Consider the following 57,671-nt stretch of genomic DNA (forward strand, 5'->3'; position numbering starts at 1 on the left):
CGAAGTACTTCTTCAGATCGTCGGGAACGAAGTGGTACGGAGCGGCCGAGAGGCACCGATGTTCGATGAGGTTCATGTACCTCTCCCAACGATCGTCGACCCGGTCGATGAGCCAGGTGGTGTCGCCATGCTCGCCAAGCGTCACTCGGGCCCACACGACATCGCAGTAGTCGACAGTTGCGTCCCCGGCATACCCGAGGTCCCCGGCGATCGTCCGCGGATTACAGGTGCCCACGACGTCGTCGGGGTATTCGAACACGACGTTGGCATTGGGTTCCGCCTCAGTCAGTTCGATAGTCCGGGGTGATTGTTGGGTTCCGGCAAGGGTCGCCCGGACGCGGTTGCAGCCCAGAGGTGTGTTCACGAAGTTGTAGCCACCGTCGAAGGAGCTGAATGCCCAGACCCGATTCACGACGACCTTCGATCCGTTGCACGACTCCAGTTGATCGATATCGAATCGAACGCCCTCGATTGGGTCCCCGTTGTGCTTCTTGGCAAAAACCGAGACAGTGCCAGGTCGGCCAGACGCTTTTTCGTGCGCCGCCTGGGTCACCCGGTCGGGTGTTGTGGGTACCACACTTGGCCGCGACGGCGTACAGGCTGCCGACGTCAGGACGAGGGCGATCACAGCCAGCGTGGTCGCACGCTTCACCGGACCTCCGAAATGCAGTAGCCCTCAGGTCCGACGGTCGTCAGGTAGAGATACTGACGCGACTCCCCTCCGTTGGACGTACCGTTCACGGTGACCTGCCAATCGTCCGGGCCGCCGCTGGCGACGAGCGAGTTCCGGTCGATAGACGTCGTGGTCGCGGCGATCGAGCGCGACGAGTCGGACAGCGGCTTCCAGTCGGAACATTCCAGCGGGTACTTCGCCTCGGTGTCGTCCGCATTGACGGGCTTCCCGACAACCCGCAGCGCGAACCGCAGCACCCGGTACTTCGCGTCGTCGGAGTTGAAGATGTGGACATCACTGCGCGCAGCGACGTAGGGGCAGGCGTAACCCGACGCGATTTCACTGCGCTTCACTGCCACCGACGTGGTGTCGTCCTGCCAGATGTACGCGAACTGGCCTTCTATGCCCGGCCGTGCGATCGCGTTCTCGATGGCGGCCTTGTCTGCATACATACTCCGGACGCGGCTTGGCGCGATCGTCCAGCACTTGTGGACGAGGACATCCATGTTCCCGGCGGCCAGGTCAGTCGCCCAGGCACGCAATGCCTGCGCTGACGTGGGCTGACCGGGTACTTCGCCGACCGTGAGAGTGGGCGCAGCCGGCACCGTGGGCGAGGTGCTCATAGTCATCGAAGGCGACGTTGCTGTCGAAGTCGTGCCGGCTGGGCTCGGGTCACCGCTTGAGCACGCAGCGAGAAGAACCGAGGCGGCCAGTACCCATACCGGTAGCCAGGAACGTCTGATCATCTTTTCCTCCACAGGGGTTAGCAACTCTGGCCGGCCGAGAGATCGGCATGGGCGACGAGGACGAGGTAGCCGCACATCATCACGAGCGCCAACAGCGTGACCACGGCGCCAAGAATGGTCGGTTTCCGCGCTCCCGGGCGATCGTGGCGGTGCTGGGCGATCGATACCCACAACCACCCAAGGAGCGCTGCGCCGACCACGATCATGAGTCCGGGGGCGACGGTCAGGATGATTTCGGCGCGCCAGTATTCGGCGATCTTCACCTGCTCGGGAATTCCGGGTTGGCAGTAGTCGCCACCACCGCTGAGGAAGCCGACAGCTGTCAGAAAGATCAGCGGACCCAACACAATCGACGAGATCGTGTACACGGTCGTGAGGATGAACGGCCTCTTCACTGTCTCGGTCAAAAGATTACGACTTGCTCGCGTGACAGCGTGAATCCGTGCGAGCCATATCTGCACGTCATACCCACCCTCTTCGAGGTGCAGGACATGTCGTCAACGGTGATGGTCTCGCCGTACTCGAGGACCGGCGTGTGCGCACCGCCGGAGAACGCGCCATCGAAGAAGCACGAGTGCAGCACTCCGCGCGCATTGGCAAGGACGCCCCCGTACTCGCATGGGCCGCCGTACGAACCAACCGTGGGTTTCGGCATGTGGAGCGACACACAGCCGGCTTCCCCGCCCCATTCGTTCAGGTTGAAGCCGCAGGATAGGTTTCGGGTCGGCGAGACAAACCGGTAGCCCACACCGTTGTACTCGGTCTGCGTCTGGTACTCCTCCGGGTCGGCACTCTTCGCGACGGTCGTGACAGCGGGTGGTGGCGTGTCCTCCTGAGTGACGTCCGCAGCCGGGTCCGGTGTGACGACTGTTGACTCCGTGCTAGTCGTCGTCGATGGCGCGATCGACCGTGCGGTGGTCGTTGTTCCGGTGACGACGGTGACACCCATCCCGGTGTCAACGTTGTCTGCGCACCCGGACGTGAACGCGGCCAGCGCCATCACTAGCGCAGCGAATGGTTTCCTGACCACGGGTTCTCCTCATCGTCATCGATCTTCAAGGTCAACTTCGACGTTATGGAGCGGGGGAGGGAATATGAACCACACCTTGGGGGTGGTAAATCCCCACCCGTGCTAGGTTCTGCGTCGTGGAGGGACCGTACAGCGAGCTATTGCCGGGCAACGTGCTCGGCGGTTACCAGATCCTCCGCACTCTCGGCCAGGGCGGCATGGCGAAGGTCTACCTCGTTCAGCACCCACGTCTGCCACGCCAGTACGCGCTCAAAGTCCTCAGTCCGCATCTCGCGGACGACCCGAACTTCCGCGCACGCTTCGAACGTGAAGCGCACCTGGCCGCTCAGCTCGACCATCCGAACGTCGTCGCCGTCCACGACCGCGGGATCGACCGCGGACTGATGTGGCTCGCCATGCAGTACGTCGACGGCACCGACGCGTCCGCGCTGCTGCAAACGCATCCGAACGGTCTCGACCCGCTGCGGGCATTATCGGTCCTGACCCAGGCGGCAGCCGGACTCGACGCCGCCCACCGCCAAGGGATGTTGCACCGCGACGTCAAACCTTCGAATCTGCTGCTCACGCGCGATGGTCGAGTTCTGGTCGCCGACTTCGGCATCGCCCGCGCGATCGACGACGCCACGGAACTGACCGCGACCGGCAACATGGTCGCGACGATCGCGTACGCGGCCCCGGAGGTCATCTCCGGCGAGCGCGCCGATCACCGGTCGGACATCTACTCGCTGGGCTGCACATTCTTCGAACTGCTCACCGGCTCCAAGGTGTTTCCGAGACATACTCAGATCGCGACGATGGACGCGCACCTGCACGCCACACCGACGCCCCCGACGCTGATGCGACCTGGTCTCCCCCACGCCATCGACGCGGTGATCGCAACCGCGCTGAGCAAGGACCCCAATCAGCGATTCCAGAGTTGCCGTCAATTTGCCGACGCGGCAACTGCCGCCTTGAGCACGACACCCACACGAGTCATGGCCACTCTGGCACTGACGCCACGACCGATGCCGCGGCGCAAGAAGTCCATGCGCTGGCCCGTTCTGGCCGCAGTCGCCATCGTGGCCGCTGCCGTCGGCGTCGGCGCCTGGAAGTTCTGGCCAGACAACCAGTCCACACTCGCCGGTCGATGGATCGGCAACGTCGTCGGGGACACGAGCGGCCGCCTGGTTGCCGACATCACGGACGCCGGCAACCTATCCGCGAAGGTCGACTATCCGGATATCGATTGCACCGCGGAGTGGAAGGAAACCGGCGCCGAGAACGGACTTCACCACCTCGTCGAGTCGGTGACCAGCGGAACCTGCCCGAGTTCGGAGGTCACGCTCCGCAAGGACTCGGACGGGACGCTGCGGTTCACGTCGACCTACTACTCCTCGTCGAAAGGTCAGAACGTCGAGATCACGGCGACCTTGTCTCGCGACATCGATCTCGGACTCGATGTCCCGATCACCGTCCCGCCTTGTGATGGCACCGGCATCGTGATGCTCGGGGCCGCGATCACCCCGGGCAAGTACAAGGACGACGTGGCGAGCTTCCTCGAGAAGCACCCCGGCGCGTCCTACCTGCGCACCGACGAGTCATGCCCGTCGCTCCGTCAAGCGACGCCGGATGGGAAAGCCATCTACGCGGTCTACCGGCCCGCCGGAACAACGAACGCCGAGGTCTGCGCGGCGGTCCAGACCGCCGGCGGAGACGCCTACGGAACATGGCTCGACAAGACGTCCGACCCGACGAAGGTCGTCCACTGCTCCTAAAGCTCGCGTTCGGAGATGACTCCCGACTGTAGGGCCAACTCGGCGAGCCGACCACGCTTCTGGTTCTGCGGCAGGTCCTCGATCCCGAATTTCGTGAACAAGGTGCGCAGATGAGTCTTCACGGCATCGATGCTGAGAAAGAGTTCCTCGGCGATCGCCTGGTTCGGCGCCGGCGTGGCAAATACGGAGTCGTGCTTGTACGGACGACACAATGCGACCAGAACCGCGCGCTGGGCCTCCGTCAACGATCGCGCGACCGGGCTGCGCACCGAGCTGAGTCCCGTGCTGTCGTCCGACTCCGCAGACAGTTCGTGGTAGCTGAACGTCACCGAGGCGATTCGAATGCGGTCACCTACGGTGAGGCGGCGGCGACCAGTGAGGCGCTCGCCGTTGACGAAGGTGCCGTTGCGCGACAATCCGTCGTCGACGATCGCCCAGTGCGTACCGAGCCATTCGACCGCGGCATGGAGGCGCGAGACTTCGGTCGCCCAGGGCAGGGGTATGTCGGCGGTCGCTGCTCGACCGATGGTCAGCCGCGGTGTCGTGGGTTCGAGCTCGACGTCACGGCGCCGTCCACCGGCGTCTGAGTACCTGAGAATCGCCCCTTCCACGAAGGAAGCATAACTGGTACATTCCGGGCCTTTAGGCGACTGCGTCAGGCTCCGTCGAGTAGCCGGCGCTTCGCTGCACCGAACTCGTCGTCGCTGAGGTCTCCGCTGCGATGCAATTTCGCCAACCGCTCGAGCTCGGACACGACCGGCCGCGCGGAAGCGTTGCCGCCGCGGACGACCCGCTGCGCCTTTCGCGATTCGTCCAACGTCACTCGGTCCGGCCGCTTGCCATCGACGATCACACCGAGCTGCGTCCCCGGCGACGGCACCGTCCCGAACTCGAACAATCCCGATACTTCCGCTTCATAGCGTTGCCCAGTGTCCGGTCGCGTGATCTCCACGCGCATCGTGCGTCGAACGTAGATGTCGTTGATGACGACGTTCATCGTGGGCGTCAGCACTTCGACGACCGTGGCGGTGCAGCGAATCCCGAAGGCCTCCAGGCGATAGCGCGCGTCGACCGTCCGGAACGCCCAAAACGCGAACGCGCCGACAACCACGACCCCGATCACCGCGGTCACTGACCAGACGCCGAATGCCATGCTCAGACACCACGGTACGGCGGCACCGAAGCCGAACACGAAGAGCGATGGCGCACCGAGCATCGAATTGATGAGCCAGATGCTCAGCAGCAGCTCCACGATGAAACCGACGATCCACAGGCCGAAGACCCAGCCAGGAATGCCGTCGGTCAGCGAACTTTGCGGGACGAGGATCGCCGCGATCAGATTCGGAAACACCGACGCACAGAAGACCGCAAGGACGAGGTAGCGAGCGCGCGCATACTTCGCAATTGAAGAATCAGCCACAGCCGAACGGTAGCGCACGCAACGAGGCCCGGCAGCGCGTGCTGCCGGGCCTCGTTGTGGAAACTATTTAGCTGTTGCCAGCGAGCTTCTCGCGAAGAGCAGCAAGCTGTGCGTCGCTCGCGAGCGAGCCACCCGTCGACTCCGGCGCGCTCGAAGCGCCCTGGCCACCGGCGCTGTAGGCACCGGTCTCGGCGTCGACTTCCTGAGCAGCGGCGTCAGCGGCCATGCGCTCCATCTGAGCGGTGTGCATCTTGTGACGACGCTCAGCCTCGGCGTAGCGGGACTCCCACTCGTCACGCTGCTTGTCGTAGCCCTCGAGCCACTCGTTGGTCTCCGGGTCGAAGCCCTCCGGGAACACGTAGTTGCCGGCCTCGTCGTAGCTGTCGGCCATGCCGTACTTCGACGGGTCGAACTCGGCGTGGTAGTCCTCGTTGGCCTGCTTGAGCGACAGCGAGATGCGGCGACGCTCGAGGTCGATGTCGATGACCTTGACCATGGCGTCGTCGTTCACGCCGACAACCTGGTCCGGAACCTCGACGTGACGCTCGGCGAGCTCGGAGATGTGAACCAGGCCCTCGATGCCCTCTTCGACGCGAACGAACGCACCGAACGGAACGAGCTTGGTGATCTTTCCAGGCACGATCTGACCGATCGCGTGGGTCCGGGCGAACTGACGCCACGGGTCTTCCTGGGTGTTCTTCAGCGACAGCGAAACGCGCTCGCGGTCCATGTCGACCTCGAGGACCTCGACGGTGACCTCGTCGCCAACCTGAACGACCTCGCTCGGGTGGTCGATGTGCTTCCACGAGAGCTCCGAAACGTGAACCAGACCGTCCACGCCGCCGAGGTCGACGAACGCACCGAAGTTGACGATCGACGAAACGACACCCTTGCGGACCTGGCCCTTCTGCAGCTGGTGCAGGAACTCGCTGCGGACCTCAGACTGGGTCTGCTCGAGCCATGCACGACGCGACAGAACGACGTTGTTGCGGTTCTTGTCGAGCTCGATGATCTTGGCCTCGATCTCCTTGCCGACGTACGGCATGAGGTCGCGGACACGACGCATCTCGACGAGCGAAGCCGGGAGGAAGCCGCGGAGGCCGATGTCCAGGATGAGTCCACCCTTGACGACCTCGATGACGGTGCCCTTGACGGCCTCGTCCGCTTCCTTGAGCGCCTCGATGGTGCCCCACGCGCGCTCGTACTGAGCGCGCTTCTTCGACAGGATCAGGCGACCTTCCTTGTCCTCCTTGGTGAGAACAAGTGCCTCGACCTCGTCGCCCACGGAAACGACCTCAGACGGGTCGACATCGTGCTTGATGGAGAGTTCGCGAGACGGGATGACACCTTCGGTCTTGTAGCCGATGTCGAGAAGAACCTCGTCGCGGTCGACCTTGACCACGGTGCCTTCGACGATGTCGCCATCGTTGAAGTACTTGATCGTCTTGTCGATAGCTGCGAGGAAGTCTTCCGCGGAGCCAATGTCATTGATGGCTACCTGCGGGGACGTGATCGTAGTGGGCATTAAGTAGTTGCTCCGGACGGGTTGATGGCTCGTAGTTGATGGTCTTGCGCGTTGCCAGGTGAGTGGCAACCCACGAATGCCCCCGAGCGGGATTGTCTAAACGGCAGCAACCAGATTCGGCACGAACACGCACGGCAATCATCACGAGGACACTCGCGCGAGATACGTTACGCCACCCCCACACACAGGGCAAACCGGCAGGGCTCCAACATTTATCCTCGTAGACGTGTCGAATGAGTCGATCGGTTCCGCCGAGAGTGATCGCGCCAGCCGGATCGGCTGGGACGACTATGCCGACGATTATCACCGCGAGCACGGCGCTTTCCTGGGTGTCGAATCGCCCGACGGCGCCTTCATCTGGAGCCCGGAGAAGCTCGACGAAGCCGACGCTCGCCTGCTCGGCGACGTCGCCGGCCGCACGGTGCTCGAGATCGGTTGCGGGTCGGCGCCGTGCACCCGGTGGCTTCGCAACCACGGTGCGAAAGCTGTCGGACTCGACATCTCCGCGGCGATGCTTCGGCGTGGATTGTCGGTCGGTCCGCTGCCGCTGGTCCAAGCGAGCGCCGAACGTCTCCCCTTCCGGGACGCTTCATTCGATATCGCATGCTCTGCGTTCGGCGGCATCCCTTTTGTCGCCGACAGCGCCGGCACGATGCGGGAAGTGGCTCGCGTCCTCAAGCCGGGAGGCCGCTGGGTGTTCTCCGTGAACCATCCGATGCGCTGGATCTTTCCCGACAACCCCGGACCCGAAGGACTGGTCGCGGAGTACTCGTACTTCAACCGAACGCCCTACGTCGAACGTGACGCGAACGGTGACGCTGTTTATGTCGAGCACCACCGCACGATCGGTGACCGAGTACGAGACCTCGTCGCGGCCGGATTCCGCCTCGTCGACCTCATCGAGCCGGAGTGGCCCGAGGATCTCACCGAAGAATGGGGTCAGTGGAGTCCCTTGCGCGGCAAGATCTTTCCGGGGACGGCGATCTTCGTGAGCGAGAAGGTCAGTTAGCCGCCCGAGGTATTCAGACGCGGTCCGCAAACACCACACGATTCGCGCGATACGACCGCGCGTTCTCGTCGAAGTCCCCGGTGCACGTGATCAGGCGGAGTTCGTCGTGACCGTTGGCGCCGAAGATCACCGCAGTCGGAATGTCCGTCTTCGGATAGTCGGCAACACGAGTGACCCGATATTCCGCTCGCACCCCCGTTTGCAGCAGCACCGTGACCACTGCGCCGGGTGACAGGCTCGTCAACTCGAAAAACACCCCCGGACCGAACGCAGAGTCGACGTGGCCAACGATCACCGTCGGGAGAACACCGCCCGGTCGCCCCGCGGTCGTCAACCAGCCCGCATCCCCGGCGTCCTCGGGAACTTCCATCGACCCGCTCGGCAAGATGCCGAGCGGGATCAACGGTTCGTCGAGATGCAGGCTTGGAATCACTATCCGCGCCGGATCGAGCACGGCCAGGGCAGCCTCCGGCGACCTCGTCGTCACCGGAACGCCCGGTTCTTCCGCCGATTGCGCAGCACAGCCAGCACTCAAGATGAGCGCGAAAACCGCTCTCGAGAACACGAACGTCAGCGCCGACGAGCCGTCGCCCAGCGCAAACCCGACGCACCCAGCATGGCGAAGACGCCGGCCCCCGCGACCAAGGCGCCGGGGACGGTGCGTGGGGCCGCTACCGATTCACCGGCGGTTCCGCCCATTCCGGTATCCACGCCGCCGACCGGCATCCGCTGTCCGAATTGCCCTCGAACTGCGCCCGCCGAATACGATTCGGTGTGGGTTTCCGTGTTGAACGCCGTCGGGTTCGCCTCCAGCTTGGCGAGCGTGAACCCTTCGCCGGTGTCCTTTCCGTCCTTCACGATCCCAGTCGTGAACGGTCCCTTGAGGCAGCCCTTCGAGGTGAGGACATTTCCGGATCCCGATGGGTTGGGGAACGCAATGCGCGGCGGGCCATATACGCCTGGCACCCCTTCGTGAATGTGCGTCGCGGTCTTGGCCTTGCTCTTGTACGGGGGTGTGACGCCGGCGAGGGTGATGTCGTAGCAGATCACGTCTTCCTTAGAATTGATCATGTAGTTGAAGGAACCCGATGCGCCCGGCGTGCCGGGCACGTTCTTACCGTCCGCGTCGTAGACCACGTCCGGCGTAGCCCACACCGTGAAGGCCGACGTAAACGTCGACGGCCGAGCAACTTCGGTCTCCGCCTCAGCCAAGCCTCCGCCCGCGAAGCTCGTCGCGGCGACCCCCGCGACGACGGTCAAATAGCGTGAACTCCTCAAATTGCGCATGTCTTCCCCTGTCCGGCGTTGCTCGTCTGGCACCGCTAGACGTGATTCGGAACACATGCGACTCCGGATGGGACAAACAATCCAAAACGGCGAAAACAGTCGATTCGGACACTGACGCTCCGCCAAGCAGGAATTCCAGCGCTCTTCCCGGGGACGGCGAGCTTCGTGTCGGAAAAGGCCTCGCACTAGGCCTCACCCCGATCGATTGCCGCAACACGGTTCTGATCAGGTCCTCCCGACGGCAATCCATCGGGATGGAGGCCGGTCAGCTCTTCAGCCGACCGGCCTCCGACACAGCCCGGCGCAGCACGAACTCGATCTGAGCATTTATGCTGCGCAGGTCATCGGCCGCCCACTTCGCGATCGCGTCGTGGACGGCCGGGTCGAGCCGCAAGAGAAGCTTCTTCTTCTCGGGCATGGTCAGCTGTAAAGCGAGCCAGTGTTGACAACCGGCTGAATCGCCCGGTCCCCGCACAGCACGACGAGCAGGTTCGACACCATCGTGGCCTTGCGCTCCTCATCGAGCTCGACGACGCCCTGCTCGGCAAGGCGGTCGAGCGCCATGCCGACCATTCCGACCGCGCCTTCCACGATCGTCGTGCGGGCGGCCACCACCTGGGCGGCCTGCTGGCGGACGAGCATCGCCTGGGCGATTTCCGGCGCGTAGGCGAGGTGGGTGATCCGCGCTTCGACGAGTTCGACACCAGCTTGCTCCGTACGCTCACGGAGTTCCTCGGTGAGCTCGCTGGCAACCTCGGCACCGTCCCGGAGGCTCGTACGGTCGTCATGCGAGTCGTACGGATGCGTCGTGGCGAGGTGCCGAACCGCCGCCTCGGACTGAATCGCGACGTACTGCTCGTAGTCGTCGACGGCGAACGCGGCCTTCGCGGTGTCGAAGACCTTGTAGACGACGACGGCTGCGATCTCGACGGGGTTGCCGTCTGCGTCGTTGACCTTGAGCTTCGCGGTTTCGAAGTTGCGAACGCGCAGACTGATCCGCTTGCGGCCGGTCAGCGGGACGACGAAGTGGAAGCCGGCTTGCTTCAGTGTTCCGATGTAGCGACCGAAGAACTGGATGACCCGGGACTCGTTCGGATTCACGATCGTCAGACCGGACAGCAGGATCAGCGCCACCGCGTTGATCAAGACGCCGGCGATGATCGGCAATGGGTGCTGAGCACCGAGCACCATGAGCAGGACCGCGGCGGCCACGATCACCAGCCACGCCAGCAGAAACACGAATCCATTCACCCGGAAGGCCTTTGTCTCCATGTCCGGAACTCCTCTCGATCGGCGGTAGCAAAATGATATCACTTCGCTACTACGCGCCAGGGTTCACAATGAAGACGTGCCCGTTCAGTCGATCGAACTGCTGCTCGACGACCCCACCGAAGAGTGGATTCGAAGCGAGTGGCGCATGCTCACCGCAGCCCACCTGCCAGGCCTGCGCGAGACGGCGCGGCCCCATGTGACGCTCACGGTCGCGCAAGAGATTTGGCCACGCATCGACCAGCAACTACGCCGCGTTCCGTTCACCCCGTTCCCGGTCCGGATCGGCCCGCTGGCGATGTTCACGCGTCGACGCAGTGATACCGGGGTGTTGGTGCGAATCGTCGTGCCGAGTGCGGAGTTGCTCGCCCTGCAGTCGGCGATCCACCAGGAGGTCTCCTCGTGTCCGGGGCAACCAGCACATACCCGCCCTGGCGAATGGACCCCGCACATCACCTTGGCCCGGCGATTTCCCCTGACCTCGTTCGCGGTCGCCGCCGAACAGTTGTCAACGGCACAGTTCTCGGGACGTGCGGTGGCGGTTCGTCACTGGGACGGCGTCAACCGGAAGGACTGGCTGATTTCTGAGGGCTGAGTCCAGAACCGCCAGTCGAGCACCACGACAAGGACTCCTGCGAGGAACCACGCCAGGGCGTAAATGACGACCACACCGCCGAAGTCTGCTCCGCTCCACATCGGTGCCATCCGGACGCTGCCCTCCATGGTGTGCGCAACGAGAGTGATGAGAACGCTTCCACCCGAATGGTTAAACAACCAGGCGTAGACGAAGGTGCAGCCGAACGTTGCCAGCGACTCGATCGGACGCAGACCGAACTCCGGGATGAAGTACAGCGGGATGTGCCAGATCGTGACGAGCACGCCGAGGACGGCGGTGGCTTTCAGCAACGGCATACGAGATTGCAAGGTCGGCTGGGCGAACCCTCGATAGGACGGTTCCTCGGCCAGTGGCCCGTTCAATGGGTCGACCATTCGCCCAGCCACGACGACGATGACGCTGTACCAGGGGTGAAACTGTCCCCACGAGGGTTCCGCACCAACCCAGATGCTGAGTGCGATAGTCACGGTGAGTAGCGCTACCGGGATGGCGATCGCGGCAAACCACCAGACCCACCCGACGTCCCACTTGATGATGCGCGCCCACAGCTGCTTCAGCCCGGCCTTGCCGTCGGCAATCGAAATCACGACCAACGCGGCGATCAGCGCACCGGTCGGTAGAAAAGTTCCGAACGGGAGAAGGCACCACGACAAGGTGTACGTCAGAGCGAAGAACGAGATGATCCGGTGTGTGCGAACCCAGGGTGCGATCGCGGGCATGGGGCCTTCTTAGATCGAGGCCAGCCATCTGATGCAGTGCGGGCTCGGGTTCAGTATGGGCGCGTCATTCCCAGGGCAGCGACGAATCCGACACGCCAACCCGGGCCCGGAGTGTGACGTACGCCCGGTGCCAGGGAAGGATTCAGGGCAACCTGCTGTTATATCGGCCAGAGCGACCGCACTACCGACGGAAAAAGGAACCATCGTGGCAACCCAGACCCTGACCCAACAGAACTTCGACGAGATCGTCACGGACAACGACATCGTGCTTGTCGACTTCTGGGCCGACTGGTGCGGCCCGTGTAAGCGCTTTGCACCGACCTTCGAGGCGTCGGCTCAGAAGCACCCTGATGTCGTGCACGGCAAGGTAGACACCGAGGCCGAGCGTGGTCTCGCCAGCGCCGCCAACATTCGCTCGATCCCGACCATCATGGGATTCCGCGAAGGCATCCTCGTGTTCGCTCAGCCGGGCGCACTTCCGCCGGCCGCGCTCGAGGACATCATCACGCGCATCAAGGCACTCGACATGGACGAGGTCCGTCAGAAGATCGCCGAACAGCAGCAGTAAGTACTGCAGCAACGAAGGCGCCGACCCTATCGGGTCGGCGCCTTCGTCGTGTCAGCTGTCGATCGGCTCGAGCACGAACACCGGAATCTCCCGCGTGGTCTTCGTCTGGTACTCCGCGTAGGGCGGATACGCGGCGACCGAACGCTCCCACCACGTGGCTCGCTCGTCGCCGAAGACCTGGCGAGCCTGGAAGTCGCGCGTCACGGTCCCGTCCTGGAGCTCAACGTGGGGGTTGGCCACCACGTTGTGAAACCACACCGGATGTTCCGGCGCCCCACCCTTCGAGGCGACGATCGCATACGTACCGTCGTGCTCGACACGCATGAGCGGAACCTTCCGGAGCTTTCCGCTCTTCGCGCCGCGCATGGTCACCAAAATGACCGCGAGGCCGAGAATGCTGACGCTTTCGGTCGTACCCGTTTCGAAGATCTTCTCGGTCTGGTCCCGAACCCAGCCCGTGGGACTGAGCTCGACTTCTCCTGTCAATGGCATATTCCGTACAACACCACGACCGCGGAGTTGTTCCGGTCAGTGCGCTGCCGAGTCCCAGCTGCGACCCGTACCAACCGAAACCTCCAGGGGCACCGACAGCGAGATCGGCGCGGCCATCTGCTCGCGCACGAGCGCCTCGACCTGGTCCTTCTCCGACTCGACGACCTCGAACACCAATTCATCGTGGATCTGCAGCAACATCCGCGATGTCAGGCCCTCCGCTGCCAACGCGTTGTGTACGTCGATCATGGCGACCTTGATGATGTCCGCGGCCGTGCCCTGGATCGGCGCGTTCAGTGCCATGCGCTCCGCCGACTCGCGACGGAGGCGGTTGTCGCTGGTGAGGTCCGGAAGATAGCGCCGACGACCGAACAGGGTCTCGGTGTAGCCGTCCTTGCGCGCCTTCTCGACGACGTTGTGCAGGTAGTCGCGCACCCCGCCGAAGCGTGAGAAGTACTGCTCCATCTGGCTCTTCGCTTCGTCGACGCCAATCTTCAGCTGCGTCGACAAGCCATACGCACTCAGGCCGTAAGCCAACCCGTACGACATCGCCTTGACGCGACGACGCAGTTCGCCTGTCACCTCGCCGGTCGGAATGCCGAACGCCTTCGACGCCACGAAGGTGTGCAGGTCTTCCCCACTGTTGAAGGCCTCGATCAGGCCCTCGTCGCCGGACGCGTGCGCCATGATGCGCATCTCGATCTGGCTGTAGTCCGCGGTCATGAGCAGGTCATAGCCCTTGCCGACGACGAAGCCTTCGCGGATTCGACGCCCCGCATCGGTCCGGATCGGGATGTTCTGCAGATTCGGTTCGGTCGATGACAAGCGGCCCGTGGCGGCGATCGTCTGGTTGAACGTGGTGTGGATTCGTCCGTCGTCGGCGGTCGCCTTGAGCAGTCCATCGACAGTCACCTTGAGGCGCGTCGCGTCGCGGTGCGCCAGCAGGTGTTCGAGGAACGGATGGCCGGTCTTTTCGAAGAGACCCTGGAGAGCGTCGGCATCGGTCGTGTAGCCGGTCTTGGTCTTCTTCGTCTTCGGCATGTCGAGTTCGTCGAAGAGCACGACCTGAAGCTGCTTCGGCGAACCGAGGTTGATCTGCTTGCCGATCACGTCGTACGCCGAGGTGGCCGCGCTGTTGATCTCGGCGGCGAAGCTTGACTGCAGATCGGTCAGCAAGTCGACATCGACCGCGATACCGGCCGCTTCCGCGGTCGCAAGGACATGGACAAGCGGAAGTTCCATGCCGCGAAGCAGTTCGGTCGACGCGATGGCCTCGAGCTCGGCATCGAACGCGTCCGCGAGGTCGGCGACGGCTTGCGCGCGCAGCATCTCGCTGTCGGCCACCGCCGCATCGACTTCGGCCGCGTCGTCGAGGAGCGACATCTGGCCGGTGTCTTCCTTCTCAACACGAAGTTCGCGCTTGAGGTACCGCAACGACAGGTCGTCGAGGTTGAAGCTGCGCTGCCCCGGCCGGACGAGATACGCCGCAAGTTCGGTATCGCTCGTCAGGCCGCCGAGAACCCAACCGCGGCCGCGCAGCGCGTGGATGGCGGCCTTCGCGCTGTGCAGGGCCTTCGGTTCGGCCGGATCAGCGAGCCACTCCCCAAGGGCTGCTTCGTCATCGGGCGTGAGCTGCTCGACCCGCAGGAACGCACCCTCACCGTCGGATGCGTTGATCGCGATCGCGGTGACGTCTCCCCCAAAGGGCGAACTCGGACCAACAATCGAGACACCATGTCTCTGGCCGGTTTTCGCGTGTTCGGCAAGCCAGTCACGGACGGCACCGGCTTCGATGGCCGAACCGCTGATCTCGAAGCCCTGCTCCGCCTCGGGCTCCGCCGATGACAGCGTCTCGAACAGGCGGTCGCGGAGCACGCGGAACTCGAGATCGTCGAACAGCTTGTGAATGCGTTCCCGGTCCCAGGCGCCGTGCGCGAGGTCCTCGGGAGCCAGCGGCAACGGAACCGTCCGGACCATCTCGGTGAGGTGGCGATTGAGCAGAACACTCGACAGGTTCGCACGCAGCGCGTCTCCGACTTTGCCGCGCACCTCGTCAACCCGGTCCACCAGCGAGTTCAAGTCGCCGAATTCCCGAATCCACTTCGCCGCAGTCTTCTCGCCAACACCAGGAATACCCGGCAGGTTGTCGCTCGGGTCGCCACGCAGGGCCGCGAAGTCGGGGTATTGCTGCGGCGTCAGGCCGTACTTGGTCTCGACCTCTTCGGGCGTGAACCGGGTCAGGTCAGATACGCCCTTGCGGGGATACAGGACAGTGACGTCCTGGTTGACGAGCTGGATCGAGTCGCGGTCACCGGTGACGACCAGAACCCGGAAGCCGAGCTCTTGAGCCTGCGTCGTCAGCGTGGCGATGATGTCGTCGGCTTCGAAGCCGGGCTCCGCCAGCACCGAAATTCCGAGAGCGCCAAGGACTTCCTTGGTCAGCTCGACCTGGCCCGAGAATTCCTCCGGCGGCCGGGAACGGTTGGCCTTGTATTCGGGGTATGCCTCGGCGCGGAAGGTCTGGCGCGAGACGTCGAACGCGGCCGCAATGTGGGTCGGCTTCTCGTCACGCAGCAAGTTGATGAGCATCGCGGTGAAGCCGTAGACGGCGTTCGTGGTCTGACCGGTGACCGTTTTGAAGTTCTCCGCGGGCAGCGCGAAGAACGCGCGGAACGCGATGGAATGGCCGTCGATCAGCATCAACGTCGGGCGCTGGGGGGCGGTGTCGGCGGCCTTGTTCAGGTGCGACACGGTCGTGGCGGGACTCACAGGGACTAGTCTAGGGACCCGGTCTGACAGGTTCCTCGCGCGCCGCACCGGGGCTCGCAGGGAACCCCGGTCGGCGCACGTCAGGGCCTATTTCTTGACACCGTCCGCGCGGTACAGCCAGATACCCGGATGGTCGAGTTCGCCGTCGGCGTCCCACGAATACCTGCCCTGGAATCCAGAGCCGTCGTACGCGCGCACGAAGTTGAGCAAATCGAGTCGCTTGACCTTCCCGGCATCGATGCCGCGCAGGAGGATCGTGGCGATGTCGAATCCCTCGGCGGCGTACGGCTCCGGGTCTTCCTTGAACGCCTCGCGGTACATCGCGGCGAACGACGTCGAGGCCGGGCCCCAAGGCGCCGCCACGATCGAATCGCGGGCAGTCTCCCCCGCCATGTCGGTGAAGTCCGAGCTCTTCACCCCATCGCCGGCAACGAACTTGGCCTTGACACCGGCATCTCGAAGAGCCGTGAGCCACGACGCGGCCTCGGTCGGCGAACCTGCGAAGAACACCGCGTCCGCTTCCGCGTTGGCCACACGTTGAGCCACCGAGGACGAGTTACCGACCTGGGCCTGCACCGAGCAGTTCGTGATCACCGCCTGGCCTAGTGCAGTGATAACCGCTGCGGTCTGCGTCAACGCGTCGGAGCTGCCGTCGCCGATCACGCACACGCGTTTCGCCCCGAGCGAGTCCTCGAGGTACCTGCCGACCGCCGTCCCTTCCACGCTCCGATCCGGAACGCCGCGGAAGAACGCCTGCCAGCCGTTGTTGGTGAGGCCGGGGCTCGACGCGGATGGAGAAACGGCGACCAGCCGGGCCGTGGTGAACTTCTGGCCGGTCTGCGTGACCTCGTCCGAGTACGCCGGGCCAACGACGCCAACGACTTTCGAGTTCTCGACCAAGGCATCAGCGACCCGGCGGGCCTGGAGCGCCGTCCCTTGAGTGTCGGCCGAGTAGAGGCCGACCTCGCACTTCGGGTTGTGCGCGTTGTGCCGGTCGACCGCGAGCTTCACACCTTTCGCGATGGCTGCACCGATCGCCGTGTCGTCGCCGGACAGGGCACCCATCACCCCGAGCGAGACATTGCTGCAGACGGCCTTGCCGTCACCTGCCGGATCTGCGCCGGCGGTCGGCTTCAACGTCTTGCCGTCGGCACCGATCCGCGCGAAGTCGTGTAGACCGTAGGGCTGCACCACCGGTGCGACCTGGGCTTCATCCTTCTTGGATGAATCGGGTCCGAAGACCGCAACGCCACCGATCACGGCGACAACGGCGGTACCGGCCGCCACCCACATCGGCATCCGACTCCGCTTCGGCGGCGCCGCGACTGCCGTGACCGACGGGCGGCCGGTAGAACCAAGGCCCCGGCGGAACGCCGTGGCAAAGGCGTTGGCCGAACTGAACCTCCGCGCCGGGTCGACCGCGAGCGCCGACTGCAGGGCGACATCGCACTGCCGTGGGAGCGCCGCGACCAGCGTCTTTGCCGGGGTCACCGGGTGGTTGCGCCCGCCTTCCCAGATCGGCGACGAACCGGTGAGCAACTCGTACACAGTGCATGCGAGCGAGTAGACATCGTCCCGGCGAGCCTCTTCCTCCGGCCGATCCTCGTCCGCGAGCGCACGCGCGACACAGTTGTCGACGAGGGTCACCGTCTCGGGCGTCACCCGGGTATCGACGAGCACGTTCGCCGGGGTCACGTCGATCGCGGTCATGTCCTGGCGATGCAAATAGTCGACCACGACCGCGAGTTGATCGAGCAGGTCGGCGACCCGGTTGACGGGCAGACGACCGTACTGGGCCAGAAGCTGCGATGCGTCGGTGGCATCGACGAGACGGGTCGCGATCCACAGGTTCCGATCGACGAGCCCGACGTCGTCGACGGTCGCGATACTCGGGTGCGACAGTCGGCCGGAAGCCATCGCGCACTTCACAAACCGAGTGCGGAAGGTGCGGTCCGCCGAAAGTTCCGTCGACAGCACCTTCAACGCGACCAGCCGGCCCATGCGCTGTTGGCGGGCGAGATAGACCGGACCGCTCAGCCCGTGACCGAGCACACCTTCGATGGAGAAATGCCCGAAGGGGGTTCCCGTCTCGAGCAACCCGCGCGTATCAGCCGACACCAAGGTACGCAGCTTTCACGGAGGGGTCGGCGAGCAGTTCCTCGCCCGTTCCAGTACGGGTCACCTCACCGGTTTCGAGGATGTACGCACGATTCGTGCGCCGAAGCGCCTGCTGCGCGTTCTGCTCGACCAGAAGGATCGTGGTTCCCTGCGCATTGATCTCCGAGATGATCCGGAAGATCTGCTGAATCACCTTGGGCGCCAAACCCATCGACGGCTCGTCGAGGAGCAGGAGCTTCGGTCGCGCCATCAACGCACGACCGATCGCGACCATCTGCTGCTCACCGCCCGAGAGCGTGCCGCCGGTCTGGGTCCGTCTCTCGAGCAGCCTCGGAAAGAGTTCGAAGACCCACTCGAGACGCGCCTTGTACTCGGCACTGTTGCTGAACTTCCGCAGGTAGCAACCCATGTCCAGGTTCTCCTGGACCGTCATGCCCGGGAAGACACCGCGACCTTCCGGCGCCTGGATGAGACCCTCACCGACACGCTTGTGTGCCTGCACGTGCGTCAGGTCCCGGCCTTCGAACAGAATCTTTCCGCTCCGCAGCGGCAGCAGGCCGGACAGTGCCCGCATCGTCGTCGTCTTGCCGGCGCCGTTGGCGCCGAGCAGTGTGACGAGTTCTCCCGTCCGGACTTCCATCGAGATACCGTGCAACGCCTCGATACGACCGTACGAGACGACCATGTCGGTGACCTCGAGCATCACGTCACTCGTCGTCATCAGGGACCCCCAGGTATGCGGCAACCACCGCGGGATTGTCGCGGATCGCGGCCGGCAGGTCGTCGGCGATCTTCTTACCGAATTCCAGCACGACGATCCGATCCGTCACGCCCATGACGAGCCGCATGTCGTGCTCGATGAGCAGCACCGTGAAGCCGTCATCGCGGATCTTCCGGATGAGATCCATCAGCGCGGCCTTCTCGGCCGGGTTGAAGCCGGCGGCCGGTTCATCGAGGCACAACAGCTTCGGCTCAGTGGCGAGAGCTCGTGCGATCTCCAGTCGGCGCTGGTCACCGTACGAAAGGTTCTTCGCCTTCTCGAGAGCCCGCGGGGCGATGCCCACGAATTCCAGCAGCGCCATGCCGCGATCGACCGCGTCGTGTTCCTCCCGCCGGTGCCGCAACGTACGGAAGACCGCTCCCGGCACCGACGTACGGTGACGCGCGTCCGTGCCGACCGCGACGTTCTCCAGCGCGGTCATCTCGTTGAACAACCGGATGTTCTGGAACGTTCGCGCGATGCCGAGGCGAGTGATCTCGTTGCGCTTGGTCTTCCCGAGCGGCTGGCCATCGAAATGAACCGAACCCGAGGACGGACGGTAGACGCCGGTGATGGCGTTGAAGCACGTGGTCTTGCCGGCACCATTCGGTCCGATCAAGCCGAGGATCTCCCCGCGCTTGATCTCGAACGACACGCTGTCGAGGGCGACCAGACCACCGAAGCGAACGGTCAACTCGTTGGTGCGCAGCAGCGGCTCGCCTTCGGCGACCGAGATCTCGCGCGTCGGTGCGACGGCGGCGGCCACCGCCTCCGGATCGGCGAGCACCGGGTCGACCGCAGCGACGTCGATCTCCGGCGCACGCTCGACCGGTCGTCGGGACGGGTGCAGCTCGGCGACCATGTCCTCGTTGTCGAACAAGGCATCGCCCGGACCTGGTTCGTTCACTGGTTCACCTGCGCTTTCTCACGGCGAGATCCCACGATCGCCAGGTGCACCTTGCGTGAGTACGAGAGCAGTTTCTGCCGGACCGGGAACATGCCCTGCGGACGGAAGATCATCAGCACGACGAGCGCGAGTCCGAAGAACAAGTACTTGTAATCTCCCAGAGTCGCATCGCCGACCTTGACACCCATCAAACGGTTCGGCAGGTAGACGATGACGAACGCACCGACGATGACACCCAACTTGTTTCCGGAGCCACCGATGATGACGGCGACGAGGAAGAGCATCGAGTTGATGACGTTGAACTTCTCCGGGCTGACGAACTGCACCTGACCCGCGTACAGCGCACCCGACAACCCACCGATCGCCGCACCGATGACGAATGCCCACAGCTTGAACTTGAACGTGGGCACACCCATGATCTCGGCGGCGTCTTCATCTTCCCGGATCGCGACCCAGGCTCGTCCCACGCGGCTGCGCTCGAGGTTGCCGACGATGATGAGCACCGCGACAACCAGAATCAATCCAGCAACGAACCAGGCAACGCCCGCACTCACCGGGCCCTGGACGTTACCCGCCGAGAAGAGTCCGTTCGGCTTCTCGTCCGAGACGCCGATCACCGGGTACGCGATCGACGCCAGGCCGGCGCTGCCTCTCGTGATATCGCGCAGGTTGTCCGCGAGCAATCGAACGATCTCACCGAATCCGAGGGTGACGATCGCGAGATAGTCGCCACGCAGACGCAGCGTGGGAGTGCCGAGTATCAGGCCGGAGATCGAGGTGATCAACACGGCCAACGGCACACACGCCAACCAGGCCCATCCGGAGTCGAAGATTCCGCCCTTGTGCCACGGACTGTTCGGGCTCGTCAACATCGCAACCGTGTAGGCACCGATCGCATAGAAGCCGACGTACCCGAGGTCGAGCAGACCCGCCTGACCGACGACCACATTGAGGCCGATGGCGACGAGCGACAGCATCGTCACCTGTGCCATGACAAGCGCGAAGTTGGTGTTGGGCGTGTTTATCAACGGCGGCGGATACATCGTCATGAGGATCAGCACGGCAGCGATCGGGACACCAAAGGCCCACTGACCGGCCCGTGGAAGACCGTCCCACCAGCTGCGAACTTTGTCGCCGAGACCGCCGCGAGCCCGGGCACGTTTCATTGCGTGGCTCATACCCGTGCCTTTCCGAGGCTTTCACCGAGGATGCCGGTCGGACGGAACATCAGAACCAGGACGAGAACGAGGAACGCGACGACGTCGCGCCACTGACTCCCCAGGACGATCTGGCCGTACATCTCGATGACACCGAGGAGCAGCCCGCCGAGAAGCGCCCCTCGCAGGTTGCCGATGCCGCCGAGGACGGCCGCGCTGAAGGCCTTGATACCCAGGATGAATCCACCCGAGTAGATGATTCCGCTCGGAATCTTGATCGTGTACAGCAGTGCGGCAGCGCCGGCGAGGACACCACCGATGAGGAACGTCAGGATGATGATCCGCTCGCGCGAGACACCCATGAGTGTCGCGGTGTTCGGGTCCTGCGCGACCGCGCGGATACCGCGGCCGAACTTGGTGCGGTTGATCATGAGGTCGGTGCCGAGGGCGAGGATAAACGCCGAGGCGACGATGAGAAGCGTGACGTTGGTGACGCTGGCGCCGAACAGGGAGAACTGCTCCTGCGGCGCGACGAGACGGATCGGCTGTTCGGCGGACGCACCGCCGAGGCCCTGCAGGAACGTCGGCAACTCGATACCGATCGCGCCGAAGATCCGCTTGAAGTTCGGCAATACGAAGTGCACGAACTCTTGCAGGATGAACGAAACACCGATCGCGGTGATGAGGAAGATGAGCGGCTTGGCTCCGCGCTTACGAAGGGGCCGGTAGGCGGTCCGCTCGAGAGCGACCGCGGCACCACCGGCGACGGCCATACCGATCAGCATGGCGAGGATCAGATAGAGAATCGTCTCTCCGACACCGAGACTGTAAACGTTCGGGCCGGGCGCGAATCCCATGATCTGCAGCCCGACGTACTGTCCGAACATGCCGAGCATGAAGATTTCGGAGTGCGCGAAGTTGATGAGTCGGAGCACGCCGTAAACGAGCGTGTACCCCACCGCGACCAGCGCATAGATCGATCCGTAGGCGATTCCGTCGACAGTCAGCTGCCAGAAGTTATCGAACAGCGACGGCAGATCGAAGCTGATCGATCCGGCGAGCGTGGTGGCGGAAGTCGCGGACAGCGCGACGATTGACATTCCTCGTCCCTTCCAAAAATGCGCTGCGCGCGGGCCTCGAATTGAGCTCCGCGCGGGGGCGATGTCCTCACCCCCGCGCGGCGCAATTCTTGCTAGGGGACTACTTGACTTCGTACATCCAGACGCCCGACTTCTCGAGTTCGCCCTTTGCATTCCACTTGTAGGTGCCCTGCAGGCCCTGACCGTCGTAGCCCTTGAAGAAGGCGAGCATGTCGGGACGCGTGATCTTGCCCTGGTCGATTGCCGTCAGCATGATCGTGGCGAGGTCGTAGGCCTCGGCCGAGTAGACACCCGGCTCCTGGCCGGCGAGGTCCGCGTATGCCTTCTGGAACGACTCCGGACCCTCACCACACGGGCAACCGAGGATGGCGCCCTTGGCCGCGTTACCGGCAAGCTCGACGAACTTCGGGTCGTTGACACCGTCACCGGCCGAGAACACCGCCTCGACGTTGCCCGCACGCAGCTGCGACAGGAGCGGTGCAGCCTCGGCGTAGTAACCGCCGTAGAAGATCGCGTCCGGCTTCGCGGCGCTCATCTTGGTGACGACGGCCGAGAAGTCCTTGTCGCCCTTCTTGACCTGCATCGTGCAGGATGCGTCGTTCGCCGCACCGAGCGTCTTCTTGACTTCGTCCGCGATGCCGGTGCCATACGGCGTGCTGTCGTCGATGACGCAGACCTTCTTGGCACCCTTGACCTTGGTGACGTAGTTGGCGATTGCCGGTCCCTGCAGCGCGTCGCTGCCAAGACCGCGGAAGAAGCTCTTCCAGCCGTTGTCGGTCAGCGTCGGACGGGTCGCCGAGGCCGTCGCCGAGACGAGGCCGGCCTGGCTGAACAGCTCACCCGTGGCCTGCGTCTCGCCGGAGAACGCGGGGCCTACGACACCGACGACCGTCTTGTCGTTGATGATGTTCGGGACAACCTGAGTGGCCTTGTCGGCGCTGCCTTCGGTGTCGAACTCCTTGAGCTCGACCTTGCAGTCCTTGTTCGCGTCGTTGTGCTGCTTCACCGCGAGGCGAACGCCGTTCACGATGTTGAGACCGAGCGCGGCGTCGTCACCCGTGAGCGCGCCGGTCATCGCGATGGCCACGTCCTTGCACTTCGCCTTACCGTCACCCGCCGGGTTCACCGGGGTGGCTGCGGCCTCAGCTTTGAGGGCGTTGCCCTCGGTATCGAAAGCGCCAACCGCCTGGATCGACAGCTTGGCCTCGCTGCCTCCGCCGGACGTTCCGCCTGTGGTCGACTTGCTGCTACATCCCGACACGGCAAGCGCCGCGGCGATGGAAACTACGATGGCGCCCTTCATCGCTCGACGATGCACGCTGTACCTCCGCTTCAAAGAACCCCGGCGTTACTCCGCCGGACGACTGGCGGCGCCAGCCCGGGGCCAAACTTAACCCCAGATAAGGCTCTCTGCAGTGCCACCGCGACGGCGAGTCGCGCGGAGACAGCGTGTTCGTCGGATTCCTCCCGGTTGCCGTCGAAAGTTCATTCTTTTGACGGCTCTATCTGGAGGAATTCACTCCGTTCCGAGCGTCTCCAGAACCACCTGGGCGACCGCCTTCATGGTGGTACGACGGTCCATCGCGGTGCGTTGGATCCACTTGAATGCCTGCGGCTCGTTGAGGCCCTGGGTCTTCATGAGAACGCCCTTGGCCCGCTCGATGAGCTTTCGCGTCTCGAGTCGGTCGGACAGGGCCGTCACTTCGCGCTCGAGCGCCGCGATCTCGTTGAAACGGCTCGCTGCGAGTTCAATGGCCGGCACGAGGTCGGACTTGGAGAACGGCTTGACGAGATAGGCCATCGCGCCGGCGTCGCGTGCACGCTCGACGAGATCGCGCTGACTGAACGCCGTCAAGATGACGACCGGGGCGATGCGCTTCTTGGCGATCTCCGCGGCGGCGTCGATGCCATCGCGGCGAGGCATCTTGACGTCCATGATCACAAGATCGGGACGCAACTCCTCGGCGAGCTCGACGGCCTGCTGCCCGTCTCCGGCCTGCCCCACAATGTCGTAGCCCTCTTCCGAGAGCATCTCGACGAGATCCATGCGGATCAGCGTCTCGTCCTCCGCCACCACAACACGCCGCAAGGTGCTGGGCTTGGCTGACTGCGAAGGCATGGCCTCTGGTTTCCCCTCATCATCTGCGCGCGCATCTCGATCGTGTGCGCACTACGAAGGGTACCGGTCGTTTGGACAACGGGACCATTCGCGTATTGTCTGTTCCCAGCGGTTGCGGCCGGGAAACCCGGTCCGATCGCGAAATGTACGCCCCCGTATCCCAATTGGCAGAGGAAGCGGATTCAAAACCCGTCCAGTGTGAGTTCGAGTCTCACCGGGGGCACCACATCGACCACACGGATCAGGCCGGGCATCAGCCCGGCCTGTTCTGTTCTCAGTGCGTTAGCCGTTGCCTCCGCAGAGCGCTGGGGTTCCAGGTCCGATCACGTGGACACCGCATACGTCAACACCGTTGACGAGTGGCGACGTGATGAGCGGCGAAGTCGCCAACGGCGACGTGATCAAGGGTGACGTGATCAACGGCCCTACGTTGATCAGTCCGGGACCGGCGTTGGCGACGCCCACGAACGAAACCGATACGAACCCGGCGACAACGAACGCCTTGCCTACTGTCTTCAAAATGCTCATCAGGTGAACCTTTCGAGATTGAAGTGACTCGTTGCGGAATTGGCGGCAAACACAGATTTCAGCCCGAATCGTCGACCCCCGACTCCGATTCGATTTATTCGAAAATAGGCTGGGAATTCGAACATATTCTGTATGCTGAGAATACGGTCGAGAACTGTTTTCCGGCCGCGTCAAACCACCCTGAACCGTGCAGATCAGATTGGCTCGACCGGCATAACGCCAGCCCAGAACACCTGCGGTGTTCTGAACCCCCACATCGCGTCGACTGTGTCACGCCTCCCGCAGTTTGACTCAGATGATTATCCGAATCGGGCGATTTAGACTTGAATCACCCAGTAGGTATACTTGTCTACTTTTCATTCAAAGTACATACACGTATCAAGATTTTTCAAATCGAATTCAGTCCACAATGAATTCATCAGTGGAGTGACTATTGATATGAGACAAACCACGGACGGGGGTCGACCGCCATCGTTGACCACGGACTGAAGGTCGGCTTGTCTTCGTCGTAGAAGTTCTTCCACGCCATCCGAACACCCGGCGGCAGTCCGACGAGGAGGTCATTCCACGTCTCCATCTTCTCGCCCGGCGTGCCGTGCCCGTCCGCGTGGATGGCGACCGCGAGTTCACTGCGACTCGTGTCGATCCGTTCCCGTCCGATGATCATCCGCTGCTGGAACTGGTGGACGATGAACAACTTCTGCGGCAGATTGTTCGCTTTGGTGAGATCCGCGAGCCAGCCGATCACCGAGTTGACCTCATCGACCCCGACCTGGCCGATCTGCTGGAGCGGCAATTGATCGGGCGTCAGCCGCCACTCCGGATCGAGCGCGAGGCCGACGTGCGGGAGTTTGAGGAACTCCTCGAAGATCTTCGCCTGGGTGAGGAAGTCCGAGCGCCCCGGTTGAAGGTCGAGAACGACGTAGACGCCGGCTTTGCCGGCAGCTTCGACCCACGGTCGAATCTCGTCCAAGGGCACGGGCCGCGAATACGTGCCGTCCCTACCGGGACCGCCCAACGCGACCGTCGAGATAATCTCGAAGGCCGGGATCTCGTGCTCCGGCGTCAGGTCGCGGTACTGGTTCGTGAGGGCCCGAACTCGCGCGATGCTGTCGTCGATACCCTGCTCACCCAGCACACCCATCTGCGGATTCCCCGGCGTCCCATACAGCGCGACCATCCGGCGGCCCGGAAAGAGCACGGTCCCGCCACCCGGCAACTCCGGCACAGCGGGCGGCTTCGAGACCGTGGTGGTCGCACCCTTCGAGGCCGACTGCTTAGCGCCCTCCGTACCAGTAGAACCCGCACAGGCTGCGGTCAACGAGACGGTCATGAGGGCGGCGGCAAGCGTCCTGCCCGACAGAAAGAGCACGGACACACCCTAGTCACCTCGGGTGCCGGCGCGCATTGGCCGGTTCAACCAACGCGCTGTCGGGAAGCCTCTCGTAGAAGGAGGCGACAGATGGGCTATGGCCATTGGCTCCTCACCCCGGAGGAATGGGGTAACCCAGCGACGACGATTCCGGCGTACACCGAGGGAAATCATGTCGAACCGCTCGTGCATGGCGCGGCCTACTTCGACCATCTGGTGGCCGAGGTCGAAAGCCTCGAGCGCGGCGATCACCTGTTCTTCACGGACTGGCGAGGCGATCCCGACGAGCAACTGCGACCCAACGGACCCACAGTCGCGGATCTGTTCAGCGCAGCGGCCGAGCGTGGCGTCGTCGTCAAAGGCCTCGTGTGGCGCTCCCACCTCGACAAACTGCAGTTCAGCGAGGAGGAGAACCGCCACCTCGGCGAACGCATCGAAGCGGCGGGCGGCGAGGTGCTGTTGGACCAACGCGTCCGGATGTTCGGCTCACATCACCAGAAGCTCGTCGTCCTGCGTCACCCGAGCGAACCGGAGCGTGATGTCGCCTTCGCCGGCGGCATCGATCTCTGTCACGGGCGCCGCGATGACGGTCACCACCGCGGAGATCCGCAACCGCAGACGATGAACCCGAAATACGGCGAAAACCCACCCTGGCATGATGTGCAGCTTCGATTGCAGGGTCCGGTCGTCGGCGTGCTCGACACGACATTTCGGGAACGCTGGCGCGACCCCACGCCACTCGATCTGCACTCCCCGCTGGCTCTTCTGCGCGACTGGCTGGGCCATGCCGATCTGGACGCGGGCGAACTGCCTCCGGAATTGCCGTCACCACCGGCGTGCGGACCACACACGGTGCAGGTCCTGCGAACCTATCCGCGCATCCGCCACGGATTCAGCTTCGCCCCGAAAGGCGAGCACACCATCGCCCGCGCCTACGTCAAGGCAATCCGCAACGCGCGCCGATTGATCTATCTCGAGGACCAGTACTTCTGGTCCGAGGACGTGACGCGGCTCTTCGCCGACGCCCTCCGGGACAATCCTGAGCTGCATCTCGTGGCCGTCGTGCCCCGCCATCCAGACGTCGATGGCCGCATGGCGCTACCGCCCAACATGGTCGGCCGCGAAAAGGCGCTCTCGATCTGTCGCACCGCGAGTTCGGACCGGGTGCACGTCTTCGATCTCGAGAACCACGCCGGTACGCCGGTCTACGTCCACGCGAAAGTCTGTGTCATCGATGACCTTTGGGTGAGCGTCGGCAGTGACAACTTCAACCGGCGGTCGTGGTCGCACGACAGCGAACTCTCGTGCGCGGTCATCGACACCACACGCGACGACCGCCCACCGATCGACCCGGCGGCGACCGGTGCGGGTGCGCGCACGTTCGCACGCGACCTCCGGCTTCGGCTGATGCGCGAACACCTCGACCAGAGATCCGACGATGATCTCGTCGACCCGCAATCCGCCATCCAAGCGATGACCACGTCGGCACAGGCGCTCGAGACTTGGAGCCGACGCGGACGGGCAGGCGCGCGACCACCGGGCCGTTTGATGCCCCACGCGCCGGAACCGCTCGGTCGCTTCACTCGACTGTGGGCGACGCTCCTGTATCGGTACGTCTACGACCCCGACGGTCGGCCGCGGGGTGCCCGCGGCGCCGACCGCTGGTAGCCGGGTTTCGACCTACCGTCAGCTACGACGAGAACAGCATGCTCGAGAAGCTCTTCTTTCGCCCGTGGTGACCGTAGTAGCCGTGATTACCCCAGCCCGGCTGCTGGTGATATCCGGGAGGCGGTGGCGGAGCTGCGTGATGATGCTGCGAGAACTGTGCTTCGACGCTCGAAATTGCCTCCAGCTCGCCGGAATCCAGAAAGATGCCGTGGCACTGGTTGCACTGCTCGATGTGAATCCCGGCGCGATTGTAGGTCTGCATGTACCCGGGACACTTCGGGCACTTGAATTGGTTCATCGATCAGCTCCTGGCAGTCAAAAGGGACATTTCTCCCAGACTACCGATCGGCAATGCGGGCACAGGCGCCGACGAACTCCCGCTCAGCCTCCGTGAGGGATCGCTGCTCAAGATCGGCTTTGACGACCGCGCGCGCAGCGGCCTGAACAGTGAACGCCTGTGCAAACCGATCGATCTCCGACCAGCTCGAAATCGCCTGCCCACCGGCCTCGCGGTAGCTCTCTACGAGCGTTTGCCACTGCCGACCCTCGATGAGTCCGATCGCAAACCAGGCGGCCGGCCGCGCAAAGTCCCATCGGGTATCGCCGAACCCGAGATCGTCCACGTCGAGCAGCAGCCAGCCACGGCCGGGGAAGCGAGCCATCTGACCGAGATGGAAGTCACCGTGAATGATCCGGCGACTCGCCGCGCCGATCTCGAGCTCGCCGAGTTGCGATGCGGCCGAAAGGATTCCACGGCCCTCTGCAGTGGCCGAAACAGCGCTCTGAGCCAGCACCGAAATTGCCGACCGGACTCGGTCCACGGATGTTGCCGGTTTGAGATCAGCACCGATCGGGAAGGAATCGTGCAGCAATGCCAACAGCCGGCCGGCGTGCTCCCACGGCGCCTCATCCGATAGTTCCGGGTCGACCGGCTCCCCCGCGGGCCACGCCGTCAGCACGACGTCCGGCGACGACCCGGGCCAGTTCCCCAACGGTGCCGCGAAGACGTTCGACAACGAGGTACGAGCGACTTCCAGGCGCCGCTGTAGTTCCAACGGGTCGTCTGCGCGGTGCGCTTTGACGACCACATCGCCGACGCGGATGACCACGGCATCCCGGCGCCGCACCAGAACCGTGGGCGAACCCACCGCCCCCAAGGAGGCCGCACGTGCTATCAGTTGCTCGTCGATCCCGGTTGAAGCGAAGTCGTCCACAGTCAACAATTCTCGGGTTTCGACTCGGCGAAGCCGCGGAAAGGTCACAATTATGTTGTGACAGGTGTGACGTTTGGGATGAAAGGCGGTTCGTGATGGGCGAGCACGCCGACCTCGCCGGCGCGCGAATCACCTGGGGCGCGGCCACTGATGTGGGCAAAGTGCGTTCGAGCAACCAGGATGCATGGCTGGCGAGTCCTCCCGTGTTCGTCGTCGCCGACGGCATGGGCGGGCATGAGAACGGTGAGAAGGCGAGCCATGAGGCAGTCGCCGCCATGACCGAACTCGCTGGTCGCGAAGATGTCGACCCGCGCATGATCGTCGACGCCTTGCATGACGCACACTCGCGGATCAGCTCGATCGAGTCGGCGACGGACCGCCCGCCGGGCACCACGATGACCGGCGCGATCGTCACCCGGCACGAAGGCAAGCCCGCGTGGCTCGTGCTCAACATCGGCGACTCGCGGACCTACCTCTTCAACCCCGACGAGGGTCTCGCGCAGATCAGCAAGGATCATTCCGCTGTTCAGGAGTGGATCGACGCGGGCAAGATCGACGCCGCCGTCGCGCGCACGATGCCCGGACGGAACATCATCACCCGCGCTCTGATGGCGCATATGGACCCCAATCCGCAGATGTGGATCGTCCCACTGCAGGCCGGCGACCGCATCCTGATCTGCTCCGATGGCCTCACCAACGAAGTCGAAGATGAAACCATGGCGGAGGTCTTGCGCACCGTGGCCGATCCGCAGACCGCGGTCGACACGCTTGTCGAACTGGCGCTCGAGTCCGGTGGCCGCGACAACGTCACGGTGCTCATCGTGGACGGGCCCAAGGAGCTCGTCAGCGACGCGGATAGTGCCGAATAACGCCTTCTTGCACGGTAGTGGCGAACAGTTCGCCCGAATGCGAGAAGAAGTGCCCCGTCGACAGTCCACGCGAACCCGTCGCGACCGGCGACTGCGTCGAATACAGCGCCCAGTCGTCGAATCGGAACGGCCGGTGGAACCAGATCGAATGGTTCAGAGTCGCGGCCAGCACGCGGTCATGCCCCCACGACAGGCCATGCCGCGTGATGATCGAGTCCAGAATCGTCGTGTCGGAGGAGTACGCCAACAATGCCGCGTGGATCGTGGCATTGTCGGGCAGCGCTCCGTCCGCCCGCATCCAGACCCGGTTGTGTGCAAGCTGCTCCCCCGTGCCTTTCATGACCCACGCCGGTGCATTGGCGTACCGCATGTCGATCGGGCGAAGCGCACTGATGAACGTGGGGACGACGTCTTCGTAACCGACGAAGTGATCGGCGAGGGTCGGTAGAGTCTCTGGGTCTTCGACCTCGGGACGGTCGATCGAGTGCTCGAGGCCCTTCCCGGTGTCCTGGAACGCCGCGAGCATCGTGAAGACCTCGTTGTCGTCCTGGTAGCCCGTGACGACCCGATTCGCGATCGCCCGGCCGTCGCGGTGCCGGTCGACGCGATATTCGATCGGCGCCTTGACGTCACCGCCGCGAATGAAGTGCGCATTCACGCAGTGCAGCGGCCGATTCGCCCCGACTGTCCGACTGGCCGCCACAATCCCCTGCGCGATGAGCTGACCGCCGAAAGTCCGGCTCATCACCTTTTCCGGGTGGTGTCCGAGGAACGAATCCTCCGACAGCTCCTCGAGTTCCAGGAGTCCGAGCAGAGTCTCGAGGTCGCTGTTCACTGCGGTCAAACTAATGGTCCTCTTCACCGATTCGATGAACATGGATCATGTTCGTCGAACCGACGGTACCGGGCGGTGATCCCGCCACGATCACCACGACGTCACCCTTGTGGAAACGGTCGAGACCAAGCAGGGACGCGTCGACCTGACGAATCATGGCATCGGTCGTCTCGACCCACGGGACCAGAAATGTCTCGGTACCCCACGACAGTGCCAGCTGGCTCCGCACCGCCTGTGTCGGTGTGAAGGCGAGCAACGGAATGTGGCTGTGCAAACGGGAGAGCCGGCGGACGGTGTCGCCCGACTGTGTGAACGCGACGAGTGCGCGCGCGTTGAGTCGCTCGCCGATGTCGCGGGCGGCGTAGGAGATCACCCCGCGCTTGGTCCGCGGGACGTGGATCAGCGGGGGCACATGGTTCGGCGTGAATTCGACGGCTTGCGCGATCTTCGCCATCGTGCGGACGGCCTCGATCGCGTACTTGCCGACCGACGTCTCCCCCGACAGCATGACTGCGTCGGCTCCATCGAGCACGGCGTTGGCAACGTCGGACGCCTCTGCCCGCGTGGGGCGCGAGTTCTCGATCATCGATTCGAGCATCTGCGTCGCGACGATGACCGGCTTCGCGTTCTCGCGCGCAATCTGAATCGCACGCTTCTGGACGAGCGGAACCTGTTCGAGGGGGTACTCGACGCCGAGGTCGCCACGCGCGACCATGATGGCGTCGAAGGCGAGCACGACCGACTCCAGGTTGGTGACGGCCTCCGGCTTCTCGAGCTTGGCGATCACCGGCACGCGACGGCCGACACGGTCCATGACGTCGTGCACGAGTTCGACATCCGACGGCGACCGCACGAAGGACAGCGCGACGAAGTCGACACCGAGACCGAGCGCGAACTCGAGGTCTGCGATGTCCTTCTCCGATAGCGCCGGAACGGACACGTTCATGCCGGGCAGCGAAATGCCCTTGTTGTTGCTCACGCGGCCGCCTTCGACGACCTTGCAGACGACGTCGTTGCCGTCGACCCGGTCGACCGTCAGGCCGACTTTCCCGTCGTCGATGAGCAGACGGTCCCCGGGCTGGGCATCGACGGCGAGGTTCTTGTACGTCGTCGAGACGCGGTCGTGTGTGCCCTCGCAATTGTCGACCGTGATGCGTACTTCCTGGCCTTCCGCCCACAGCGTCGCGCCGGTGACGAAGCGGCCGAGACGAATTTTGGGGCCCTGGAGGTCGGCGAGAATGCCGACCGCCTTTCCGACCTCATCCGACGCCTTGCGGACGTGGTGGTACACCTTCTCGTGGTCGGCATGACTGCCATGGCTGAAGTTCAACCGGGCAACGTCCATGCCCGAAACGATCAATTCCTGGATTTTGTCCTCGGAAGCCGTTGCGGGTCCCAGCGTGCAGACGATCTTTGTTCGACGGTTCACCCGTCCAACCCTAGTTTGCGTCGTCAATCCCCCGCCGAGATCGTGCGCTTCCGAAGCCGGACGGCCAGGTGAATTTTTCCTCCGATCGGAGGATGGCGTCGTCCTCCGGCGAATCCGCCAACCGCCGGACGGAACCCAAATGACCTGAGCCTCAATGTTTCTCCAAACAAGAACGAAAACCGACCCGGAGGAACTCATGATCAGTCCGCCCACCAAACCATCCCGAGAATCCGCCCACCGCACCCGAGGCGGGCGGCCCTACCCCCGCATCATCTGGGCCACGATCGGACTCAACGTCCTCGTCGCCGGAGTGACGGTTCTGACCGCGCATACTCCCGACGGTTGGCTCGACACCGCGATTCTCATCGTGAGCATCAACATCTTCCTCGCCGGACTGGCGCGCGAGCAGTACTTCGTCAACGGCCTGTTCGCGGTCGCCTCATCCGCGCCGAAGCGATGGCCCCTCAAGGTTCGCAGCGCGATCGCCCACATCCACCACGCCATCGGCGGAGTACACGCCGGCGCTGCGGTGTCAGCGACCGCGTGGTTCGTCCTCTACGCCGCGCTGACGATCATCCGGCCGATGCCGTCGGCCGGCCCGGCGCAGCACGCCGCCATCGTGACAGTGCTGATCCTCATCAGCCTGGATCTGGTGGTGATGGTGATCCTCGCTCGACCGGTGATCCGCGAAAAGCACCACGATCTGTTCGAACACAGCCATCGCTACGGCGGCTGGCTCGCCCTCGCGCTCTTCGTGGCCCTGACTCTCCTGCACGCCGCCGCCCAGCCGGGACCGGCGTGGAAGGACATGGTGGGGTCGCCGAACACGTGGATCTTGTTGGCACTCTTGATTATCGCTGCCATCCCGTGGCTGCAGCTGCGGCGGGTGAAGGTCGAGATCCAGCGTCCATCGGACCACGTTGCGCTCGTGCGGTTTCCCGATCGTCAGGTCATGGCCGGGTCGGCGGGCAAGGTCGCCCACCATCCGCTCGGTCAATGGCACGCGTTCGCCAACGTGGTGACCGGCGACGACGGCTACCGGATCGCGGTATCCCGCGCGGGTCGGTGGACGTCCAAGTTCATCGCCGAGCCGCCGAGTCACCTGTGGGTGCGCGGCATCCCGACGACCGGCGTGGGTTCGTTGTCCCGCATGTTCACGCGGGTGGTCTGGGTGGCGACCGGCAGTGGCATCGCTCCGGTTCTGCCGCATCTGATCACCGGCCACACACCCGGTCGGCTGATCTGGGTCACGCGGAACTCGTTGCGAACCTATGGGCCCGACTTCCGCGATGAGATCCGTGCCTCCGAGCCCGGCCTCATCGAATGGGACACCGACGAGTTGGGCAAGCCGGATCTCGTCTCCCTGTCGCACGAGACGTTGAAGGAGACTGGTGCGGAAGCGGTCATCGTGATTTCGAACAAGCGCACCACGCTGCGCCTCGTCAGCGAGTTGCGGGCACGCGGAGTCCCAGCGTTCGGCCCGATATGGGACTCGTGATCACATCACGGTCAGCGGAACCTGCATCGGATGCACCGGTGCAGGTAACTCGCTGTGTCCCATGAGGTACTCATCAACGGCCGCCGCGACCGAACGTCCCTCCGCGATCGCCCACACGACCAGGGACGCTCCCCGGTGCGCGTCGCCGCACACGAACACACCAGGCGCGTCGGTCTGCCAGTCCAATCCGCACGTCAACCCGCCGCGACGACTGCGTCGAAGACCGAGGTCGGTCAACAGCGGCCCCTCCTCGGTCCCATGAAAGCCGATCGCGAAAAGCGCCAAATCACAACGCAGTTCGAATTCGTCCCCGATGGGAACGATCTCACGACGACCGTCGTCGTGCCGATGCACCTGCACCTCGGCCAGGACCATCGACCGAACTCTGCCATCCGGCCCACCGACGAATCGCTGAACCGCGACCTGAAAGCGCCGCTCCCCGCCCTCGGCATGGGCCGGCGAGGTGCGCAGCACGAGTGGCCACGACGGCCAGGGTGAGGTCGACTCGTCGCGTTCGGCCGGCGGTTCGCAGTGGTAGTCGAGCTCAACGATCGACTTCGCGCCCTGACGGTGTGCCGTGCCGAGGCAGTCGGACCCGGTGTCACCGCCGCCGATGATCACGACGTGCTTGCCGTGTGCGTTGATAGGGCTCGGGCCGTCGCCTTCGCATTCGTGGTTCGCGGGCACGAGGTAGTCCATCGCAAGGTGGATTCCGCCGAGTTCCCGCCCGCCGACATCCCGGTTGTCGCGGGCGTCGAGCGCGCCGGTCGCCAGCACGATCGCGTCGTACTGACTCCGCAACTCCCCGACGGTGATGTCGACGCCGACGTTGGACGACGTGACGAACCGGGTGCCTTCCTCGCGCATCTGAAACAGTCGGCGGTTCAGCACGTCCTTGTCCATCTTGAACGCGGGGATGCCATAACGAAGGAGGCCGCCCAAGCGGTCATCGCGCTCGTAGACGGTCACCTCGTGCCCGACGCGCGTGAGCTGTTGGGCCACTGCGAGGCCCGCTGGACCGGACCCGACCACTGCCACATGTTTGCCGCTCGACGTTTCCGGCCGGTGCACCGGGACTCCCCCGGACTCCCACGCCACATCCGCGATCGCCTGCTCGATCCGTTTGATCGTGACGCTTCCCCCGGTGTCCTCCTCGGCGATCGACAGCACGCACGCGGACTCGCAGGGCGCCGGACACAGCCGACCCGTGAACTCCGGGAAATTGTTCGTCGCGTGGAGTCTCTCGCTGGCGTCGGACCACTGGCCGCGGCGAACGAGTTCGTTCCACTCCGGGATGAGATTGCCGAGCGGGCAGCCGCTGGAACCGCTGTGGCAGAACGGAATTCCGCAATCCATGCAACGGTGGGCCTGCAGTCGAACCTCGTGATTGCGTTCGTCCGGACAGACGTCGACGTAGATTTCGTTCCAGTCGTTGATCCGCTCCGAAACCGGCCGCTTCGGTGATTCACGCTTGCGGACGTTCAGGAATCCGTGCGCGTCAGCCATGCGCGGCCTCCATGATCGCGGAGTCCACGTCCCGGCCCTCGGCCTGCGCCAGCCGGGACGCCTGCAGGACCCGCGCATAGTCCACCGGCATGATCTTGGTGAACATCTCCGCACGTCGAGTCCAGTCGGTGAGGATCGAGATGCCGACGCCGGATCCGGTCCAGCGCACATGGTGCGCGATCGTTTCGCGCAGCCATTCCGCGTCGTCGCCATCGAGCGGTTCGAGATTCACCATCGCGGTATTGACCCGCTCGACATCGAGGTCGAGGACATACGCGATACCGCCCGACATTCCCGCCGCAAAGTTTCGACCCGTGTGTCCGAGGACGACGACGCGGCCGCCTGTCATGTACTCGCAGGCGTGGTCACCGACGCCCTCGACGACCGCGGTCGCTCCCGAGTTACGGGCTGCGAAACGTTCGCCGACCCGACCGCGCAGGAACACCTCGCCCGACGTCGCGCCGTACAGGAGGGTGTTGCCGGCGATGACGTTGTCTTCGGGGACGAATGGCGCCTCGGGAACCGGTCGGATGACGATCCGCCCACCCGAAAGCCCTTTGCCCACATAGTCGTTCGCGTCACCGAGCAGATCGATCGTGATGCCCAGCGGAAGGAAGGCGCCCAGCGACTGCCCCGCGGACCCGGTGAGCGTCAATCGGATCGTGTCATCGGGAAGCCCGTTGGCCCCGAACCGTCGCGTCACCTGTGAGCCCAGCAGCGTTCCGACTGTCCGGTTGACGTTGCGGACCGGCATAGCGATCTGGACGGGGCGCGCGTCCTCCAATGCACCCTCGGCAAGTTGGATCAGGGTCTGGTCGAGTGCATGCTCCAACCCGTGATCCTGGTCGTGGACTTTCCGGCGCTCACAGTGGCCAGTGAATGCCTCGGTCACGGCGAACAGCGGCGTGAGATCGAGGCCCGCGCTCTTCCAGTTCGCGATCCCCTCCGCGGTTTCCAGAAGGTCCGCACGGCCCACCGCGTCGTCGATGCTCCGCAGTCCGAGTTCAGCGAGGTATTCGCGCACCTCCTCGGCGATGAAACGGAAGAAGTCCTCGACGAACTCCGGCTTGCCCTTGTATCGCCGGCGAAGTTCCGGGTTCTGCGTCGCGATGCCGACCGGACAGGTGTCGAGATGACAGACCCGCATCATGACGCAGCCCGCGACGATGAGTGGCGCCGTCGAGAACCCGTACTCCTCGGCGCCGAGGAGCGCCGCGACGATGACGTCCCGTCCAGTACGCAGACCGCCGTCACACTGCACCGTGATCCGGTCGCGAAGTCCGTTGAGCACCAACGTCTGCTGAGTGTCTGCGAGACCGATCTCCCACGGCGCACCCGCGTGCTTGAGCGAGGTGAGCGGTGATGCACCCGTGCCGCCGTCGTGCCCGGAAATCAAAACGACGTCGGCGTGCGCCTTCGACACTCCGGCCGCCACGGTTCCGACCCCGACCGACGCGACGAGCTTCACGTGGATTCGGGCCTGGTCGTTCGCGTTCTTGAGATCGTGGATCAGCTGCGCGAGGTCCTCGATCGAGTAGATGTCGTGGTGCGGCGGCGGACTGATGAGACCGACTCCCGGCGTCGAATGCCGGGTCGCCGCGATGTTCGGGTAGACCTTGAACGCCGGCAACTGCCCGCCCTCGCCCGGTTTGGCGCCCTGCGCCATCTTGATCTGAATATCCGACGCGTTGACCAGGTAGTCGCTCGTCACGCCGAATCGACCGCTGGCGACCTGCTTCACGGCGCTGCGGCGCAACGGGTCGTACAGGCGATCGGTGTCTTCGCCGCCCTCACCGGTATTCGACCGGCCGCCAAGACGATTCATAGCGATCGCCATCGTCTCGTGGGCCTCGGCCGAGATCGAGCCATAGCTCATCGCGCCCGTGTTGAAGCGCTTGACGATCGACTCCACCGATTCGACCTCGTCGATCGGAACCGGAGTCGTCGGCGTGAAGCTGAAGAGCCCGCGCAACGTACCGCCGGCCGCCGACAACCGGTTGACCTCGCTCGAATACTGCCGGAACACGTCGAAGCGTCGCGTGCGGGTCGCGTGCTGGAGCAGGAATACCGTTTCCGGGGTGAAGAGGTGCAGTTCCCCTTCGCGTCGGTACTGGTACTCGCCACCGACATCGAGTCCTCGATGGAGCCGCGCCTGGGGGTTCTCCGGATAGGCAGTCATGTGGCGCTGCCGGACTTCGCGGGCGATCACTGCGAGATCGGCGCCGCCGATCTGACTGGCGGTGCCGGTGAAGTAGTCATCGACGAGTCCCCGGTCGAGTCCGATCGCCTCGAAAGCCTGCGCCATCGTGTAGGAAGCGACGGTCGAGATACCCATCTTCGACATCACCTTCAGCACACCCTTGCCGAGCGCCTGAAGATAATTGCGCACCGCCATCGACTTCTCGATCCCGGTCAGACTTCCCGAGTCAATGAGATCCTCGATCGATTCCATGGCCAGGTACGGATTGACCGCGGCCGCCCCGAAGCCGATGAGAATCGCCGCGTGGTGCACTTCGCGCGCATCGCCCGACTCGACGACCAGCGCGACTTTCGTGCGTTCCTTGGTCCGGACGAGGTGGTTGTGCACCGCCGAGACAGCAAGCAACGACGGAATCGGTGCCATGCGTTGGTTGCTGTTGCGATCAGAGATGACGAGCACGTGATAACCCTTGGCGATGGCCAGACTCGCAGCCTCGCGCAACTCGGTGAGCGCGATCGCCAGCCCCGGGGCGTCCCGGTTCACTTCGTAGAGCGCGTGGAGAACGGTCGCGGACAGACCGGGATGATCGCCGTCGTCGTTGATGTGCACGATCTTGGCGAGCTGGGCGTTGCACAGGATCGGTGTCTGCACGACGATCTGGCGACACGACGTGGGAGTCGGCTCCAGCAGATTCTGTTCCGGACCCATCGAGCGGCGGAGCGACGTCACGATCTCCTCGCGGATCGCATCGAGAGGTGGGTTGGTCACCTGGGCGAACAGCTCGACGAAGTAGTCGAAGAGCAAGCGCGGACGGGCCGACATCGCGGCGATCGGAGTGTCGGTCCCCATCGAGCCGAGCGGCTCGCCACCCGACGCAGCCATGGGCGCGAGAAGCGTTTGCAGGTCCTCGTTGGTGTAGCCAAACGCCTGCTGGAGCTGGACGAACGACTCGTGATCCTGCCGGAAGATGGGGCGGTCCGGCAGGGTGTCGATCTTGACCTTGTTCGCATGCAACCAGTCGTCGTACGGCTCGGCGCTCGCGAGCCGGTCCTTGATCTCCGAGTCCGGAACGATGCGCTGGGCCTCGGTGTCGACGAGGAACATGCGCCCAGGCTGCAGCCGCCCTTTGGCCACGACCATCGATTGGTCGATCGGCAGTACCCCGGCTTCGCTCGCGAAGATCACGCGGTCGTCGGCGGTCCGCCACCAGCGTGCGGGGCGCAGTCCGTTGCGGTCGAGCACGGCGCCGACCAGTGTGCCGTCGGTGAAGGTCACGCACGCCGGCCCATCCCACGGCTCCATCAGCGACGAGTGGTACTGATAGAACGCGATCCGAGGACGCGGGAGCTGATTGTTCTCCCAGGCTTCCGGAATCATCATGAGCACCGCGTGTGGGAGGCTGCGCCCGCCCAAGTGGAGCAATTCGAGGACTTCGTCGAACGACGCCGAGTCCGAGGCTTCCGGCGAACAGATCGGGAACAGGCGTTTTAGATCGCCGGGAATCAGGTCGCTCGCGAGCATCGCCTCGCGCGCCCGCATGCGGTTCCGGTTTCCCTTGATGGTGTTGATCTCCCCGTTGTGCGCGACGAACCGGAATGGATGTGCAAGCGGCCAGGACGGGAAGGTATTGGTCGAAAATCGGCTGTGGACGATGGCGATTGCGCTACGACATCGCTCGTCCCGAAGGTCCGGGAAGAACTTCGGCAACTGCTGTGTCGTCAGCATTCCCTTGTAAGCGATCGTCCGGCTCGACAGCGACGCGAAATAGACCGTCGTCCCGTCGTCCTGCGACTGCTCGGCTCGTTTACGGAGCGGATAGACCGCGCGATCGAGATCGATTCCCGTCCGCCCGGCGGAACTCACGAAGAGCTGTGCCATATAGGGCATGCAGGCTCGGGCGCTGTCCCCGATCGCGGCGCTGTCGGGATCGACCGGGACCTCGCGCCAGCCCAGGACAGTGAGGTTCTCCTCGCCCGCGAGCCGCTCGATACGCGCCATTGCCCGAGCGCGCTGCTCGTGGTCGATCGGCAGGAAACACGTACCGGCCGCATAGGCGTTCACCGTCGGGAGTTCGAAATCGACCGTCGCGGCAAACAGTTCGACGGGCAGCTGAATGAGAATGCCCGCGCCATCGCCGCTGTTCGGATCGGCACCCTTGGCGCCGCGATGTTCGAGGTTCGCGAGCGCAAGCAGCGCGTCTGCTACGAGCTGGTGGGTGCGCCGGCCTCGAACATCCGCCATCATGGCCACACCGCATGAGTCGGACTCATGCTGCGGGTCGTAAAGACCTTGCCGCGGTGGCATATTCGAGAAAAGCACCCGTATACCTCCACTTCGGGCCGCTCCCGCCCCGGACCACGATCCAACCCCCGCTGAATCGATGCCCAGAGCCGTAACGGCCCGTGTGTCGCAGTCTGGCCCATACCTTCGCAAGTGGTGCCAAACGGCTTATGCAGAGTTTAACAGCGCCGATTAACCCTGCAATCAGGGGATTTTCGCGGATACCCGCTCGACGTGATCTCTAATCCCGGCGGGTGTTTCTAGACATACAGACCGGTGAACGGTGCGAACGGCAGATTCCGGATGACGGCCCATATGGCGATCGCAGCGATGAGAAGGCCCGGCGCCCCGCGGAGTTCGAACCACTGCCGCACGCGGACGTTCTGCACCCGCCCGTAGGTCCACGCAAAGTAGCTGACGGTGAGAAGTCCGAGGATCACCAACGCGAGCGCGTTGTATCGAACCGCGGCTCCGAAGTCGAGGTGCGCGACCGAATACAGCATCCGCAGGGTGCCACAACCCGGGCAGTCGAAACCGAACAAGAGCTTCGTCGGGCAAACGGGCAGGACACCGCCCGGTACGGTCGGGTTCGCCACGGACACTGCCCCCAGAACAGCGACGGCTCCGGCGGCAACTGCCGCCGGAGCCGTCAAAGCTCGGAGCCGAGCGTTCATGCTGCCTTGCTCAGTAGGTCGCGGCATTCATCGCCGCACCGATGGCCACCACCCAGAAGATGATCCCGCCCACGAAAAGCACTGCGGTGACGACGAGCGAAACGATGCCCATCGTCTTCGCCGTGCGGGCCGAGTCCAGCGCCTGCTGCGTCTGGCCGGCGGCCCACTCGCCGCTGACCTGCGATGCCTTGACGATCGAGATGATGCCGAAGATCGCGCCGATCAGCGTGCAACTGAGGACGGCGATGACGGTGCCGATGATGCCGAGCACCATGTGGTTCTCCGGCGGCGGACCATACGGAGATCCGTATGGTCCGCCGTAAGGCGCTCCATACTGCTGTCCGTAGGCCGGCTGACCATACTGCGGCGCACCGTACGGCTGGCCGTACTGCTGCTGACCGTACCCCTGTCCGTACGACGGCTGAGCGCCGTAGGACGGCTGCGTCCCATACGACGGCTGACCGTACGAAGGCTGTCCGTACTGCTGGCCGTAGTCGCTCGTCGGCGGCTGGGCCGGGTAGCCCTGCGGGTCACTGGCCGGCGTGCTCGTGGTCGGCTGCTCAGCGGCCGCCGGTGCACCGGCAGGCTTGTCGAACGACCACTCGGGTCCCGGCGACGGCTGCGACCACGGGTCGTTCGACCAGGTCGGCTCCGTGCCATCGGAACCCGGCTTGTTGGGGTCAGTCACTTCTTCTTCTCTCGTCCAAATCGGCTCAGCAGGCTGCGAGCCTTCGAAAGCGGCGATTCGGACGTTTCCCCCTCACCGCTGGATGCCTCAGCTGTATCGATAACGGTGGTCGTCGTCGTTACTTCCGAGGTGGGTTCCAGCGGCGGAGCAGCTGTTTCGGCGCTGGTCGCGGCCTGCTCCTCAAGTGTGGCCGATTCGCGGCGGGCGTGCCGACCTCCCCGCGGAGAAAGATCACTCTTCGGTTCGGTTTCGCCGCCGTCGGCGATCAGTGCAGACAGTGCGGTCGACGCCGAGTCCACGGTCTGGCCCTTGAGCGATTCCGGGTCCTCCTTGCCCTTCGGCGCCAGCACGAAGTAGGCAACGGCACCGACGAACAGGATCGCGGCGGTGTAGGTGTTGATGCGAAGTCCGAACAGGTGCGTGGCCGGGTCGTTGCGGAGCAACTCGACGCCGAAGCGACCGACGCAATAGCCCGCGACGTACAGCGCGAACAGGCGTCCGTGGCCGATCCGGAACTTCTTGTCGACGAAGACGAGAAGACCCACGATCAGCAGGTTCCACAACATCTCGTAGAGGAACGTCGGGTGCACGATGATCGGGTCCGACATGCTCGTCGCTACACCGTTCAGGTTGTCCGGCTGACCGGTGATGCTGTTGACGCGCTCGTAGATCTCCAGACCCCACGGCACGGTCGTCTCGCGGCCGTAGAGCTCCTGGTTGAAGTAGTTTCCGAGGCGGCCGATCGCCTGCGCGAGCAGCACTGCCGGGGCAAGGCTGTCGGCGACGGCAGCCAGCGGGACGCCCTTCCGTCGGCAGCCGATCCACGCGCCGACGCCACCGAGTGCCACTGCACCCCAGATTCCGAGGCCGCCCTCCCACACCTTGAAGGCGTTGAGCGGATGGCCGCCGGCCCCGAAGTACGTCGTGAAGTCGGTCATCACGTGGTACAGGCGACCGCCGACGAGACCGAAGGGAATGACCCACAGCGCGAGGTCGGTGATGAACCCGGGCTCACCGCCGCGCTCGATGAAACGACGCTCACCCCACCAGATCGCGACGAAGATGCCGACGATGATGAAGAAGGCGTACGCCCGCAAGGGAATCGGACCCAACATCCAGACGCCCTGAGGTGGGCTCGGAATGTAGGCAAGCACAGTAGCCGTGTTTGTCACGAACCCACCGTAGCGGACCGGACTCCTTCAGCGAGTTCAGCAGTCAGGCGGCGCACCGAGTCGAGTCCCTGAGAAGTGGCGGTCACCAGCGCCGAACCGACGATGACTGCGTCCGCATAGCGTGCGATTTCGGCCGCCTGCGCACCGGATCGCACACCGAGGCCAACGCCGATCGGCATGTCGGAATGCGCCCGGACCCGCTGGCAGATCTCCGGCGCGGCCGAGGAGACGTTGTCGCGCGCACCCGTCACACCCATGACCGATGAGGCATAGACAAATCCGCGGGTCGCCTCGAGCGTCAGTGCGATGCGCTCTTCCGTCGAGGACGGCGCGACCAGGAAGATGCGGTCGAGGTTGTGGGCGTCCGAGGCCGCCATCCACTCGCCGGCTTCCTCCGGAATGAGGTTCGGAGTGATGAGGCCCAGGCCGCCCGCGGCGTTGAGGTCGCGCGCGAAGCGGTCGACGCCGTACTGCAGAACCGGGTTCCAGTACGTCATGACGACGGCGTTGCCGCCGGCTTTCGCGATCGCCTCGACGACCTTGAACACGTCCTTGAGCCGGACGCCGTTCGCGAGCGCCTGCTCTGCGGCCGCCTGAATCGTCGGGCCGTCCATGACCGGGTCGCTGTAGGCGACGCCGACCTCGATGATGTCGCAACCGGCTTCGACCATTGCGATGCACGCCTCGATCGATCCGTCGACCGTCGGGTAGCCGGCCGGCAGGTATCCGACCAAGGCGGCACGCTTCTCCTCGCGGCACTTCGCGAAGAGCGGGCCGAGTCGCGAGTCCAGCGTGTTGGTCACTTGCTCTCCTCTGGCGAGTCGTCGAACAGGCCGAACCAACGGCCGGCGGTGTCCATGTCCTTGTCACCGCGACCGGAGATGTTCACGATGATGATCGAATCCGGGCCGAGCTCCTGACCGAGCTTGAGCGCACCCGCGACCGCGTGCGCCGACTCGATCGCCGGAATGATGCCCTCGCGACGGCTCAGCAGTCGTAGCGCATCCATCGCCTCGGCATCGGTGATCGGTTCGTAGCGGGCACGCCCGGTGTCTTTGAGGTAGGCATGCTCAGGGCCGACGCCCGGATAGTCCAGACCAGCCGAGATCGAGTGCGATTCGATGGTCTGACCGTCTTCGTCCTGCAGCAGGTACGAGTACGCACCCTGGAAGGCGCCCGGTGTACCACCGGTGAAGGTCGCCGCGTGCCGTCCCGTCTCCACGCCGTCACCCGCCGCTTCGTAGCCGACGAGCTTGACCGACGGGTCGTCGATGAACGCGTGGAAGATGCCGATCGCGTTCGAACCGCCGCCGACGCATGCCGTGACGGCATCGGGCAGACGACCGGTCAGCGCGAGGCACTGCGCGCGCGCCTCGAGACCGATCACACGCTGCAGGTCGCGAACCATGAGCGGGAACGGGTGCGGACCGGCGGCCGTACCGAAGCAGTAATACGTGTTGTGCGCATTGGTGACCCAGTCGCGGAGAGCTTCGTTGATCGCATCCTTGAGCGTGCGCGATCCGGACTTCACCGCGATGACCTCGGCGCCAAGCAACCGCATGCGGGCGACGTTGAGCGCTTGGCGAGAGGTGTCGACCTCGCCCATGTAGATGATGCACTCGAGGTCGAGCAACGCGCAGGCGGTCGCCGTCGCGACCCCGTGCTGGCCGGCACCGGTCTCGGCGATGACGCGCGTCTTGCCCATGCGCTTGGCGAGCAGGGCCTGCCCCAGCACGTTGTTGATCTTGTGCGATCCCGTGTGGTTGAGGTCTTCGCGCTTGAGAAGCAGGCGCGCGCCACCGGCAAATTCGCTCATTCGCGTCGCCTCGTAGAGCGGCGAGGGACGACCGGTGTAGTCGCGCTGGAGACGGTCGAGTTCGTCGAGGAACGTGCGGTCGTTGCGGACCTTCTCGTATTCCGAGGTGACTTCCTCGATGACCGCCATCAGTGCTTCCGGCACATGCCGTCCGCCATACACGCCGAAGTGGCCACCCATGTCAGGCTCGTGAGCGCTGTGGTGGGCGATCCCCTCGCTCGCCTTCGGCAGTCCGCTCCCCTTCTCGTCAAGGGTGTTGGGCACGATCGGATCTCCTCCAAGTCAACGTCGGCGGCACATCGATCTGGTCGAAGCGCCGCCTGTGTTTGATTGCGACGAAGCGCCGCCGCTGTCTATCTGCCGTCGCTAGCGCGCCGGCTTTGGGCACGAAGGGTGTGCACCCGCCGTGACCAACTCAGCTACTGCAGCACGCGGATCGCCGCTTGTCACCAGACTTTCGCCGACGAGGACCGCATCTGCTCCTGCTCCAGCGTAAGCCAGCAGGTCAGCAGTGCCGCGAATGCCCGACTCGGCGATCTTGATGACCGACGACGGCAGGCCCGGGGCGATCCGGGCAAAGACGTCCGGGTCGATGTCGAGCGTCTTGAGGTTACGGGCGTTCACGCCGATGACCTTGGCGCCAGCCTGCAGCGCCCGGTCCGCTTCCTCCTCGGTGTGGACCTCGACGAGCGCGGTCATGCCGAGCGATTCGGTGCGGTCCAGCAGAGACGCCAGAGCGTCCTGTTCGAGTGCGGCGACGATGAGCAGAATGACGTCTGCACCGTGAGCGCGGGCTTCGTGGATCTGGTACGGCCCGACGATGAAGTCCTTACGCAGGATCGGGACGTTCACCGCGGCACGCACCGCATCGAGGTCGTCCAGCGAACCGTTGAACCGGCGCTTCTCGGTCAGAACGCTGATGACGCGCGCGCCACCGGCTTCATAGGCCATCGCCAACTCGGCCGGGCTCGGAATGTCGGCCAAGGCACCCTTGGAGGGGCTGGCCCGCTTCACCTCGGCGATGACACTGATGCCTTCACCACTCAGTACTGCGAACGCATCGCGGGGCGCCGGTGCCGCCGCCGCAGCCGCTTTGATCGCACTGAAGTCGATCATCGCTTCGCGGGCCGCCACGTCAGCGCGAACGCCCTCGAGGATCGAATCGAGAACGGTGCTCATCGTGGGCCACGTCCTTTCTCGGGTGGATTTCGATCAGAGTAATCGTCGTCACGCGATTGCCCGACATCGGGTGCCTCGCCGTTTGCTGAATCCGCAGTCGGGTCGTCACCGGCGTCGAGAGCAGCCCAGATCGAGCGCTGCGAGTGGACATCGTCGTCGTACTCAGCGGAACGGTCGAAGCGGCTGGAGAGCCCGGCGTTCGGGTCGGGCTTGCGGGCCAGTAGAGCCCCGGCGACGAATATCGCGAGCGCTGCACCGAACGCCACGTAACCCGCCGGCGGCATCCAGTGGACGGCCGTGACCTGGGCGCGAGCCGGAAGATCCGCAATGCGCGCCGCGCGATCGGTCGACGAGCGCCCCATCAGGAGCACAATCGCCGGCACCGAGGCCCCGGCACCCACGAGCGCAAGGAGGCACCCGAGAATGCGACGGGACCAGCCGTTGAGCGCCAGCGCCGCACCGATCGCGGCCAGCAGAACAACCGCGAGAACCGTTGGCGCGGCAGCCCATTGGTTTCCGTCAAGAAGCTTGGTGTGTGCACCACCGAGGCCGTCCGCGATGTCGAGTTCGACCCACGTCATCCGAGACGCGATCCAGGTCGCGATCGCCGCACCACCCAACAGGACGATGGGAATCCGTTGGTAGCGCGGTGGGGCGGGCTCGGTGCTCATTGCGAGTTCGCCTCGAAGGCACGCAGCGTCGTCGCGGCGGCAACGGCCCGCAGGACCGCCATCGCCTTGTTCACACACTCGGTGTCCTCGTACTGCGGCTTGGAGTCGGCAACGACACCCGCGCCCGCCTGAATGAACGCCTTCTTGTCCTTCAGCAACGCCGTGCGAATGGTGATTGCGGTGTCGGCGTCGCCGGCGAAGTCGAGGTAGCCGACAATGCCGCCGTAGATCCCGCGCCGGGTCGGCTCGAGTTCGTCGATGAGTTCCATGGCGCGAACCTTCGGCGCTCCGGACAGCGTTCCCGCCGGGAAACAGGCCGTCAGGGCATCGACAGCGCGCTTACCGGCCGCAAGCCGACCGGTGACGGTCGAAACCAGGTGCATGACGTGGCTGTAGCGCTCGACGCGGCGGTAGTTGCTCACCTTGACCGTGCCCGGCTCGCACACACGCCCCAGGTCGTTGCGGCCGAGGTCGACGAGCATCAGGTGCTCGGCGTTCTCCTTCTCGTCGGCAAGCAAGTCCTTCTCGAGGAGTTCGTCGTCCTCGAGGCTCGCTCCACGCCAGCGTGTGCCCGCGATCGGGTGAGTCGTGGCGACGCCCTCGTGCACCGTGACGAGCGACTCCGGGCTCGATCCGACGATCGAGAACGCGGTGCCACCGTCGAGGCCGGGGATCTGAAGCAGGTACATGTACGGACTCGGGTTCGAGGCGCGAAGCATGCGATAGACGTCGATCGGGTCGCCGGTGTAATCCATCGTGAAGCGCTGCGACAGCACGACCTGGAACGCCTCGCCCGCCTCGATCTCCTCGACCAAGCGCTTGACGCCCGCACCGAATTCCTCGCTCGTGCGCTGACGCACGAAGTCCGGGGCCGGCTTGTCGAAAGTGGAGACGGTCGACGGCGCGGGAGCGGCGAGAGCGGCGGTCATGCGGTCCAGGCGCGCGACCGCGTCGGCATACGCCGCGTCGACGCCTTCGTCGGTGCCGTTCCAGTTGACGGCGTTGGCGATGAGCGTGATCGCGCCTTCGTGGTGGTCAAACGCGGCGAGGTCGGTCGCGAGAAGCATGACCATCTCGGGAATCTGCAGGTCATCGACCGCGTGCGACGGCAGGCGCTCGATGCGGCGCACCGCGTCGTAGCCCATGTAGCCGACCAATCCGCCGGTCAGCGGGGGCAGTCCGTGCATGCGCTCGGTCTGCAGGAGTTCAAGCGTGCGCTTGAGCGCTTCGAGCGGATTGCCACCGCTGGGCGCATCGGCGGGAACCGTGCCGATCCAGGCCGCTTCGCCGTCGACGACCGTCAGAGCCGACGGACTGCCCGCCCCGATGAACGACCACCTCGACCACGAACGCCCGTTCTCGGCAGACTCGAAGAGGAACGTTCCGGGCCCGCCGCCGGCGAGCTTTCGGTACGCCGACAGCGGAGACTCGGAGTCCGCGAGCACTTTCCGCGTGATGGGCACGACGCGGTGCAGCGCGGCGAGTTCACGGAACTGCTCGAGCGTCGTCGTCGAAGAGGGGCTGGTTGCCGTCGCTGGTCCGGGCATAAAGACCATTGTGGCAGCCGGGGCGCAATGCTTCCCGCCGGGCACCGTTCGGCGTGGCGAACAAGATCGTTTACAGCGAGAACTTCACCCCGGTCAGTTCTTCGGACGCCGTCCACAGCTTGCGCGCCATCTCAGTGTCCCGAGCGGCCTTCGATCGACCGACCAGCGTCGGCTTGCCGCGCAGCTCCATGAATCCGTCCGGACCGACGTAGCTGTCGCCGGGCAGATCCTGGCTGACCGCATACAGGGTCGGCTGGGCGCCCGCTGTGTCGTCCTGGGCGAGGAGTCGGTTGCCGACGGCCAAGACGCCGTTGAAGAGGCGGTTGCCGGCGTGCGACTGCAGGTTGGTCGCGGCGTAGCCCGGGTGCGCACTCAACGAGCGGACCTTCGATCCGGCCGCTTCGAGTCGACGCTGAAGTTCGGACATGAAGAGCAGGTTCGCGAGCTTGGACTGGCTGTACGCGGCCCAACGCTCGTAGCTGCGCGTTTCCCAGTTCAGGTCGCTCAGGTCGATCTTGCCCTGGTGGTGTGCACCGGAGGCCACGGTGACGACGCGATCGGTGATGTGCGGCAGGAGCAGGTTGGTCAGCGCGAAGTGTCCGAGATGGTTCGTACCGAACTGCGTCTCGAAGCCGTCCTTCGTCGTGCCCTTGGGCGGCACCATGATGCCGGCGTTGTTGACGAGCACGTCGAGCTGGCCCGACCAGCCCTCGGCGAAGCGGTGGATCGATGCCTGATCGGCAAGGTCGAGTTCGCGCACCTCGGTGTCGCCGTCGATCGTCGCGGCGGCGGCTTCGCCCCGGGCCGTGTCGCGGACGGCGAGAACGACGTGCGCTCCGACGCGGGCAAGCTCACGCGCGGTGACGAGGCCGAGGCCGCTGTTCGCACCGGTGACGACGACAGTTCTGCCGTCGAAGGACTGAAGTTGGGCAGAGGACCAAGATGAGTTCGTCATGAAGCCCACAGTAGACACTGCCTACATTGTAGTCAATGTCTACATTTGGGAATATTTCGGCTATTCTTTGCCACATCATGACCATCACGCAGACGAGCTCCTACCACCACGGCGACTTGCGGGACGCGCTGCTCGCGCGCGCCGAGGAGACGTTGCGGACTTCTGGCGTGGGCACACTGTCACTGCGCCAGCTCGCCCGCGATGTCGGCGTCAGTCACGGGGCCCCGAGCCGGCACTTCCGCGACAAGCAGGCGCTGCTCGATGCGCTCGCGATGACCGGCTTCGAACGGCTCGGTGCCGTGTTGGGCGCTACCTGTACGGGATCGTTTGCCGAGCGTTTGACGTCGCTGGCGCGGGCCTATGTGCAGTTCGCCACACAGAATTCCGCGCTGCTCGAATTGATGTTCGCGCGCAAGCACAGCCCAACAGCCGGGGACGAGTTGCCCGCCGCGGCCGCGCAGGCGTTCGCGGCTCCCCTGGCCTTGATCCTCGAAGGTCAGCAGAGTGGAGAGGTGATCGCCGGCGATCCGGAAACGATCGGATTCACCGCCTTCGCCACGCTTCAGGGGCTGGCGACGTTTGTCAGCTCCGGATTCGTCCCAGTCGGTGACGTCGAGAATATGGTCGCCGACGTCGCGGCAAACATCATGAACGGGCTGCGGCCGCGCAGCTGATCATTCGGGCGCGAGAATCTGATCCGAGTCGAAGCACGTGCGGGTCCCCGTGTGGCACGCCGGACCGACCTGGTCGACGATGACGAGCAAAGTATCGCCATCGCAGTCCAGCCGCACTTCGTGCACGTACTGGGTGTGCCCGGACTCTTCGCCCTTGCGCCACAACTTGTTTCGCGAGCGGGAGAAGTACGTCGCCTGCCGCGTCTCCAGCGTGATCGCGAGGGACTCGTCGTTCATCCAGGCGACCATGAGGACGTCGTTGGTCGCCTTGTCCACGGTCACGGCGCAGACGAGGCCGGCGTCATTGCGCTTGAGACGGGTGGCGATCGACGGATCGAGCGCCGGAGCGGAGCCTGTGAAGCGACCATCCGACACTGTCTAAACCTCCACGTTCGGCTGGAAGTACCGGATGAGGCCTTCCTGCACGACAAATGCGACGAGCCGACCTTCGACATCGAAGATACGGCCCTGCGTGAGACCGCGGCCCATGTCGGCCGACGGTGACGACTGGTCGTACAGCAGCCATTCGTTCGCCTTGAACGGGCGCAGGAACCACAGCGCGTGGTCGAGCGATGCGTTCTGAGTCGACTCCGGGTGAATGACCTTGGCCGCGCCGAGTAGCGTCATGTCACTCATGTAGGCCAGCGTCGACTGGTGGTAAACCTGCTGGTCCGGAAGTTGATACCGGTATCGGAACCACACCTGTTGCTGCGCGGCCCAACCATGCTGCTTGACGACGAGCTCCTCGGGGATGAGGCGGATGTCGAAGTCCGGCCATTCCCGGAGCAGCCACTTGCGCGCCTCCGGCAGGAACGTCTCGGGGTCGGGCAGATCCTCCGGCTTCGCCACGACGGGCATCACCGACTGATGCTCCGGGCCTCGATCCCCCACGTGGTACGACGCCTCCATCGTGAAGATGGCCTTGCCGTCCTGGATACCGGTGACCCGGCGCGTGCTGAACGACCGACCCTCACGAATGCGGTCCACGAGGTAGACCGTCGCCTGAGTCGGATTGCCCGGTCGGAGGAAATAGGCGTGCAGCGAATGCACCGTGTACTTCGGGTCTACCGTTCGCGTCGCCGAGATGAGGGCCTGCCCCGCGACCTGTCCGCCAAAGGTGCGCGGCAACTGCGTCGGGACCACTGCACCCCGGAAGATGTCGGCTTCGAGCCGTTCGATCTTCAGGGCTTCTTCAAGCGATGCCACGAAACCTCTTCCCTCAGTAAGAGTGCAATATCGGAAGCGTACCTAAACGGCTTGTCAGTACACCCGGCTACGGTGCCGCTCATGGACACCGAGACTCCTCTTATCCCGCTAGGCAAAGCGCGTGCCGAACTCTCCGAACTGTGCTCCCGAGTCGCCTATGGCGGCCAACGTGTCGTCATCACGCGACATGGGCGACCCTTGGTGGGGATCGTCCCGTTGGACGGCGGCCATATGGACCCGCCGGCTCAGACGTCGACCACGATCCACGCAACACTTGACGCAGTATGGAACGCCCTCACCGTCCGGCACCGGTGCACATGGTGGAAGGGCCTGAGCCTCGAAGCCTTCCGTGGCGGGTGGGTACGTGACGGACTATCCGACGATTTCGGCGAAGTCTTCGAGGTTGACCCAGGCGAACTCATCCGGACCAGATGGCCCGGCCAACGGGACGATGTCAACTTCACCTTCGTCACGCACAGCAATTCCGTCGACATCACCGTCTCGCACCGGATGGATCCTGGCTTCTGGACGACGAAACTGGCGGACCTCAAGCGCTACTGCGAGGCCCAGCCAGGGTGAAAGTCTCTCGCGGGGCGGCTTGTACAAAGGTCCAGTTTCGTACAAGCCGCCGTGCGGGAGACTTTGCCCCCGGAACGCTTACCAGCCGCGCGTCGCGAGCCGGTGATCGACGGGCAGCTGCTCGACGTTGATCCCGACCATCGCCTCGCCGAGACCGCGCGAAACCTTCGCGAGAACATCCGGGTCGTCGTAGAAGGTCGTGGCCTGGACGATCGCGGCCGCACGCTGCGCCGGATTGCCCGACTTGAAGATGCCCGAACCGACGAACACGCCCTCGGCACCGAGCTGCATCATCATGGCGGCGTCGGCCGGGGTTGCAATTCCACCGGCGGTGAACAGCACAACCGGGAGCTTGCCCGCGACGGCGACCTCGGCGACGAGTTCGTACGGAGCCTGCAGTTCCTTGGCGGCGACGTAGAGCTCGTCCTTCGACAGGCCCTTCAGACGGCGGATCTCGCCGCCGATCTTGCGCATGTGGGTGGTGGCGTTGGAGACATCGCCGGTACCGGCTTCACCCTTCGACCGGATCATCGCGGCGCCCTCGGTGATGCGGCGCAGAGCCTCCCCCAGGTTGGTCGCGCCGCAGACGAAGGGCACCGTGAAGCGCCACTTGTCGATGTGGTGCTCGTAGTCGGCCGGGGTCAGGACCTCGGACTCGTCGATGTAGTCGACGCCGAGACTCTGCAGGATCTGCGCTTCGACGAAATGGCCGATCCGCGCCTTCGCCATGACCGGGATGCTGACGGCGCTGATGATGCCGTCGATCATGTCCGGGTCCGACATCCGGGAGACACCGCCCTCGGCGCGAATGTCGGCCGGGACGCGCTCGAGCGCCATGACGGCAACCGCGCCGGCGTCCTCGGCGATCTTCGCCTGGTCCGGTGTTACGACATCCATGATCACGCCACCCTTGAGCATTTCGGCCATACCGCGCTTGACGCGGGCGGTACCGGTGGTGGGCGATTCAACGGTCACTGGTGTGGCTCCTCGAGAAGGTCTGACGACTACGTTCGCAACTTTACTCGCGCGGCCGAGACCCCCGAACTTCGGGACAAGATCATCACTATGGGTAAAGCTCAACTGAGAGGTGAGGAGGCCACATGAACGGGCTATTCCGGACGAAGTCAGTCGAGCAGTCGATTCTCGACACCGACGATCCCGACTCGAGACTGCGGAAAGAACTCACGGCGCTCGACCTGACGGTCTTCGGCGTGGCGGTCGTGATCGGTGCGGGAATCTTCACGTTGACCGCCCGGGTGGCGGGCAATCTGGCGGGCCCTGCGGTGTCCCTCGCCTTCGTGTTTGCCGCCGTGGCCTGCGCTCTCACCGCCGTGTGTTACGCCGAGTTCGCCTCGACGGTGCCCGTTGCCGGCAGCGCCTACACGTACTCGTATGCAACGTTCGGCGAGCTCGTGGCGTGGATCATCGGGTGGGACCTCGTGCTCGAATTCGCGCTCGGAACGTCGGTCGTCGCGAAGGGCTGGTCGCTGTATCTCGGCATGGTGACCGGCCTGGAATCCACAACGATCCAGCTCGGTAGCGTCGGATTCGACTGGGGCGCTGTCCTGCTCCTGCTGGTCCTCGCCGGAATTCTGATCATCGGAACCAAAATCTCCTCGCGGGTGTCCGCAGTGGCGGTTGCGATCAAACTCGGTGTCATCGCGCTCGTTATCGGCGTCGGAATCAGCTACTTCTCCGCCGACAACCTGAAACCGTTCATTCCGCCATCGCAGCCGTCGACGGGCGACACCGGGTGGCACCAGACGTTGTTCTCGGTCATCACCGGCGGCGGAAACACCGTGTTCGGTTGGTACGGCCTACTCGCGGCTTCGAGCCTCGTGTTCTTCGCGTTCATCGGGTTCGACGTCGTCGCGACGGCTGCCGAGGAGACGCGCAACCCGCAGAAGGACGTCCCGCGCGGCATTCTCGGATCCCTTGCGATCGTCACCGTGCTGTACGTCGCGGTCGCACTGGTCCTGACCGGAATGGTGCACTACACCGACCTCGCCGGCGACAGCTCGACGCTGGCGACGGCCTTCGCGCAGCACGGTGCGACCTGGACGAAGAACATCATCTCGATCGGCGCCCTGGCCGGACTCACGACCGTGGTCATGGTTCTGTTCCTTGGTCAGACGCGCGTCATCTTCGCCATGTCGCGCGACGGTCTGCTCCCCCGTCCGCTCGCGCACACCGGTTCGCGCGGCACGCCCGCCCGGATCACGGTGATCGTGGGTCTGTTCTGCATCGTCCTCGCGGGGTTCGTCAACATCGGCGCCCTCGAAGAGATGGTCAACATCGGCACGTTGTTCGCGTTCATGCTGGTCTCGATGGGCGTCGTCATCCTGCGGCGAACGCGCCCGGACCTGCCGCGCGGCTTCCGGACCCCGTTGGTTCCCCTCATCCCGATCCTCGCCGTGCTCGCCTGCATCTGGTTGATGGTCAACCTGTCCGTCGGCACATGGATCCGGTTCATCGTCTGGATGCTCATCGGCCTGGTCGTCTATTTCGGGTACAGCCGCTCGCACTCGTTGCTGGGGCGGCGGACCGCGGCTGCGGACTAGCGGATCGGGCGAACGTCAGCCTCGACTTCGCCACGCACCGCGGCCCGCGCGCCGGGCAGCAACTCCGCGAGTTCGAGCGGATAGACGGTCTCGCCGGACTGGTCGAGACGCTCGATGTCGGCTTCGACGCACCACCGGAAGTCCGTGATCGAGACCTTTTCGAGGTCGGTGAACTGCTGCCGACTCGGCTTGAAGGAGGTCGTCGCCGCCGCGAAGAACAGCTCCTCGGAGCGAATCAGGCGACCGGTCCACTCGAACACCGCGACCCGACGCCACAACGGCCCGACGAGATCGTTGACCTCGAGCTGACGCCCGGTCTCCTCGAACACCTCGCGCACGGCGGCCGCTCGCAGGTTCTCCCCCGGCTTCACACCGCCGCCGAGCGTGAACCAGAACTTCACCTTCGGCACGAGTGGGTCATGACCGCGGACCAGCAGCACACGGCCCTCTTCGTCGAACAGCACGACGCGCGCTGACGTCCGGTTCGCTTCGACCGCCAATCCGGTTGCGGCCGAGGGCTTCACGCGCTCAGTGATCTCGAAGTAGAGCGGCAGCGGGGCGGTGCCACCGAGGTGCAGCAGGCGAACCATCGGTCGGGTGCGGATGGCGAGGGTGTCTCGGACGGCGTCGTTGTGGAAGCGCCGGGCGATGAGGACCCGGGCTTCGGCATCGGCGAGCTCGGCGACGAGCTGCGGGCGAAGGTCCTCGATGTCGATGCGGGCCAACGTCGTCGACAACTGGTTCTCGGCGACTTCCCGCTGGTCCCGATCGGCGCGTTCCGCACGGTCCGCACGCTCGGTCAGCTGGTGGCTCAAGGACGAATCGAGCGTGCTGACCGCACCGGCCACGGCCCGGGCAACGACGGATCGGCGCGCCAAGGCCGCGTCGAGCGCCAGCCACGACTGGTCGCTGCGCACGTGCAACCGGTCGAGGCGACGCGCGGTCTGGATCGACCAGATACCGACGAGCACAACGACCATCGCGGCACACGCGAGAACGACGACCAGAGACCAGTTCATCAGCTCTCCGCCCGAACTGGGTGACCGCCGACGGTGACCGTCTCGTAGACGCGCATGATCTGCTCGGCGACCACCGGCCAGTCGTATTCGGCGACAACCTCATTGGCGTAACCGATGAGACGACGACGCACGCCCTCGTCGCTGAGAACTTCGCTCACCGCGTCGGCAAGCGCATCGGAGTCACCAATGGGAATGAGCTTTCCGGCTTGGCCGTCCCGCAGGACTCGGCGGAAGGCGTCGAGCTTGCTCGCGACCACAACCGTGCCAGCCGCCATCGCCTCGACGAGCACGATTCCGAAGCTTTCGCCGCCGAGGTTCGGCGCGACGTAGACGTCCGCGCTGCGCATCGCGGATGCCTTCTCCGCGTCCGTCACGGCGCCAAGCAGACGCACATGCGACGCGAGGTCGCCAGCCTGCTTCAGCAGCTTCTCGTCGTCACCGCGCCCGACGACGAGAACCTCGACGTCGGGATGGCGTTCCACGATCGACGGCAGCGCCCCGAGCAGCACGTCCATCCCCTTGCGGGGCTCGTCGTACCGGCCGAGGAACAGGATCGACTTTCCGGGCCGCGGATAGCCCTCGAGGTAGGGCGCGTGTGCGAACGTCGGAACCTCGACGCCGTTCGGAATCTCGACTGCGTCCGATCCGAGCGATTCGACCTGCCAACGACGGGCGAGTTCCGACACCGCGATCCGGCCACGGATCTTCTCGTGCATCGGCCGGAGGAAGCCCTTGGCCGTGCTCAGCGCCAGCGACTTCGTGGTCGACGTGTGGAACGTCGCGACGATCGGCCCCTCGGCGATCATGAGCGCGAGCATCGACAGACTCGGCGCGTTGGGCTCATGAATGTGCAGGACGTCGAAGTCGTTGTCGAGGAGCCACTGCTTGACCTTGGCGGCCTGCTTCGGACCGAACGACAGCCGGGCAACGGAACCGTTGTACGGAATCGCGAGCGCTTTGCCGGCCGACACCACGAAATCCGGCAGTTCCGTTTCCGGCGACGCGGGCGCGAGGACGCTGACCTTGTGCCCGCGCTCGATGAATGCCCGCGCCAAGTCGACGATGTGGGCTTGAACGCCGCCCGCCACGTCGAACGAGTACGGGCAGACCATTCCTATCTTCACGATTCGCCCATTCGGGCCAAGCGGGCCTCGGACAGATCGGCGAGCCACAAGGGCTGAAGCATGTGCCAGTCAGCGGGGTGAGCGGCAATGTTCGCCGCGAACCGATCCGCGAGGCGCTGTGTCGTGGCCTCGACTCCACCTTCGGTCGAAATCGGTGCCTCGACGGTGAAGCCCCAGCCGCCTTCGCGGAACCAGCAGTTCACCGGCAGCAGCGGAGCTCCCGTTTCGATCGCCAGACGGGCAGGACCCGCTGGCATGCGCGTCGGTTCACCGAAGAACTCGACCTGCACGCCCTTCTTGGCGAGGTCGCGTTCGCCGAGCAGGCACACGATCTTGTTCTCCCGCAGTCGATCTGCGAGTTGCGGGAACGGCGGCGTTTCGCCGCCGCTCAGGGGGAAGATCTCGAATCCCAAGCTTTCGCGGTACGCGACGAAACGAAGGAACAGGGATTCGGGCTTGAGTCGCTCAGCGACCGTCGAGAGCCCACCGTGGGTCTGGACGGCCCACACTCCGGCCATGTCCCAGTTGCCGCTGTGCGGCAGGGCGAGGACCACGCCCTTGCCAAGGGCGAGCGCTTCGGCGACGTATTCGATGCCCACTGCGTCGTCGGTGACCGCTTTCGCGAGCGCGACCGGGTCCTGGCTCGGAAGACGGAAAGCCTCACGCCAGTAGCGGGCATACGACCGCACGCTGTCGCGGATCAGTTCCTGCGGGACTTCTTCGGGCGCGCAGTCGAGAACGCGAGCGAGGTTCTTGCGGAGTTGGACGGGACCGCCGTTGCGCTTGGCGGCCCAGTCGGCGCCGCGATTGAACCACTTGACCGCGGTCTTCTCTTTCATGCCGCGGACGATCCTCCAGCCCGCCGCATAACCCCAGTCGCTGGCTCGATCGCGCCACGTCACTACTGGCCCCCACCCGCGTTGACGAGTTCCTTTTCCCGAAGGTATCCCTTCCGGACCTCCAGCAAGCGCTGACCGACCGTAATGACACTCGCGATCGCCAGAATCCACATCGCCGGGTAGATCACCCCAGCCATCCACTGGATGTCCAGGTACTCACCAGCGCCGGTGAGCACCGCTCCGACGAGAACGATCACCAGGCGATCGGGGCGCTCGATGAGGCCGACGTTCGCGGACAGGCCGCTCGCCTCCGCCCGCGCCTTGACGTACGAGATGACCTGCGAGGTCACCAACGAGATCAGAGTCGCGATGAGCAGGTGCTGCGAATGCGCGGTGTAGATCGCCCACCACGCGATTGCACCGAAGATCGCGCCGTCGGCGATACGGTCACACGAAGCGTCGAGAACCGCACCGAAACTGGTGCCGCCGCCCTGGGCACGGGCCATGGCCCCGTCGAGCATGTCGAACACCACGAACGCGGCGATCGCCCACGCGCCCCAGAACAGGTGGCCGGTGGGGAACAGCGTCACCGCGCAGATGATCGACCCGAGCGTTCCGATGATCGTGACCGAGTTCGGAGTCAGCCCAGTGCGAAGCAGCGCCTTCCCGACAGGGTTGGTCGCTTTTGATGCGGCGGCACGGCCGAAGATGCTCAGCACGGGCGGGTTCACGTCCTTGGGTAGATCTACAGTGCAGGTTTAATCTACCGGCCGAACGCCGCAAATCGTCAGTCGTCGGGGCTTTCTCCCCATGCTGCGGCGAGCAGCTTTCGGGTCTCTCTTAGCAGCTGAGGCATGGTTTTTGCCCCTCCGATGACTGTGATGAAGTTCGCGTCTCCACCCCACCTCGGCACGATGTGCTGATGCAGATGACTGGCCAGAGAGCCGCCTGCCGCCGAGCCGAGGTTGATGCCCACGTTGAATCCATGCGGCCGCGAGACCCGCTTGAGCACCCGGATCGCCTGCTGCGTGAAGGCCATCAGTTCGAGGCTTTCCTCGGGGGTCAGATCCTCGATCTCGGCGACCTCGCGATACGGCACGATCATCATGTGCCCGGGGTTGTACGGGTACAGATTCAGCACCGCGTACACGTGCTCGCCACGCGCGATAACGAGACCTTCCTCGTCGGTCATCTTCGGAATCTCGAGGAACGGCTTGTCCCCGGTCTTCGTCTTGACGGCTTCGACGATGTAGTTCATCCGGTGCGGGGTCCAGATCCGCTCGAGGCGGTCCGGCTCCCCTGCGCCGTAGTCGGTGATCGGCTCGCCGCTCGGACTCATGCCCGCACCAGATCCGCCGTCGGCGACGCGTTCTCCCGAGCGTTGACCCACTTGACGATCGCTTCGACTGCGTCGGCGACCGACACGGAGTTCAGCTGAGTGCCGTCGCGGAAGCGGAAGCTCACGGCACCCGCGGTCACGTCCCGCTCGCCGGCAAGCAGCATGAACGGCACCTTCTGCGCAGTGTGGTT

General features: G+C 64.6%; 57 protein-coding genes and 1 tRNA gene (2 of these 58 cut by a window edge). 11 read left to right on the top strand and 47 right to left on the bottom strand.

Going from position 1 to position 57,671, the window contains the following annotated elements:
- The 4 genes from F600_RS0110655 to F600_RS0110670 all read right to left on the bottom strand — a co-directional run.
- Positions 1 to 652 carry the 5' portion of a hypothetical protein gene (locus tag F600_RS0110655; RefSeq protein WP_018160602.1) on the bottom strand. It extends 14 nt beyond the left edge of the window, so the window shows 652 of its 666 coding nt (coding positions 1–652); it begins with the start codon at positions 650 to 652; its stop codon lies beyond the left edge, outside the window.
- A complete protein-coding gene (locus F600_RS27735; protein ID WP_156024528.1) occupies positions 649 to 1,302 on the bottom strand; it encodes a hypothetical protein in 654 nt (217 codons plus the stop codon). Before F600_RS27735 ends, F600_RS0110655 begins: the two co-directional genes overlap by 4 nt.
- Positions 1,303 to 1,436: 134 nt before the next feature.
- Positions 1,437 to 1,814 (bottom strand): hypothetical protein, encoded by a 378-nt coding sequence (locus F600_RS0110665; RefSeq protein ID WP_018160604.1) that lies wholly within the window; start codon positions 1,812 to 1,814, stop codon positions 1,437 to 1,439.
- Positions 1,815 to 1,822: 8 nt separating this feature from the next.
- Positions 1,823 to 2,449: a DUF6636 domain-containing protein gene (locus F600_RS0110670; RefSeq protein WP_156024529.1), complete on the bottom strand. Its 627-nt coding sequence runs from the start codon at positions 2,447 to 2,449 to the stop codon at positions 1,823 to 1,825.
- Positions 2,450 to 2,565: 116 nt separating this feature from the next.
- Here F600_RS0110670 and F600_RS27740 point away from each other — a divergent pair, with 116 nt between their 5' ends.
- Entirely contained in the window at positions 2,566 to 4,203 is a 1,638-nt protein-coding gene (locus F600_RS27740; protein WP_051090792.1) for a serine/threonine-protein kinase, read from the top strand.
- On the opposite strand, the gene F600_RS0110680 is transcribed toward F600_RS27740, so the two are convergent.
- The 3 genes from F600_RS0110680 to rpsA all read right to left on the bottom strand — a co-directional run bounded on the left by F600_RS0110680 (position 4,200) and on the right by rpsA (position 7,148).
- Positions 4,200 to 4,814, bottom strand: coding sequence for an FHA domain-containing protein (locus F600_RS0110680; RefSeq protein WP_018160606.1), 615 nt, complete (start codon positions 4,812 to 4,814; stop codon positions 4,200 to 4,202). The genes F600_RS27740 and F600_RS0110680 overlap by 4 nt on opposite strands.
- 44 nt (positions 4,815 to 4,858) lie before the next feature.
- A complete protein-coding gene (locus F600_RS0110685; protein WP_018160607.1) occupies positions 4,859 to 5,623 on the bottom strand; it encodes an SHOCT domain-containing protein in 765 nt (254 codons plus the stop codon).
- Positions 5,624 to 5,690: 67 nt separating this feature from the next.
- Positions 5,691 to 7,148, bottom strand: coding sequence for a 30S ribosomal protein S1 (rpsA, locus tag F600_RS0110690; RefSeq protein WP_018160608.1), 1,458 nt, complete (start codon positions 7,146 to 7,148; stop codon positions 5,691 to 5,693).
- Between the two features lie 226 nt (positions 7,149 to 7,374).
- On the opposite strand from rpsA, the gene F600_RS0110695 reads away from it, so the two are divergent.
- Complete coding sequence (locus F600_RS0110695; RefSeq protein ID WP_018160609.1) at positions 7,375 to 8,157, top strand: class I SAM-dependent methyltransferase; 783 nt, start codon at positions 7,375 to 7,377, stop codon at positions 8,155 to 8,157.
- A 13-nt stretch (positions 8,158 to 8,170) separates the two neighbouring features.
- Here F600_RS0110695 and F600_RS0110700 read toward each other — a convergent pair whose 3' ends face one another.
- From F600_RS0110700 to F600_RS0110715, 4 genes are all read right to left on the bottom strand, one after another.
- Complete coding sequence (locus tag F600_RS0110700; protein ID WP_156024530.1) at positions 8,171 to 8,644, bottom strand: class F sortase; 474 nt, start codon at positions 8,642 to 8,644, stop codon at positions 8,171 to 8,173.
- Between the two features lie 83 nt (positions 8,645 to 8,727).
- Entirely contained in the window at positions 8,728 to 9,417 is a 690-nt protein-coding gene (locus F600_RS0110705) for a CHRD domain-containing protein (RefSeq protein ID WP_018160611.1), read from the bottom strand.
- A 292-nt stretch (positions 9,418 to 9,709) separates the two neighbouring features.
- The gene (locus F600_RS32005; protein ID WP_018160612.1) at positions 9,710 to 9,862 is read right to left on the bottom strand and encodes a type II toxin-antitoxin system antitoxin; all 153 of its coding nucleotides are present in this window, start codon (positions 9,860 to 9,862) and stop codon (positions 9,710 to 9,712) included.
- A 2-nt stretch (positions 9,863 to 9,864) separates the two neighbouring features.
- Positions 9,865 to 10,716 (bottom strand): SPFH domain-containing protein, encoded by an 852-nt coding sequence (locus F600_RS0110715; protein ID WP_018160613.1) that lies wholly within the window; start codon positions 10,714 to 10,716, stop codon positions 9,865 to 9,867.
- Between the two features lie 76 nt (positions 10,717 to 10,792).
- Between F600_RS0110715 and F600_RS0110720 the strand changes: the two genes are divergently transcribed.
- The gene (locus F600_RS0110720; protein WP_018160614.1) at positions 10,793 to 11,308 is read left to right on the top strand and encodes a 2'-5' RNA ligase family protein; all 516 of its coding nucleotides are present in this window, start codon (positions 10,793 to 10,795) and stop codon (positions 11,306 to 11,308) included.
- Here the strand turns inward: F600_RS0110720 and F600_RS0110725 are convergent.
- Positions 11,260 to 12,048: a CPBP family glutamic-type intramembrane protease gene (locus tag F600_RS0110725; protein ID WP_018160615.1), complete on the bottom strand. Its 789-nt coding sequence runs from the start codon at positions 12,046 to 12,048 to the stop codon at positions 11,260 to 11,262. The genes F600_RS0110720 and F600_RS0110725 overlap by 49 nt on opposite strands.
- A 205-nt stretch (positions 12,049 to 12,253) precedes the next feature.
- Here F600_RS0110725 and trxA point away from each other — a divergent pair, with 205 nt between their 5' ends.
- On the top strand, positions 12,254 to 12,616 hold the full coding sequence (gene trxA / locus F600_RS0110730) for a thioredoxin (protein WP_018160616.1): 363 nt from the start codon (positions 12,254 to 12,256) through the stop codon (positions 12,614 to 12,616).
- A gap of 51 nt (positions 12,617 to 12,667) precedes the next feature.
- Here trxA and F600_RS0110735 read toward each other — a convergent pair whose 3' ends face one another.
- From F600_RS0110735 to F600_RS0110775, 9 genes are all read right to left on the bottom strand, one after another.
- On the bottom strand, positions 12,668 to 13,108 hold the full coding sequence (locus F600_RS0110735; protein ID WP_018160617.1) for a nitroreductase family deazaflavin-dependent oxidoreductase: 441 nt from the start codon (positions 13,106 to 13,108) through the stop codon (positions 12,668 to 12,670).
- Positions 13,109 to 13,144: 36 nt separating this feature from the next.
- The gene (gene polA, locus F600_RS0110740; RefSeq protein WP_018160618.1) at positions 13,145 to 15,877 is read right to left on the bottom strand and encodes a DNA polymerase I; all 2,733 of its coding nucleotides are present in this window, start codon (positions 15,875 to 15,877) and stop codon (positions 13,145 to 13,147) included.
- A gap of 87 nt (positions 15,878 to 15,964) precedes the next feature.
- The gene (locus tag F600_RS30315) at positions 15,965 to 17,995 is read right to left on the bottom strand and encodes a bifunctional serine/threonine-protein kinase/ABC transporter substrate-binding protein (protein ID WP_018160619.1); all 2,031 of its coding nucleotides are present in this window, start codon (positions 17,993 to 17,995) and stop codon (positions 15,965 to 15,967) included.
- On the bottom strand, positions 17,985 to 18,716 hold the full coding sequence (locus tag F600_RS0110750; RefSeq protein WP_018160620.1) for an ABC transporter ATP-binding protein: 732 nt from the start codon (positions 18,714 to 18,716) through the stop codon (positions 17,985 to 17,987). The genes F600_RS30315 and F600_RS0110750 overlap by 11 nt, the downstream gene beginning before the upstream one ends.
- Positions 18,703 to 19,617, bottom strand: a complete 915-nt coding sequence (locus F600_RS0110755) for an ABC transporter ATP-binding protein (protein ID WP_051090800.1) — start codon at positions 19,615 to 19,617, stop codon at positions 18,703 to 18,705. Before F600_RS0110755 ends, F600_RS0110750 begins: the two co-directional genes overlap by 14 nt.
- A gap of 41 nt (positions 19,618 to 19,658) precedes the next feature.
- The gene (locus F600_RS0110760) at positions 19,659 to 20,828 is read right to left on the bottom strand and encodes a branched-chain amino acid ABC transporter permease (protein ID WP_018160622.1); all 1,170 of its coding nucleotides are present in this window, start codon (positions 20,826 to 20,828) and stop codon (positions 19,659 to 19,661) included.
- An 8-nt stretch (positions 20,829 to 20,836) separates the two neighbouring features.
- Entirely contained in the window at positions 20,837 to 21,919 is a 1,083-nt protein-coding gene (locus F600_RS0110765; protein ID WP_018160623.1) for a branched-chain amino acid ABC transporter permease, read from the bottom strand.
- 100 nt (positions 21,920 to 22,019) lie between these two features.
- Positions 22,020 to 23,222 carry a branched-chain amino acid ABC transporter substrate-binding protein gene (locus tag F600_RS0110770; RefSeq protein WP_018160624.1) on the bottom strand — a complete coding sequence of 401 codons (1,203 nt, stop codon included), beginning with the start codon at positions 23,220 to 23,222 and terminating at the stop codon, positions 22,020 to 22,022.
- A gap of 213 nt (positions 23,223 to 23,435) precedes the next feature.
- A complete protein-coding gene (locus tag F600_RS0110775; RefSeq protein ID WP_026306408.1) occupies positions 23,436 to 24,038 on the bottom strand; it encodes an ANTAR domain-containing response regulator in 603 nt (200 codons plus the stop codon).
- A 149-nt stretch (positions 24,039 to 24,187) separates the two neighbouring features.
- Between F600_RS0110775 and F600_RS0110780 the strand changes: the two genes are divergently transcribed.
- Positions 24,188 to 24,264 (top strand) — tRNA-Leu (locus F600_RS0110780).
- Positions 24,265 to 24,320: 56 nt separating this feature from the next.
- Here F600_RS0110780 and F600_RS0110785 read toward each other — a convergent pair.
- Entirely contained in the window at positions 24,321 to 24,566 is a 246-nt protein-coding gene (locus F600_RS0110785; protein ID WP_018160626.1) for a hypothetical protein, read from the bottom strand.
- A 430-nt stretch (positions 24,567 to 24,996) separates the two neighbouring features.
- Complete coding sequence (locus F600_RS0110790) at positions 24,997 to 25,944, bottom strand: hypothetical protein (RefSeq protein WP_018160627.1); 948 nt, start codon at positions 25,942 to 25,944, stop codon at positions 24,997 to 24,999.
- 84 nt (positions 25,945 to 26,028) lie between these two features.
- On the opposite strand from F600_RS0110790, the gene F600_RS0110795 reads away from it, so the two are divergent.
- Positions 26,029 to 27,606: a phospholipase D family protein gene (locus F600_RS0110795; protein ID WP_018160628.1), complete on the top strand. Its 1,578-nt coding sequence runs from the start codon at positions 26,029 to 26,031 to the stop codon at positions 27,604 to 27,606.
- Positions 27,607 to 27,628: 22 nt separating this feature from the next.
- On the opposite strand, the gene F600_RS0110800 is transcribed toward F600_RS0110795, so the two are convergent.
- The gene (locus F600_RS0110800; RefSeq protein WP_018160629.1) at positions 27,629 to 27,904 is read right to left on the bottom strand and encodes a TFIIB-type zinc ribbon-containing protein; all 276 of its coding nucleotides are present in this window, start codon (positions 27,902 to 27,904) and stop codon (positions 27,629 to 27,631) included.
- A gap of 40 nt (positions 27,905 to 27,944) precedes the next feature.
- Positions 27,945 to 28,820, bottom strand: a complete 876-nt coding sequence (locus F600_RS27745; protein ID WP_018160630.1) for an aminoglycoside phosphotransferase/kinase family protein — start codon at positions 28,818 to 28,820, stop codon at positions 27,945 to 27,947.
- Between the two features lie 95 nt (positions 28,821 to 28,915).
- On the opposite strand from F600_RS27745, the gene F600_RS27750 reads away from it, so the two are divergent.
- On the top strand, positions 28,916 to 29,689 hold the full coding sequence (locus tag F600_RS27750) for a PP2C family protein-serine/threonine phosphatase (protein WP_018160631.1): 774 nt from the start codon (positions 28,916 to 28,918) through the stop codon (positions 29,687 to 29,689).
- On the opposite strand, the gene F600_RS0110815 is transcribed toward F600_RS27750, so the two are convergent.
- Together F600_RS0110815 and pyk are read right to left on the bottom strand one after the other, a co-directional pair.
- On the bottom strand, positions 29,664 to 30,566 hold the full coding sequence (locus tag F600_RS0110815; RefSeq protein ID WP_051090793.1) for an acyl-CoA thioesterase: 903 nt from the start codon (positions 30,564 to 30,566) through the stop codon (positions 29,664 to 29,666). The genes F600_RS27750 and F600_RS0110815 overlap by 26 nt on opposite strands.
- Positions 30,535 to 31,953 (bottom strand): pyruvate kinase, encoded by a 1,419-nt coding sequence (gene pyk / locus F600_RS0110820; protein ID WP_018160633.1) that lies wholly within the window; start codon positions 31,951 to 31,953, stop codon positions 30,535 to 30,537. The genes F600_RS0110815 and pyk overlap by 32 nt, the downstream gene beginning before the upstream one ends.
- A 196-nt stretch (positions 31,954 to 32,149) precedes the next feature.
- On the opposite strand from pyk, the gene F600_RS27755 reads away from it, so the two are divergent.
- The gene (locus tag F600_RS27755; protein WP_018160634.1) at positions 32,150 to 33,451 is read left to right on the top strand and encodes a ferredoxin reductase domain-containing protein; all 1,302 of its coding nucleotides are present in this window, start codon (positions 32,150 to 32,152) and stop codon (positions 33,449 to 33,451) included.
- Here F600_RS27755 and F600_RS0110830 read toward each other — a convergent pair whose 3' ends face one another.
- From F600_RS0110830 to F600_RS0110880, 11 genes are all read right to left on the bottom strand, one after another.
- Positions 33,452 to 34,957: a glutamate synthase subunit beta gene (locus F600_RS0110830; RefSeq protein WP_018160635.1), complete on the bottom strand. Its 1,506-nt coding sequence runs from the start codon at positions 34,955 to 34,957 to the stop codon at positions 33,452 to 33,454.
- The gene (gene gltB, locus F600_RS0110835; protein WP_026306410.1) at positions 34,950 to 39,476 is read right to left on the bottom strand and encodes a glutamate synthase large subunit; all 4,527 of its coding nucleotides are present in this window, start codon (positions 39,474 to 39,476) and stop codon (positions 34,950 to 34,952) included. Before gltB ends, F600_RS0110830 begins: the two co-directional genes overlap by 8 nt.
- Before the next feature lie 221 nt (positions 39,477 to 39,697).
- Complete coding sequence (locus F600_RS0110840; protein WP_018160637.1) at positions 39,698 to 40,111, bottom strand: DUF2752 domain-containing protein; 414 nt, start codon at positions 40,109 to 40,111, stop codon at positions 39,698 to 39,700.
- Between the two features lie 10 nt (positions 40,112 to 40,121).
- Complete coding sequence (locus F600_RS27760) at positions 40,122 to 40,799, bottom strand: CD225/dispanin family protein (RefSeq protein WP_018160638.1); 678 nt, start codon at positions 40,797 to 40,799, stop codon at positions 40,122 to 40,124.
- Positions 40,796 to 41,971 carry a prolipoprotein diacylglyceryl transferase gene (gene lgt, locus F600_RS27765; RefSeq protein ID WP_081628803.1) on the bottom strand — a complete coding sequence of 392 codons (1,176 nt, stop codon included), beginning with the start codon at positions 41,969 to 41,971 and terminating at the stop codon, positions 40,796 to 40,798. The genes F600_RS27760 and lgt overlap by 4 nt, the downstream gene beginning before the upstream one ends.
- Positions 41,968 to 42,774, bottom strand: coding sequence for a tryptophan synthase subunit alpha (trpA, locus tag F600_RS0110855; protein WP_018160640.1), 807 nt, complete (start codon positions 42,772 to 42,774; stop codon positions 41,968 to 41,970). Before trpA ends, lgt begins: the two co-directional genes overlap by 4 nt.
- Entirely contained in the window at positions 42,771 to 44,051 is a 1,281-nt protein-coding gene (gene trpB / locus F600_RS0110860; RefSeq protein ID WP_018160641.1) for a tryptophan synthase subunit beta, read from the bottom strand. Before trpB ends, trpA begins: the two co-directional genes overlap by 4 nt.
- 102 nt (positions 44,052 to 44,153) lie before the next feature.
- On the bottom strand, positions 44,154 to 44,966 hold the full coding sequence (gene trpC, locus F600_RS0110865) for an indole-3-glycerol phosphate synthase TrpC (protein WP_018160642.1): 813 nt from the start codon (positions 44,964 to 44,966) through the stop codon (positions 44,154 to 44,156).
- Complete coding sequence (locus F600_RS27770; protein ID WP_018160643.1) at positions 44,963 to 45,637, bottom strand: TIGR02234 family membrane protein; 675 nt, start codon at positions 45,635 to 45,637, stop codon at positions 44,963 to 44,965. Before F600_RS27770 ends, trpC begins: the two co-directional genes overlap by 4 nt.
- Positions 45,634 to 47,184 carry an anthranilate synthase component I gene (locus tag F600_RS0110875; RefSeq protein ID WP_018160644.1) on the bottom strand — a complete coding sequence of 517 codons (1,551 nt, stop codon included), beginning with the start codon at positions 47,182 to 47,184 and terminating at the stop codon, positions 45,634 to 45,636. Before F600_RS0110875 ends, F600_RS27770 begins: the two co-directional genes overlap by 4 nt.
- 70 nt (positions 47,185 to 47,254) lie before the next feature.
- Entirely contained in the window at positions 47,255 to 48,139 is an 885-nt protein-coding gene (locus F600_RS0110880) for an oxidoreductase (protein ID WP_026306413.1), read from the bottom strand.
- A gap of 77 nt (positions 48,140 to 48,216) precedes the next feature.
- On the opposite strand from F600_RS0110880, the gene F600_RS0110885 reads away from it, so the two are divergent.
- Positions 48,217 to 48,813, top strand: coding sequence for a TetR/AcrR family transcriptional regulator (locus tag F600_RS0110885; protein WP_018160646.1), 597 nt, complete (start codon positions 48,217 to 48,219; stop codon positions 48,811 to 48,813).
- Here the strand turns inward: F600_RS0110885 and hisI are convergent, their stop codons facing one another.
- Both hisI and F600_RS0110895 read right to left on the bottom strand, forming a co-directional pair.
- The gene (gene hisI / locus F600_RS0110890) at positions 48,814 to 49,188 is read right to left on the bottom strand and encodes a phosphoribosyl-AMP cyclohydrolase (protein ID WP_018160647.1); all 375 of its coding nucleotides are present in this window, start codon (positions 49,186 to 49,188) and stop codon (positions 48,814 to 48,816) included.
- Between the two features lie 3 nt (positions 49,189 to 49,191).
- Entirely contained in the window at positions 49,192 to 50,019 is an 828-nt protein-coding gene (locus tag F600_RS0110895) for an acyl-CoA thioesterase (RefSeq protein ID WP_018160648.1), read from the bottom strand.
- An 81-nt stretch (positions 50,020 to 50,100) separates the two neighbouring features.
- Here F600_RS0110895 and F600_RS0110905 point away from each other — a divergent pair, with 81 nt between their 5' ends.
- On the top strand, positions 50,101 to 50,598 hold the full coding sequence (locus tag F600_RS0110905) for a type II toxin-antitoxin system prevent-host-death family antitoxin (RefSeq protein ID WP_081628804.1): 498 nt from the start codon (positions 50,101 to 50,103) through the stop codon (positions 50,596 to 50,598).
- Between the two features lie 78 nt (positions 50,599 to 50,676).
- Here F600_RS0110905 and pdxS read toward each other — a convergent pair whose 3' ends face one another.
- Positions 50,677 to 51,573 (bottom strand): pyridoxal 5'-phosphate synthase lyase subunit PdxS, encoded by an 897-nt coding sequence (pdxS, locus tag F600_RS0110910; protein ID WP_018160651.1) that lies wholly within the window; start codon positions 51,571 to 51,573, stop codon positions 50,677 to 50,679.
- Positions 51,574 to 51,698: 125 nt separating this feature from the next.
- On the opposite strand from pdxS, the gene F600_RS0110915 reads away from it, so the two are divergent.
- Complete coding sequence (locus F600_RS0110915) at positions 51,699 to 53,159, top strand: amino acid permease (protein ID WP_018160652.1); 1,461 nt, start codon at positions 51,699 to 51,701, stop codon at positions 53,157 to 53,159.
- On the opposite strand, the gene F600_RS0110920 is transcribed toward F600_RS0110915, so the two are convergent.
- The 6 genes from F600_RS0110920 to thrS form a co-directional block, all read right to left on the bottom strand.
- Positions 53,156 to 54,178, bottom strand: coding sequence for an NUDIX hydrolase (locus tag F600_RS0110920; RefSeq protein WP_018160653.1), 1,023 nt, complete (start codon positions 54,176 to 54,178; stop codon positions 53,156 to 53,158). The two genes, F600_RS0110915 and F600_RS0110920, sit on opposite strands and share 4 nt — an antisense overlap.
- Entirely contained in the window at positions 54,178 to 55,302 is a 1,125-nt protein-coding gene (locus F600_RS0110925) for a glycosyltransferase family 4 protein (protein WP_026306415.1), read from the bottom strand. The genes F600_RS0110920 and F600_RS0110925 overlap by 1 nt, the downstream gene beginning before the upstream one ends.
- Positions 55,299 to 56,141, bottom strand: coding sequence for a phosphatidylinositol mannoside acyltransferase (locus F600_RS0110930; protein WP_370670695.1), 843 nt, complete (start codon positions 56,139 to 56,141; stop codon positions 55,299 to 55,301). The genes F600_RS0110925 and F600_RS0110930 overlap by 4 nt, the downstream gene beginning before the upstream one ends.
- A 62-nt stretch (positions 56,142 to 56,203) precedes the next feature.
- Positions 56,204 to 56,860: a phosphatidylinositol phosphate synthase gene (gene pgsA / locus F600_RS0110935; RefSeq protein ID WP_051090802.1), complete on the bottom strand. Its 657-nt coding sequence runs from the start codon at positions 56,858 to 56,860 to the stop codon at positions 56,204 to 56,206.
- Positions 56,861 to 56,928: 68 nt separating this feature from the next.
- A complete protein-coding gene (locus tag F600_RS0110940; RefSeq protein WP_026306416.1) occupies positions 56,929 to 57,480 on the bottom strand; it encodes an ATP adenylyltransferase in 552 nt (183 codons plus the stop codon).
- Positions 57,477 to 57,671, bottom strand: partial view of a threonine--tRNA ligase gene (gene thrS / locus F600_RS0110945; protein ID WP_018160658.1) — the 3' portion only. The gene runs 1,824 nt beyond the window's last position; the window shows 195 of its 2,019 coding nt (coding positions 1,825–2,019); its start codon lies beyond the right edge, outside the window; its stop codon occupies positions 57,477 to 57,479. Before thrS ends, F600_RS0110940 begins: the two co-directional genes overlap by 4 nt.

It is taken from the genome of Smaragdicoccus niigatensis DSM 44881 = NBRC 103563, assembly GCF_000380645.1.
Lineage (GTDB): Bacteria > Actinomycetota > Actinomycetes > Mycobacteriales > Mycobacteriaceae > Smaragdicoccus > Smaragdicoccus niigatensis.

Coding starts and splice junctions, on each gene's coding strand:
- F600_RS27735 (WP_156024528.1), bottom strand. CDS start 1,302: ATGACTATGAGCACCTCGCCCACGGTGCCGGCTGCGCCCACTCTCACG.
- rpsA (WP_018160608.1), bottom strand. CDS start 7,148: ATGCCCACTACGATCACGTCCCCGCAGGTAGCCATCAATGACATTGGC.
- F600_RS32005 (WP_018160612.1), bottom strand. CDS start 9,862: ATGCCCGAGAAGAAGAAGCTTCTCTTGCGGCTCGACCCGGCCGTCCAC.
- F600_RS0110715 (WP_018160613.1), bottom strand. CDS start 10,716: ATGGAGACAAAGGCCTTCCGGGTGAATGGATTCGTGTTTCTGCTGGCG.
- F600_RS0110725 (WP_018160615.1), bottom strand. CDS start 12,048: ATGCCCGCGATCGCACCCTGGGTTCGCACACACCGGATCATCTCGTTC.
- F600_RS0110735 (WP_018160617.1), bottom strand. CDS start 13,108: ATGCCATTGACAGGAGAAGTCGAGCTCAGTCCCACGGGCTGGGTTCGG.
- F600_RS0110750 (WP_018160620.1), bottom strand. CDS start 18,716: ATGACGACGAGTGACGTGATGCTCGAGGTCACCGACATGGTCGTCTCG.
- F600_RS0110755 (WP_051090800.1), bottom strand. CDS start 19,617: ATGGTCGCCGAGCTGCACCCGTCCCGACGACCGGTCGAGCGTGCGCCG.
- F600_RS0110760 (WP_018160622.1), bottom strand. CDS start 20,828: ATGAAACGTGCCCGGGCTCGCGGCGGTCTCGGCGACAAAGTTCGCAGC.
- F600_RS0110765 (WP_018160623.1), bottom strand. CDS start 21,919: ATGTCAATCGTCGCGCTGTCCGCGACTTCCGCCACCACGCTCGCCGGA.
- F600_RS0110770 (WP_018160624.1), bottom strand. CDS start 23,222: ATGAAGGGCGCCATCGTAGTTTCCATCGCCGCGGCGCTTGCCGTGTCG.
- F600_RS0110775 (WP_026306408.1), bottom strand. CDS start 24,038: ATGCCTTCGCAGTCAGCCAAGCCCAGCACCTTGCGGCGTGTTGTGGTG.
- F600_RS0110785 (WP_018160626.1), bottom strand. CDS start 24,566: ATGAGCATTTTGAAGACAGTAGGCAAGGCGTTCGTTGTCGCCGGGTTC.
- F600_RS0110795 (WP_018160628.1), top strand. CDS start 26,029: ATGGGCTATGGCCATTGGCTCCTCACCCCGGAGGAATGGGGTAACCCA.
- F600_RS0110800 (WP_018160629.1), bottom strand. CDS start 27,904: ATGAACCAATTCAAGTGCCCGAAGTGTCCCGGGTACATGCAGACCTAC.
- F600_RS27750 (WP_018160631.1), top strand. CDS start 28,916: ATGGGCGAGCACGCCGACCTCGCCGGCGCGCGAATCACCTGGGGCGCG.
- F600_RS0110815 (WP_051090793.1), bottom strand. CDS start 30,566: ATGTTCATCGAATCGGTGAAGAGGACCATTAGTTTGACCGCAGTGAAC.
- F600_RS27755 (WP_018160634.1), top strand. CDS start 32,150: ATGATCAGTCCGCCCACCAAACCATCCCGAGAATCCGCCCACCGCACC.
- F600_RS0110830 (WP_018160635.1), bottom strand. CDS start 34,957: ATGGCTGACGCGCACGGATTCCTGAACGTCCGCAAGCGTGAATCACCG.
- F600_RS0110840 (WP_018160637.1), bottom strand. CDS start 40,111: ATGAACGCTCGGCTCCGAGCTTTGACGGCTCCGGCGGCAGTTGCCGCC.
- trpC (WP_018160642.1), bottom strand. CDS start 44,966: ATGAGCACCGTTCTCGATTCGATCCTCGAGGGCGTTCGCGCTGACGTG.
- F600_RS27770 (WP_018160643.1), bottom strand. CDS start 45,637: ATGAGCACCGAGCCCGCCCCACCGCGCTACCAACGGATTCCCATCGTC.
- F600_RS0110875 (WP_018160644.1), bottom strand. CDS start 47,184: ATGCCCGGACCAGCGACGGCAACCAGCCCCTCTTCGACGACGACGCTC.
- F600_RS0110880 (WP_026306413.1), bottom strand. CDS start 48,139: ATGACGAACTCATCTTGGTCCTCTGCCCAACTTCAGTCCTTCGACGGC.
- F600_RS0110885 (WP_018160646.1), top strand. CDS start 48,217: ATGACCATCACGCAGACGAGCTCCTACCACCACGGCGACTTGCGGGAC.
- F600_RS0110905 (WP_081628804.1), top strand. CDS start 50,101: ATGGACACCGAGACTCCTCTTATCCCGCTAGGCAAAGCGCGTGCCGAA.
- F600_RS0110915 (WP_018160652.1), top strand. CDS start 51,699: ATGAACGGGCTATTCCGGACGAAGTCAGTCGAGCAGTCGATTCTCGAC.
- F600_RS0110920 (WP_018160653.1), bottom strand. CDS start 54,178: ATGAACTGGTCTCTGGTCGTCGTTCTCGCGTGTGCCGCGATGGTCGTT.
- F600_RS0110930 (WP_370670695.1), bottom strand. CDS start 56,141: ATGAAAGAGAAGACCGCGGTCAAGTGGTTCAATCGCGGCGCCGACTGG.
- F600_RS0110940 (WP_026306416.1), bottom strand. CDS start 57,480: ATGAGTCCGAGCGGCGAGCCGATCACCGACTACGGCGCAGGGGAGCCG.